This window comes from Armatimonadota bacterium, assembly GCA_039679645.1.
GTDB lineage: Bacteria > Armatimonadota > UBA5829 > UBA5829 > UBA5829 > UBA5829.
The window spans coordinates 57,672-107,394 of the sequence record JBDKUO010000005.1; the positions used below are offsets into that span (position 1 = coordinate 57,672).

42 protein-coding genes (1 of these 42 running past the window's edge) are annotated in these 49,723 nt (G+C 52.1%); 17 read left to right on the forward strand and 25 right to left on the reverse strand.

Translation table 11 applies throughout. The features are described from left to right. Window positions 1–1,620: the 5' portion of a glycoside hydrolase family 38 C-terminal domain-containing protein gene (locus ABFD83_00965; protein ID MEN6355633.1), read on the reverse strand. Its footprint begins 1,485 nt before the window's first position; 1,620 of the gene's 3,105 nt are visible here — the first part of the coding sequence; the start codon lies at window positions 1,618–1,620; the stop codon falls past the left edge of the window. Window positions 1,621–1,833: 213 nt separating this feature from the next. Here ABFD83_00965 and ABFD83_00970 point away from each other — a divergent pair, with 213 nt between their 5' ends. Together ABFD83_00970 and ABFD83_00975 are read left to right on the forward strand one after the other, a co-directional pair. Beyond that, a complete protein-coding gene (locus tag ABFD83_00970; GenBank protein MEN6355634.1) occupies window positions 1,834–3,330 on the forward strand; it encodes a fucose isomerase in 1,497 nt (498 codons plus the stop codon). Next, window positions 3,330–4,985: a ribulokinase gene (locus ABFD83_00975; GenBank protein MEN6355635.1), complete on the forward strand. Its 1,656-nt coding sequence runs from the start codon at window positions 3,330–3,332 to the stop codon at window positions 4,983–4,985. The genes ABFD83_00970 and ABFD83_00975 overlap by 1 nt, the downstream gene beginning before the upstream one ends. On the opposite strand, the gene ABFD83_00980 is transcribed toward ABFD83_00975, so the two are convergent. Beyond that, entirely contained in the window at window positions 4,982–5,743 is a 762-nt protein-coding gene (locus ABFD83_00980) for a DeoR/GlpR family DNA-binding transcription regulator (protein MEN6355636.1), read from the reverse strand. The genes ABFD83_00975 and ABFD83_00980 overlap by 4 nt on opposite strands. Window positions 5,744–6,035: 292 nt before the next feature. On the opposite strand from ABFD83_00980, the gene ABFD83_00985 reads away from it, so the two are divergent. Continuing rightward, complete coding sequence (locus ABFD83_00985) at window positions 6,036–7,274, forward strand: glucuronate isomerase (protein MEN6355637.1); 1,239 nt, start codon at window positions 6,036–6,038, stop codon at window positions 7,272–7,274. Between the two features lie 62 nt (window positions 7,275–7,336). After that, a complete protein-coding gene (locus ABFD83_00990) occupies window positions 7,337–8,275 on the forward strand; it encodes a sugar phosphate isomerase/epimerase family protein (protein ID MEN6355638.1) in 939 nt (312 codons plus the stop codon). An 82-nt stretch (window positions 8,276–8,357) separates the two neighbouring features. On the opposite strand, the gene ABFD83_00995 is transcribed toward ABFD83_00990, so the two are convergent. The 5 genes from ABFD83_00995 to ABFD83_01015 form a co-directional block, all read right to left on the reverse strand. Continuing rightward, window positions 8,358–8,903, reverse strand: a complete 546-nt coding sequence (locus tag ABFD83_00995; GenBank protein ID MEN6355639.1) for a hypothetical protein — start codon at window positions 8,901–8,903, stop codon at window positions 8,358–8,360. Window positions 8,904–9,068: 165 nt separating this feature from the next. After that, window positions 9,069–9,692, reverse strand: coding sequence for a superoxide dismutase (locus ABFD83_01000; GenBank protein ID MEN6355640.1), 624 nt, complete (start codon window positions 9,690–9,692; stop codon window positions 9,069–9,071). Between the two features lie 216 nt (window positions 9,693–9,908). Further along, window positions 9,909–10,577 carry a hypothetical protein gene (locus ABFD83_01005; protein MEN6355641.1) on the reverse strand — a complete coding sequence of 223 codons (669 nt, stop codon included), beginning with the start codon at window positions 10,575–10,577 and terminating at the stop codon, window positions 9,909–9,911. Between the two features lie 125 nt (window positions 10,578–10,702). After that, window positions 10,703–10,954 carry a hypothetical protein gene (locus tag ABFD83_01010; GenBank protein ID MEN6355642.1) on the reverse strand — a complete coding sequence of 84 codons (252 nt, stop codon included), beginning with the start codon at window positions 10,952–10,954 and terminating at the stop codon, window positions 10,703–10,705. A gap of 3 nt (window positions 10,955–10,957) precedes the next feature. After that, window positions 10,958–11,794, reverse strand: coding sequence for a PHP domain-containing protein (locus tag ABFD83_01015; GenBank protein MEN6355643.1), 837 nt, complete (start codon window positions 11,792–11,794; stop codon window positions 10,958–10,960). Window positions 11,795–11,867: 73 nt separating this feature from the next. On the opposite strand from ABFD83_01015, the gene ABFD83_01020 reads away from it, so the two are divergent. Further along, window positions 11,868–13,253, forward strand: a complete 1,386-nt coding sequence (locus ABFD83_01020) for a DUF58 domain-containing protein (protein ID MEN6355644.1) — start codon at window positions 11,868–11,870, stop codon at window positions 13,251–13,253. On the opposite strand, the gene ABFD83_01025 is transcribed toward ABFD83_01020, so the two are convergent. Then, entirely contained in the window at window positions 13,250–14,251 is a 1,002-nt protein-coding gene (locus ABFD83_01025) for a stage II sporulation protein M (protein MEN6355645.1), read from the reverse strand. The genes ABFD83_01020 and ABFD83_01025 overlap by 4 nt on opposite strands. A gap of 216 nt (window positions 14,252–14,467) precedes the next feature. On the opposite strand from ABFD83_01025, the gene ABFD83_01030 reads away from it, so the two are divergent. From ABFD83_01030 to ABFD83_01050, 5 genes are all read left to right on the forward strand, one after another. Next, a complete protein-coding gene (locus ABFD83_01030; protein ID MEN6355646.1) occupies window positions 14,468–15,235 on the forward strand; it encodes an RDD family protein in 768 nt (255 codons plus the stop codon). Window positions 15,236–15,421: 186 nt separating this feature from the next. Further along, complete coding sequence (locus ABFD83_01035) at window positions 15,422–18,619, forward strand: GAF domain-containing protein (GenBank protein ID MEN6355647.1); 3,198 nt, start codon at window positions 15,422–15,424, stop codon at window positions 18,617–18,619. Window positions 18,620–19,023: 404 nt separating this feature from the next. Then, window positions 19,024–20,247, forward strand: coding sequence for a sigma-54 dependent transcriptional regulator (locus tag ABFD83_01040; GenBank protein MEN6355648.1), 1,224 nt, complete (start codon window positions 19,024–19,026; stop codon window positions 20,245–20,247). A 5-nt stretch (window positions 20,248–20,252) separates the two neighbouring features. Next, window positions 20,253–21,296: an SGNH/GDSL hydrolase family protein gene (locus tag ABFD83_01045; GenBank protein ID MEN6355649.1), complete on the forward strand. Its 1,044-nt coding sequence runs from the start codon at window positions 20,253–20,255 to the stop codon at window positions 21,294–21,296. 67 nt (window positions 21,297–21,363) lie between these two features. After that, window positions 21,364–22,683 (forward strand): FAD-dependent oxidoreductase, encoded by a 1,320-nt coding sequence (locus ABFD83_01050; GenBank protein MEN6355650.1) that lies wholly within the window; start codon window positions 21,364–21,366, stop codon window positions 22,681–22,683. On the opposite strand, the gene ABFD83_01055 is transcribed toward ABFD83_01050, so the two are convergent. From ABFD83_01055 to ABFD83_01085, 7 genes are all read right to left on the reverse strand, one after another. After that, entirely contained in the window at window positions 22,680–23,792 is a 1,113-nt protein-coding gene (locus ABFD83_01055) for a nitronate monooxygenase (GenBank protein MEN6355651.1), read from the reverse strand. The genes ABFD83_01050 and ABFD83_01055 overlap by 4 nt on opposite strands. A 177-nt stretch (window positions 23,793–23,969) precedes the next feature. Beyond that, the gene (locus tag ABFD83_01060; protein MEN6355652.1) at window positions 23,970–24,299 is read right to left on the reverse strand and encodes an RNA-binding protein; all 330 of its coding nucleotides are present in this window, start codon (window positions 24,297–24,299) and stop codon (window positions 23,970–23,972) included. 257 nt (window positions 24,300–24,556) lie between these two features. Beyond that, complete coding sequence (locus tag ABFD83_01065; protein ID MEN6355653.1) at window positions 24,557–24,877, reverse strand: FlxA-like family protein; 321 nt, start codon at window positions 24,875–24,877, stop codon at window positions 24,557–24,559. Between the two features lie 104 nt (window positions 24,878–24,981). Then, window positions 24,982–26,547 (reverse strand): glycosyltransferase family 39 protein, encoded by a 1,566-nt coding sequence (locus ABFD83_01070; GenBank protein ID MEN6355654.1) that lies wholly within the window; start codon window positions 26,545–26,547, stop codon window positions 24,982–24,984. A gap of 54 nt (window positions 26,548–26,601) precedes the next feature. Then, entirely contained in the window at window positions 26,602–27,258 is a 657-nt protein-coding gene (locus ABFD83_01075) for a phosphatase PAP2 family protein (protein ID MEN6355655.1), read from the reverse strand. Between the two features lie 360 nt (window positions 27,259–27,618). After that, window positions 27,619–28,449 (reverse strand): YihY/virulence factor BrkB family protein, encoded by an 831-nt coding sequence (locus ABFD83_01080; protein MEN6355656.1) that lies wholly within the window; start codon window positions 28,447–28,449, stop codon window positions 27,619–27,621. A gap of 65 nt (window positions 28,450–28,514) precedes the next feature. Further along, the gene (locus ABFD83_01085; GenBank protein MEN6355657.1) at window positions 28,515–30,020 is read right to left on the reverse strand and encodes a hypothetical protein; all 1,506 of its coding nucleotides are present in this window, start codon (window positions 30,018–30,020) and stop codon (window positions 28,515–28,517) included. Window positions 30,021–30,206: 186 nt separating this feature from the next. Between ABFD83_01085 and ABFD83_01090 the strand changes: the two genes are divergently transcribed. Further along, a complete protein-coding gene (locus ABFD83_01090; protein MEN6355658.1) occupies window positions 30,207–31,124 on the forward strand; it encodes a phosphate/phosphite/phosphonate ABC transporter substrate-binding protein in 918 nt (305 codons plus the stop codon). Between the two features lie 4 nt (window positions 31,125–31,128). Here ABFD83_01090 and ABFD83_01095 read toward each other — a convergent pair whose 3' ends face one another. The 6 genes from ABFD83_01095 to ABFD83_01120 form a co-directional block, all read right to left on the reverse strand. After that, window positions 31,129–31,773 carry a hypothetical protein gene (locus tag ABFD83_01095; protein MEN6355659.1) on the reverse strand — a complete coding sequence of 215 codons (645 nt, stop codon included), beginning with the start codon at window positions 31,771–31,773 and terminating at the stop codon, window positions 31,129–31,131. A gap of 104 nt (window positions 31,774–31,877) precedes the next feature. Then, complete coding sequence (locus ABFD83_01100) at window positions 31,878–32,798, reverse strand: sigma-E factor regulatory protein RseB domain-containing protein (GenBank protein ID MEN6355660.1); 921 nt, start codon at window positions 32,796–32,798, stop codon at window positions 31,878–31,880. Further along, entirely contained in the window at window positions 32,795–33,292 is a 498-nt protein-coding gene (locus tag ABFD83_01105; GenBank protein MEN6355661.1) for a zf-HC2 domain-containing protein, read from the reverse strand. Before ABFD83_01105 ends, ABFD83_01100 begins: the two co-directional genes overlap by 4 nt. Beyond that, window positions 33,289–33,930, reverse strand: a complete 642-nt coding sequence (locus tag ABFD83_01110; GenBank protein ID MEN6355662.1) for a sigma-70 family RNA polymerase sigma factor — start codon at window positions 33,928–33,930, stop codon at window positions 33,289–33,291. The genes ABFD83_01105 and ABFD83_01110 overlap by 4 nt, the downstream gene beginning before the upstream one ends. A gap of 224 nt (window positions 33,931–34,154) precedes the next feature. Continuing rightward, window positions 34,155–35,264: a hypothetical protein gene (locus ABFD83_01115; GenBank protein MEN6355663.1), complete on the reverse strand. Its 1,110-nt coding sequence runs from the start codon at window positions 35,262–35,264 to the stop codon at window positions 34,155–34,157. A 216-nt stretch (window positions 35,265–35,480) separates the two neighbouring features. Next, window positions 35,481–36,701, reverse strand: coding sequence for an NAD(P)/FAD-dependent oxidoreductase (locus tag ABFD83_01120; GenBank protein MEN6355664.1), 1,221 nt, complete (start codon window positions 36,699–36,701; stop codon window positions 35,481–35,483). Window positions 36,702–37,036: 335 nt separating this feature from the next. On the opposite strand from ABFD83_01120, the gene ABFD83_01125 reads away from it, so the two are divergent. From ABFD83_01125 to ABFD83_01140, 4 genes are all read left to right on the forward strand, one after another. Continuing rightward, window positions 37,037–37,291 carry a DUF378 domain-containing protein gene (locus ABFD83_01125; protein ID MEN6355665.1) on the forward strand — a complete coding sequence of 85 codons (255 nt, stop codon included), beginning with the start codon at window positions 37,037–37,039 and terminating at the stop codon, window positions 37,289–37,291. A gap of 265 nt (window positions 37,292–37,556) precedes the next feature. Beyond that, window positions 37,557–38,432, forward strand: coding sequence for a zf-HC2 domain-containing protein (locus ABFD83_01130; GenBank protein ID MEN6355666.1), 876 nt, complete (start codon window positions 37,557–37,559; stop codon window positions 38,430–38,432). A gap of 24 nt (window positions 38,433–38,456) precedes the next feature. Continuing rightward, window positions 38,457–41,021, forward strand: a complete 2,565-nt coding sequence (locus ABFD83_01135; protein MEN6355667.1) for a hypothetical protein — start codon at window positions 38,457–38,459, stop codon at window positions 41,019–41,021. A 91-nt stretch (window positions 41,022–41,112) separates the two neighbouring features. Next, window positions 41,113–41,904: a sugar phosphate isomerase/epimerase family protein gene (locus tag ABFD83_01140; protein MEN6355668.1), complete on the forward strand. Its 792-nt coding sequence runs from the start codon at window positions 41,113–41,115 to the stop codon at window positions 41,902–41,904. A 55-nt stretch (window positions 41,905–41,959) separates the two neighbouring features. Here the strand turns inward: ABFD83_01140 and ABFD83_01145 are convergent, their stop codons facing one another. The 3 genes from ABFD83_01145 to ABFD83_01155 all read right to left on the reverse strand — a co-directional run bounded on the left by ABFD83_01145 (window position 41,960) and on the right by ABFD83_01155 (window position 43,731). Beyond that, window positions 41,960–42,292, reverse strand: coding sequence for a DsrE family protein (locus tag ABFD83_01145; protein MEN6355669.1), 333 nt, complete (start codon window positions 42,290–42,292; stop codon window positions 41,960–41,962). A 344-nt stretch (window positions 42,293–42,636) separates the two neighbouring features. Continuing rightward, window positions 42,637–43,407, reverse strand: a complete 771-nt coding sequence (locus ABFD83_01150; protein MEN6355670.1) for a hypothetical protein — start codon at window positions 43,405–43,407, stop codon at window positions 42,637–42,639. A gap of 117 nt (window positions 43,408–43,524) precedes the next feature. Continuing rightward, complete coding sequence (locus ABFD83_01155; GenBank protein ID MEN6355671.1) at window positions 43,525–43,731, reverse strand: YtxH domain-containing protein; 207 nt, start codon at window positions 43,729–43,731, stop codon at window positions 43,525–43,527. Window positions 43,732–43,925: 194 nt separating this feature from the next. On the opposite strand from ABFD83_01155, the gene ABFD83_01160 reads away from it, so the two are divergent. Both ABFD83_01160 and ABFD83_01165 read left to right on the forward strand, forming a co-directional pair. Beyond that, complete coding sequence (locus ABFD83_01160; GenBank protein MEN6355672.1) at window positions 43,926–45,401, forward strand: PEP-CTERM sorting domain-containing protein; 1,476 nt, start codon at window positions 43,926–43,928, stop codon at window positions 45,399–45,401. Between the two features lie 335 nt (window positions 45,402–45,736). Continuing rightward, window positions 45,737–46,840: a hypothetical protein gene (locus tag ABFD83_01165; protein MEN6355673.1), complete on the forward strand. Its 1,104-nt coding sequence runs from the start codon at window positions 45,737–45,739 to the stop codon at window positions 46,838–46,840. 6 nt (window positions 46,841–46,846) lie between these two features. Here the strand turns inward: ABFD83_01165 and ABFD83_01170 are convergent, their stop codons facing one another. Further along, window positions 46,847–49,456, reverse strand: a complete 2,610-nt coding sequence (locus ABFD83_01170) for a family 78 glycoside hydrolase catalytic domain (GenBank protein ID MEN6355674.1) — start codon at window positions 49,454–49,456, stop codon at window positions 46,847–46,849. Window positions 49,457–49,723: the final 267 nt, after the last annotated feature.

The following is a 49,723-nucleotide window of genomic DNA, read 5'->3' on the forward strand; positions in this document are numbered from 1 at the left end:
GTTCTTCCAGGCATCGGCCAGAGTTTGGGTCGGATAGTCAAAACCGGCATCGATTGAGGCTAGCGCGGCAAGAGTCTCAGCAGTAAGCAGGCTCGTCTCACCATATCTGTTGAGCCATTTTATATCGCCATGGCTGCTGTAACAGCCCTCGAAGATCGTATTCAGCTCGTCCTCGACTACCGGCAATTCAACGCCGGAAGCCTTAATTTTTTTCTGGAAATTGACAAAGCTGCTCATCCTTGTCTTCGGGTAAAATGGAGTCTTACCGAGCTCGATTCCTCGTTCTATATCTCGCGCAGTCGCCGCTCCGCCATGATCGCCAGTTCCGTAAACTTTTATTCCTGTTTTCAAACCGGTCTGCTCGTATACGCGTTTGCCCAACTCGCCTACGACCCAGGGGCAAACATCTCCGCCATAACCCAGGTCGTTATAAGCCTGCACCTGCGAGCCGTCGGGAGACTGCCACATGAAGACCGGATAACCTTTGCCACTGCGGCAGAAGTAGTAGTAATCGATGCCGCTCTTCTTGAGAATCTGCGGATAGGTGACCGGGTGGCCAAACGTATCAGGTTCCCAACAGACTTTCGGCTCTATATTGAAGTTTTCACGCAGATAGCGCTTGGAGTGGAGTATCTGACGGACAAGTGTCTCGCCCATAGCCATGTTCAAATCGCCTTCGACCCAAGTGCTGGCAGTTACTTCCCACTTGCCCTGAGCGACGCGCTCTTTGATGCGCTCAAATACATCCGGGTGATAGTCCTGCATGGCCTTATAGACCGCCGCCTGGCTCTGCGAGAATACAAAGCCATCATAACGGCTCATAAGCGAGTCCATGGATGAAAAGTCTCTCTTGCACAGATCGACAGTCTCGTTCCACGGCCAGAGCCAGTTCATATCTATGTGCGAGTGAGCGATGAGATTGATCTCAAACTTCTTCGCCTCTGTATCGAACGGCATCAGAATTTCAACCACATTCTTCGCGCACTCACGCCAGCGCGCCCAGTCGTTGCTTTCAAGAGCGTCAAGATCAATTGCGCCTGCCGCCTTTTGAAGCAGAGACTCTTTTTCAGGGGTGGGAGCTGACTGTGTTAAGTACTTGCATATATCGAGTTGCTCGGCAAATACATCCAGCTCACAGCCAACTTTATCCAGCGACTCTATTCTAAGGAATGTGTCCAGAAATGCCCCAAAGCCGTCCCCGCTCTTTGCCTTGATAGCAAACTGCAGCTTTTCACCTGGCTTGCAACTATCCAGCACCTTAAGCTCTATCGCTCTTGTGTCCGACCAGAACGGCTCGTGGTATATCCGCTTACCGTTCAGAAATATAGTAGAACCTATTGGAAATATAAAGATAAAATCCGCAGGCGAACCTGCTAGGCTGACACCGTAGGCTTCCTCAGGCAAAGTAATCTCTTTCCAAAACCATGCATCGCCGCGTGCGGATGACCAAGTAAATCCGCAGTCCACTACTTCATGCTCACCAGCGAAGAGAGCATCACAAGGCTCATCGAAACCGTCTACAATCTTATGAGACCATTTTCTGAGGGCTCCAACCTGCACGAATGCCTCGTGCTTGTCCCTGATCGACTTAACAATTTGATCTAAACCTTTATAGTCCATCCTTTTCCTCTCTCGGAAATAGCTGAGAGCTGAGAGCAAAGAGCCCACAACTGTCAGACTCAGTTGTGATTCGGTTGCGTGAAGTGCGATCTTGTTTGACGCAACCAGACTTGGGACACTTTAGCATGCCAAGCAGCATTGGTCAAGCAGATTTGACACCTCTTTTTTCTTTCTCTAGTATATATTCAAAATCCGCAGCAGAGAGGCGATCAGATGAGAAGCACACCTATCGGTTTGGTTATGCTCAACGACGAACGCGAGCATGTTTGGACACAAAACATCAGTGAAAATATGGCTGTAGTCGACAGATGGGCGGGCATTATCCGCAATGGCATGAAAAACCGGGACGGCAGCGCGCCGGAGGTGATCACGGCATCCAAGACCATCACATCGGTCAGAGTGGCTCAGGAAGTGGGAGAAGAACTGGCACGGGCTAATGTGAAGCAGCTTGTTATGTGCTATAACGTCTGGAACTTCCCGTTTCTGGCATGGCCGCTGGTCAACAGCCTTGGCGCCGATGTGCCTATACTCTCGCTCTCAAACAACAACGGCAAATATCCCGGCAATGTCGGTCTGTTGGCAAGCGACGGCGCTCTAAGACAGGCAGGCAGGCGGACTCACCGTATCGTAGGCGAGATCGACGATCCAGAAGTCCAGAAAAGCGTTTTTGCATGGCTGAGGGCTTCACAGGCCGCTACGACTATGAAAAACGAGGTCTACGGGCTCTACGGCGGGCACGCAATGGGCATGGAGACGGGTTATTTCCATCTCACCCCCACCCTCAAGACATTCGGCACGACCTGCTGCCAGATAGACCAACTCCAGCTTGTCGAAACCCTGAAAACTATCCCTCAAAAAGATATTGAGGCCGGACTCAAGTGGTTCGAACAGCTCCTGGGGGACCGACTGCTCTATGACGGCAAGATGCTGACCCCCGAAACTCTGAAGACCCAGATCGGGATATACCTGGCCATGGAAGCGGTCAATAAGGAGAAAGGCTTTGATTTCTGCGGTCTGAAGGGCCAACGGGAGCTTGCCGAATATGTCTGCCTGGGCGATATACCCGAGATGATGATGAACGATCCTTATGACTGGCGGGGGCCCAAAGAACCGACCGTCTGCGCTACTGAGGCCGATTCTTATGCAGCCCTCACGATGCAGGCACTCAAATATGTCACCGGCGGGCTGCCTACTCTGTTTATGGATGTCAGGCTGTATCACCCCGAGCTAGATATCTGGGACTGGTGCAACTCAGGCAACCATTCATCATGGTATGCTGCCCGCAGCAGTGACCCGAAAGAAAATTTCAAGACAATCACTTTCCACCCTGCCATGGAATTCTACTTCAAAGCAGGCGGAGCATCGGTCGAATTCGATGCCGCGCCCGGCAAAATGACCTTCGCCAGACTCGGACTCTGGGATGAGAAGCCCTTCATGGCGATTGTGCCGGGTGAAGTTGTGGACCTGCCCGCCGAAGAGCGAAAGAGACTCAATGCGCAGACAGACCCGACATGGCCGCACGTGCACGCGAAGCTCGACTGCAGCATAGATGAGTTTATATCCGCATTCCCGGCTAACCATGCCCAGGGAGTCTTTGGTGATGTGGTCAAAGAGCTTAACTATTACTGCGAGATCAATGGAATAACCCCGATAATCCTCGGCCCGGCAAAAGATAAGCGCACAAAACCCGTCTGGGAGATGGTCCGGTAATGAGATACGCGCTGGGGATCGACTTTGGAACGCTCTCAGCCCGCGCTCTGCTGGTGGATGTAGAGACCGGCTGTGAGGTCGCGACAAGCGTCTATGAGTATCCACACGGTGTGATTGACGATGTGTTGCCCGCCTCGGGCGAGAAACTGCCGCCTGACTGGGCTCTTCAGGACCCTCGTGATTACCTGACGGCTCTTGAAAAAATCGTCCGAAGCGTAATGGCAGATGCAGACGCGAAGCCTCAATACGTAGTCGGGATAGGCCTGGACTTCACTGCATGCACGATACTGCCCATAGACAAAAATGGTGATCCATTGTGCTTCGACCCCAGGTGGGAGAAAAACCCGCATGCATGGGTCAAGCTCTGGAAGCATCATGCGGCTCAGCCGGAGGCGAACAGAATAACAGAAACAGCCCTGGCACTGGGTGAGACTTTTCTGAACAGATACGGCGGCAAAGTCAGCTCAGAGTGGCTTTTTCCGAAGGTCCTGCAGATACTCGATGAGTCACCAGAGGTATATGATGCGGCGGACAAGTTCATAGAAGCGGGTGACTGGATCGCAATGAAGCTCACCGGCGTCGAGGCAAGAAGCGCATGCGCAGCGGGATATAAATCTATGTGGAGCAAAAAAGAAGGCTTCCCGTCAAATGACTTCCTGCGCGCGCTGGACCCGAGGATTGAACACATAATCGATGAGAAGATGAACCGTAATATCCTGCCTGTAGGAGCAAAATCAGGCGAGCTTACATCAGAGATGGCTCAAATTTTAGGACTTGCGCCCGGAACAGCAGTAGCAGTCTCTGTTATTGATGCGCATGCCGCTGTCCCGGCTGCCACAGTCACCAAAGACGGCACGATGGTAATAATCATGGGCACCAGCAGTTGCCATATCATTCTCGGCAGGCAGCCCAGAAATGTCGAAGGCATCTCGGGGTATGTCGAGGACGGAGTCATACCGGGATACTACGGTTTTGAAGCCGGGCAGTGCTGTGTGGGAGACCACTTCGCATGGTTTGTCGAAAACTGCGTCCCGGCATCATATATTAATGAAGCAGATTCTCGCGGGGTCGGCATACACGATCTGCTTATCGAAAAAGCTTCGAAGCTGAAGCCGGGCGAGAGCGGTCTGCTGGCTCTCGACTGGTGGAACGGCAACAGAAGCGTGCTGGTAGATGCCGACCTCACCGGCATGATCGTGGGCATGAAGCTGGACACTAAGCCTGAAGATATATACCGGGCTCTCATCGAGGCGACTGCTTTCGGCACGAAGGTAATAATCGACGCTTTCGAGCGCAATGGTATTGCCGTTGACGAAATCGTCGCCTGTGGGGGTCTGGCGGAGAAGAACCAACTGCTGATGCAGATATATGCGGATGTCACAAACAGAGAGTTCAAAGTAGCCGCGTCCGCCCAGACATGCGCGCTAGGCTCGGCTATGTGGGGAGCTGTAGCCGCAGGCAGGGCAAAAGGCGGGTATGACAACGTAACCCAGGCTGCGGAGAAGATGGCATCTGTAAAGGACATCAGTTACAAGCCCGATCCGAAAAATCACGCCATATATTCGCGGCTCTTTGCCGAATATATGAAGCTGCATGACTACTTCGGGCGCGGCGAAAATAATGTGATGAAAGTCCTCAAAGAAATCGCAGACTAATCTTCATCTTCGGCAATCAGTACCTTGACGCCGCGTTCTTCAAGATTGGCGCGGTCTCGTGGGGAAATTCCGGAATCAGTTACCAGATACTGGACCTGCTGAGGGACTGCAAAGCGAGCAAATGAACGGCGATTGAACTTGGAGCTGTCCGCTACCACAACAACACGGAACGAAGAACGTATCATCGCCTGCTTCAGGGACGCGGCATGAAGATCGGTAACATAAAAGCCTTCCCTGCTGTCCGCGCCGTCACAGTCCACAAACAGAGTGTCTACTGTAAGACCCACAAGCGCCTGCTCCGTCAAGGGTCCAAAGAGACTGGGACTGTCGTCTCTGAGAAAACCGCCTAGAAGCAGAATTTTGACACGTGACCCGTATAGAGCCTGCGCAACTCCAAGAGACGTGGTGGCGAGTGTGATTCCCATATCTCGCGGAAGTTGAAGGGCAACCTCAAATGAGAAAGGCCCACTGTCCACCATTACGGTTTCCCCATCACTTATCAGGGTTGCCGCAAGCTTTCCCATAGCTATGCTTTTGGAAGAGCCATCCTGCTCCGGGATTGCACCGCGCAGGTAACGCAGCTTGCCTGCAACTATAGCGCCTCCATGATTTCGAATGGCAAGACCTTCATCCTCAAGATATGACAGGTCCCGCCGGATTGTCATCTGAGACACGCCAAAGCGCTCAGCCAAGTCCTGAACACTGACTTCCTGCTCTGATGTTAAAAGTTTGCTTATCTCTGTTTGGCGAAGATTCATCTTGTCTGCCAGCTTATATAATAGTCAGATCATATACTAATACGGTACAATACTAATTGTACCACATCCTTGTGTCCGCCGCCATATGTAATTTATACAAATGGACAATGAATAAAGGAATTTGATAGTTTACTCGACGCCTGCATCAACGGATTCAATTACCGATCTCGTTGAAGAGACACCGTATTATCCATGAACTCAGCCTCTTTTGTCAATGTTTCAGTTGACAATGATCGCGAATGGAACTATTCTATTCCTGACAATGTAAACGGTTACACGATACGGGAGAATAATGGAAATAACCACTACCAACATCCGAGATATGGTCACGAGGGCTGTCATGGAGACAGCGGTGACCGATATCCACACTCATATCTATCCACACTGCTTTGGAGAAATTCTGCTCTGGGGAATTGACGAACTGTTGACCTATCACTACCTGGTTGCCGAGACCATGCGCTGGGTCGATATCACGTATGAAAAGTTCTGGACAATGTCCAAGACCGACCAGGCCGATCTTGTGTGGAAGACACTCTTTATTGATCACTCGCCGGTCAGCGAGGCATGTCGGGGAGTGCTGACCACTCTGAATGCGCTCGGGCTCGACACTTCCTCACGCGACCTGGCATCATACCGCAAATTTTTTGCCGAAAAGAAGGCCGACGACTATGTGGACCTGGTTTTCAAGATCGCCAATCTGGACAGTGTAATTATGACAAACGATCCGTTCGACGACCTCGAACGACCATCGTGGCTTAATGACACGCCGGTCGACCCCAGGTTCAAAGCGGCGCTGCGCATCGACATCCTGCTCAACAACTGGGATAACGCCGTCCATGCGCTAAATAAAATGGGCTATGAGGTGGATACAGGCTTCGGCGGTGACACGAATTCCGAAGTCAGACGCTTCCTTACCGACTGGATCACAAAAATAAACGCCGTATATATGGCGGTCTCTCTCCCTCCGACATTCGCGTTCCCGGAGGAATCGTCGAGGGGACGACTAATACAAAAGTGTGTGCTGCCGGTGGCTGCCGAGATGGGCAAACCGCTTGCGCTGATGGTCGGGGTGAAGAAACTCACCAACCCGGCGCTGCGCCTGGCAGGTGACTCAGTTGGCAAGAGTAATATTGATGTGATCGAGCATCTGTGCTGCAATCACCCGGACGTGAAGTTCCTGGTGACGATGCTCGCTCGAGAAAACCAGCACGAGCTTTGCGTGGCCGCGCGCAAGTTCCGCAACCTGCACATATTCGGCTGCTGGTGGTTCCTCAACAACCCCAGCCTCATTGACGAGATGGCCCGTATGCGCCTGGAACTGCTTGGACTGAGCATGACTCCACAGCACTCCGATGCGCGCGTGCTTGATCAGCTTATATACAAGTGGGCTCACTCCCGGCGCATTATAGGCGAGGCGCTGGTAGACAAATATATCGATCTTGCCGCGACCGGCTGGCAAGTAACCGAAAAAGAAATACGCCGTGATGTAGCCGACCTCTTCGGCGGCAGCTTCCGGCAGTTTATCAAATAATTGATCCGCGTTGCGGTAAATCCGCGCAATTCAGATTATAAACAGACAGGAGAAATACGAAAATGTGCTGCGATGGTAGCGTAGGCTCAATCTACAAGTATGCTGACGTCGGTCTGATCCACTTTATGGCTTATCCGCAGACGATCAAGGGCGACGGTCCGATCCTTGAGACACTGCAAAAGATCTGTGAGGACGACTACTTCACGCTCGTCGAGATCACTTGGATGAAGGACCCCGAGGTCCGCAAGGCCGCGAAAGCGATGCTCCAGCAGGCAGGTATGAAGTATGCATTCGGCGGACAGCCGACCCTTATGAGCCAGAAGCTCAATCTCAATGACCCGGACGAGGCCGCTCGAAAGAAGGCCGTCGATCAGATCAAGGCCGACATCGACGAGGCATACGAGATGGGCTGCATGGCTACGGCATTTTTGAGCGGTAAAGACCCAGGTCCCGCCGGCAAAGCAAAGGGCCTTGAGCTGCTCTATGAATCCGTAACCGAAATTTGCGAATACGCCAAGGGCAAGGGCAATATGCCTATCGCACTGGAGACATTCGATCAGGTGCCATACGGCAAAAACACAATCCTCGGTCCGACTAAGGACTCAGTCGCGTTTGCTGAAAAGGTGAAGGCAAAATACCCGAGCTTTGGCCTAATGCTCGACCTGAGCCACATGCCGCTGCTCGGTGAGAAGACTATGGAGATGCTGGAACCGGCAAAGGATGTGCTGGTCCACATTCACATCGGAAACTGCGTGATGAAGGACCCGTCTCACCCCGCTTACGGTGATGAGCACCCGCGCTTTGGCCTTTGCGGCGGGGAGAACGGAGTGGACGAGCTTGCGGAGTTTATACAGGGACTTTTCAAGATCGGATACTTCAACGATCAGGGACCCAAGCCTATGAGTTTCGAGGTTAAGCCTGTCGCGGCATTCGGCGAGTCGTCCGAGATAGTGATCGCCAATGCCAAGCGCGCTCTAAACAAAGCCTGGGCAATGATATAAGACAGCAAATAAAAAATATAAAATATAAAATACTAAATTGTAATTGTGTCCCTCCAGGTTCAGCGCCCGGAGGGATTTATTATTACAGCTTGACTGTAAAGAGTTTCATACCCGCGTAGATAGAAAATCCACTGAAATCATACCCGGCCATCTTACTGAAATTGTCATACCTGGCTTCCAGATAATAGCGGCGGCTGAAGACAAGCCCTAAAGACATGTTTGTGTTAAGCCCGATGTGCTTTTCATCAATGCCCTGAGTGGCATCCTGCAGCTTGCCATAGTAAGGACCTGCGCGCAACACGATGTATGGGCGCACATTGTTGCTCTCGCCGAAGCCACGCTCAAAACCGAGTGACAATGGGATCAGACTCACGTCCGATGTTCCGCCGTCGAGTTTATATGATCCGCCCTCGGATATAAACCGCCATTTGTCCGGTTTGTTCGGTTCAAACGAAGTAATACTGACCCGCGTCCACGTATCGTCGAATTTGGCTTTTGTCGCCGAATCCGTAGGTTTGAACACTCCACCGCCGATAGCAAAGGTTATCTCCGATTTCTCCGCCAGTGCCGGCCCGACTGCGATCAACAGCAGCGCCAGGAGCCCGAATATCCGACTCGTAATGCGCATAACTTTTCCCCTTTCACACATTCCTAACTGTGAGGTCATATTACGACCTGTGCAGTTATATGTCAATAGATAGTTTGATCGTTGATGGTCTGATCGTGGAAAGTGGATGGTCGACCGTGTATCGGCAAGTCTCAACGATCAGACGATACACGATCGACGAAGCAGTTACATACTCGCACTGATTTTTTCAGGCACATATGACAGGGCCGTTGCCAGATTCTTGGCAACATTATTCCAGTTGATCACGTTCCACCAGTTCTCGACCCAGTCTGCGCGCCTGTTCTGATATTGCAGATAATAGGCGTGCTCCCATACGTCCAGCGCAAGTATCGGCTGCGCTCCCGAAAGCTCGTTATTCTGATGGTTCAGGATTTGCGTGATGTAGAGCTTTTCAAACTCAGGCTGCCAGGCCAGTACAACCCAGCCGCTGCCCTCGACCCCGACGGCCGCGGCTGATAACTGCTTCTTAAAGGCATCGAAACTGCCGAAGTCCTTCTTTATCTGGTCGGCGAGGTCTCCAGCCGGCTCGCCCCCGGAGTTAGGAGCCATACTTGTAAAGAAAAGGGTGTGCAGCAGATCACCCGAGCCGTTGAACGCAAGCTGCCGCTCCCAGTATGAGACTACCGCATAATTGCCCTCCGCGCGTGCTTTTACAAGCTCCTCTTCGGCCTTGTTCAAGCCCGCGACATATGCAGCCTGGTGCTTATCGTGGTGCAGGCGCATAATCTGCTCACTGATATATGGTTCCAAAGAATTGTAATCATAGGGAAGTGGGGATAGTTCGTGCATTTTAATTGTTCCTCCGTTGGCATTCTTCTTGTCATCCGACCGGGCTGGCGATAATAGACAACTCACTGCCATAGCAAGAAACAGCATATAGAATATTCGAGTGAGCATTGTTTTCTCCTTCGCCCAGCCTCATCGTTATTACCCATTAGGAAGAAAAACAAACCTTACAAGCTCAACAAATATAGTACGGTAGGCCAAAACGTGCAGTCAAATTGCTTAGTAATGATGCTGACTGAGCGTGTGAAGTATCCAATTAGCGAGGTCTTTTACCAAGCGCCCACCGACTGCCTGCATATCATGCCCGACACCTGAGTATATGATCAGATCACGAGGACCTTCGGCAAGTGAATATATCCTCTTTGGCCAAGCGACGGGAGAGGTAAGGTCGGATTCTCCATGGATCAGCAGGAGTGGCTTGGAACGCAGCCGTTTGGCGCAGCAGTCGGCCACTTCTATTGTCGAGATCGCCGCTACTCCGCGAATGCCCCTGGCGAGCGAACCGGCTGTAATGGCAACCGCGCCTCCGAATGACCACCCGAGCAGGACCACATTGTGAATGGCATCGTCATCCAGATATTGAAGAGCAAGCAGAGTGTCTATCCCGCACTGAACGCAGTCGCCCGGATGCCTGTAATCCAGTCTCAAAGAGGTAATACCGGAATCGAAAAGCTTTTGGGAAAGATCGGCAAAGACACTGCCCGGGCCATCAAAACCGCCGCTATATCCGCCGAGCATGATAACTCCCTTGCGTGAAGTTGCGCAAGTATGTAGAAGGGCTTCGAAATCGCCGCGGGTAGTATGAAATGTCAGACTTTTCAGGTGTTCTTCCAGACTTCTCTCTTCAACTCCGATCACATAAATCCCGTCATCGCAGCGTGTTTGCATAGTCTTGCGGCCCCCGAAAAAAATTACCCTCCCAATTCGATGACGAAACCGGAGAAGAGGTGGTTCCATTGTAGGGATGGGGCACGCCATTGTGCCCCATATCCCGTGCGGTGGCACTTCGGAAATCACTGTCCGCCCGGCGAGGCAGGTGGAGCAGTCGGGTTTGCCGGCGCGGGCGATGCAGGCGTGCTTTGCCCATTTTGATCCTGCCCACCGCTGGAAGCCGGATTCACAGGCGCTTGTTCGGAGTTCGAGGAAGCCGCCGTCTGGTTATTGACCATGTAATTCATAATACCGGCTGCAATCGCAACCGCGGCGATAATGATTATGGCCGCAACCACAGGACTGACCTCCATGGCAGCTTTGCTGTCAGCCATGTACTACACCCCCTTAAGTCGAGATGCAAATCTCAGTTCGATGACCACATCATATGGAACGGTCACATCTCCCACACCCGGCCGCATATTCCCGGCGAAACCATGAGCGTCCGAGCCGCCGGTTGCTATCAGACCACGACTCCGCGCAAAACGTTTATAGAACTTCCGTCCGGCAGAAGAATGATCCGGGTGACTCACCTCTATAGCGCGAAGACCATTGCCGACCAGTTCCACAAGGAGTTCATCTCTCCTTAGCTTTGCCACATGCGCCGCGCATGAAACCCCTCCGGCCCCGGAAATTATCTCCATCGCCTCCAGTGGTGTCACCTTATATCGCGGCACATATCCCGGCCCGCCTTCCTGCAAAAACCTGCCGAACGCCGAGTCCATGGAAGAAGCCGCGCCAACCTCACATATAGCCCTGGCTACATGCGGCCTGCCGACAGCCCCACCCTGCGCAATCTCCAATACTCTCTCAAAACCGATAGGCACACCCACAGCGTTGAGCTTTTCGACCATCTGCCTGGCGCGCTCCCATCGGGCATTTTTAAGTACGTCGAGTTTCTCGATTAATGCGGGGTTCTTGTGGTCGATAAAATAGCCGAGCATATGCACCTCGACTTTATCCTGATAAATTGTGCTGATCTCGATTCCGGGTATGACCTCTATCTTCAATCGCCTGCCCGCATCCAGAGCTTCGTCTATTCCACCGACAGTATCGTGGTCCGTAATCGCCACAGCGGCAAGCCCCGCTTTCGCGGCGGCCTCGACCACCTGCGTCGGAGTATGGCAGCCGTCCGAGGCTGTAGTATGAGTGTGTAAATCCGCAAGTCTATCCATAACAGGTAGGCTTTATGCGAAAGCAACCCCGATTCCTGCGGCTATTCGTCAAAGGCAGGAATGCGCAGAGCGTTTGAGTAAGCAGATTTATGCTTGCGCTAATTGGTTTGCGCCGACTGGAAAAACTATGATCTTTACAATCAGACTCATAATAATGCTGATAATTGGGGCGCTGATGATCGGCTTTTCAGGCTGGTCCGGGGCGCTTGCGACCGGCGGGATCGTGACAATTGCGCTCGCTGTTGTCGCGGCGGCAGGGGAATGGCTGTGGCTCGTGCGTGGTAAGGCAGTAGAGATCACGCGCATCTGCGACGAGAAGCTCTCACTGGGTGCACCAAACCCCGTGCGCCTGATTCTGCGAAACTCGGACTATCGGGCGCTTAGGGGCATAGTTCGTGAAGAGTATCCGGAAGGATTCGACGCGCGAGGCAACGTTGCGCCTTTCGCTATGTCCGCCCGGTCCGAGTGGGAGACAACCTACCATGTGCTCCCTCCAAACAGGGGCGACTATGAATTTATGGACATATGCGTCCGGCTGTTCGGGCCTCTGGGGCTGGTCATCCGGCAGTATAAAATCCCCGCAAGACAGCGCTGCAAGGTCTATCCCAACCTGTTGGATATGCGCAGATATGAGATCGGCCTGAAGCGCGAGCACGCGGTCCAACCCGGGCAGCGGTTCATGCGAATTCGCGGCAGGGGCACAGAGTTCGAGTCACTCAGGGAATACGTGCCCGATGACGAGTTTCGCGCAGTAGACTGGAAAGCGACAGCGCGCCGCGGCAAGCTGGTGACCAGGCTCTATCAGCAGGAGAGATCGCAGAATATACTCATCGTCCTGGACTGCGGGCGGATCATGGGCCCAGTGATAGACGGGCTTACCAGGCTCGACCACAGCATAAATGCATCCATGATGCTCGCGCATGTGGCGGCGATAAAGGGCGACAAAGTCGGGCTGATGACCTTCGGCGAAGACATCATCAGCTACTCGCCTCCCAGATCGGGCAAGAGCCAGACCCTGAGCCTGCTGCGTCTCGCCTATAACCTCAAAGACGCCGAAGGTGACTCCAACTACTACCGCGCAGTGCCGTATCTATCGAGAAAATGTACCCGCCGTAGCCTGATAGTCTTCTTTACTGACCTGGTCGACCCTGAATCTTCAAAGCCTATGATCTCACAGATCGCAAGCCTCACCAGGAAGCACCTGTGCCTGGTCGTTACAATGGCAGACCCGGCTGTCTCTGATGCCGCACACATAAAAGTGGAAAGTGGAGAGATGAGAGTGGAGAGCGCGGAGGATGCATTCAAGGCAGCAGCAGCCAGGCAGGTCCTGCAGGCGAGAAAACAGGCAGCCGCACGGCTGGCACGGGCTGGAGCAATTGTGCTGGACGTCCCCCCTGATAAGTTCACGCCATCGGTCATAAACGAATACTTGAGCATCAAAGGCAGAGGACAACTCTAGCATTTAGTATTTTTGATTTGATATTTTATATTTGGCTTGGTGCCGCCGGCGAAGCCTAAATAAGCTATCAGGCCGATGGCGGTTATGGCTGCAAATGTGAGCTTAGACCATATCGGCAACACGGACGGCGTGATGAAACCCTCTATCGTCCCTGCGACAACAAATAGCGGGATCGTCCCAGCAAAGAGCCGAAGCGCTTTGCCGGAAGCCAAGCGGATTGCATCAGCGCGGCGCATATTACCCGGCGCAATCATAGCCGAGCCTATCATAAGTCCCGCACCGCCGCATATAAAAATAGCGACCAGCTCGATTATGCCATGCGGCAGTATATATGACCAGAACCGAGCCCGGCCCATTATAGGCGAAAACAGCGTAGCGACCACTCCAAGCATCGCGCCGTTCTGGACCATCTCAAACACGGTTATCACACCCGCGCTTATTCCCCCGGCAAATGATAATATACCGACCTTGATATTGTTTGTCATTATGTAGCTGGACATCTGCGCAGGGTCTGGAATTGGGGACTTGGCATTCCTGACGTCCTTGGCCTGCAGTTTCTCGGGCATGAGAGTATGAGAGATGCTTGGGTCGGTTATGACCAGATAAGCCGCTCCCGCCCAGCTTGCCATGAATATCAGTGTCGCGACAAGTGTATGCCTGATTGTGGAACGAAACAGCGCCGGAAACTCTCTAATAAGAAAGGACCAAAGCCCGCCCACACTTGCGCCGGATGTGGCATAAAGTATACCATGAGCTCGGGCAGCGAGTTCGTTGAGATAGATCACTAACTCATTGCTTGCGCCCTGGCTGCGAGCGAATGACAGGTCGGATACAACGCCGCGGTACTCCGAGCCGACAGATTCGAGTTCGGCTCGTGTAAGTGAGCGCAGGCCGCGTGAGCGTATTCGGTCGATCTTATTCGACAGGCTCTGCCAGGACTCTTGTTTGTTTTCTATGTATGAGCGCTCGTCCACGCAGGAATTATAGCACTTAATCAACGAAATACGAAAGTAAGAGGTAATTGCTCAGTCTTCATGAGCATTATTTTCATATCGTTTGATCGTTGATCGTCTGATCGTTGATCGTGACGCCTTATTTCAACGATAAACGATACACGATCAAACGATTTTACTCATCGAGAGTGAGCTCTTACAGTAAGAGTGTCTGGGCTCTTAGCTCTCCACTCTCCGCTCTGGGCTAATCAGGAGATTGCTTTGTCGAGACAAGTAACGGTAGTTACACCCGAAAATGTCAGGATAGAATATGAACTGGCTGGGCTGGCATCGCGCGCGGGCGCTGCGATTATAGACCTGCTGCTTCAGGGTCTGCTTATATTGGTTGTTATGAGTGTTCGCGTGCTCTTATCCGAATATGGCAAGTGGCCGGGGACATCCTGGGCAAACGCGCTGCTGGCAATCGCGTCGTTTGTGATGTGGTACGGATATTACGTCTACTTCGAGACCGCGTGGAACGGCCAGTCGCCCGGCAAACGTTACGCCCGAATGCGCACTATACGCGAAGGCGGAATGCCAATAGATTTCGCAAGCGCCGCCGTTCGAAACCTGGTGCGGATAGTCGATATGATCCCCGGCATTTATCTGGTCGGTTTGATATCCGTCCTCTCAAGCAATAGAAACAAGCGTCTGGGCGATTTCGCGGCAGGCACACTGGTAGTAAAGGAACGCAGCGAGTGGATGCGGGACCAAGTGAGGCAGAGTCAAGAAGAAGTAACTCCTGCCCAATACCCAGAGGCTGAATATGTGCGCAATATCGAGCTTGTCAGCCCGGATGAGTTTGAAGCGATACAGAGATTTGTCGAGCGAAAAGCCGAGTTGGACGAAACCGTACGCGAACAGCTTGCATCCAAAATGGCCGCCCCGCTGATGGCTAAGCTGGGGATTGAAGACAATAATCAGATAGGCTATTCCAATATACTTACCGAAATTTACAATAAGTGCATCGCTCAGAGAGGCATGAGATAACTCATCTGTGGAACAAGGTTATAGTTGAGGATTTCCGGGTAACATGGTTCCCGGCAGTCTAGATAGTCTTATCGCAACATGCAAATAATAGGTCAGTTGTAAACAATGCCACAATCGCCCTCAAATAACTCTGCCATGCAAAAAATTGCAGAGCTGGCCGGATCAAATGGATCGGCTCAAGACATAATGCGGCAAATATTCGATATTTCCCGCAATGCTCTGGAAACCGAATCACCTCATAACATCTCACAGACATCCATGCATTCAGATCGCAGGCATCTTGAGGAAATAGCGTCCCTTTATGAGGTCGGTCAGGCAATAGACCCGCACGATGTAATGCCGCTGCTGAACACCGTAGTAATGAAAGCCGCAGCAGTGATGGATGCTCAGACCTGCTCGCTGATGCTTATGGACCCTGACGAGAACGCTCTGATCATCAAGTCCAGCTATGGCCTTGCCGATGACATTGTCCACGGAGCCAGAATCGCTCTGGGAACCGGGATCGCGGGCAGAGTTGCTCAGACCGGCGAACCAGTGCTTATTGAAGATGTATCGCACGACCCGAGGTTCAAAGACGGTGTAAAGCCCAGGCCCGGAGTCAGCGGGTCAATGTGCGTGCCTCTTAAGGACGAAGACGGCTACGTAAAGGGTGTTCTGAGCATCAGGCGCCACAAGCCGAAACCTCCGTTTACCCAGGACGATTTGAAACTCTTCTGTATATTTGCGACCCATGCTTCGCTTGCGATATCCAATGCTCATCTCAACTCAAGGCTCAACCGCAAGATCGAAGAAATGTCGCGTATATCCGTAGTCCTGCGGGCTATCAACTCCACGCTTGATCTGGAAAACGTGCTCAACCAGATTGTCGAGAGCATCACGGATATTGTAGGCTTCGACAGGTGCTGCGTATATCTGCTGGATGCCAGGGCAAATGAGTTCATTGCCGGAGCGCGCAAAGGCTACGGCAAAAAGGACCGTATTACCGAGCGCGTAAAAATCGGCGAAGGCGTAATAGGTCTGGCGGCAAAGGAACAGATCCCGATTTTTTCTCAGGGCTCTCCTTTCGAACCAAATCAACAGGGCGCGGGCGAGTTTCTGGCGGCTCCGATTGTGGTGCGAGATATGACCATCGGAGTGGTCGTAGCGGACAACTCCCTGAATAACAAAGCAATCGAACCCGAGCATGTCGATCTTTTGGCGACATTCGTAAGCCAGGCAGGGATCGCAGTAGAAAATGCGCGGCTTTACGAGGCAATGGAGGAGAAATACGCCGAGTTGAATGTCCTCTACGAGCACAGCCGGAATATCAGCGCAGCCTACGGCCTGGATAATGCGTCTCAGATGCTGGTGCAGACTTCGGCAAAAGCAGTCGGATGCGACGGCGCAGGGCTACTCCTTTTCGACACAAAACGCGGGCATCTGGTCCCGAAAGCTTTATCCGGCGGACTTCAACTGCTTGCTTCCGGCATTGAAGCAGCCGCAAAGACAAAAAAAACAGTCGATTTCGTGCGCGAACTCAAGTCTCCACTGCTGATATCTCCGAAAAATATCAGCAATAATGACAATAACTCAGAGCTGCTGAAAACTCTTGCGAGAGGCAAGGCTACACTGATGCTTGCCCCGCTTATTGCCGAGGACACGACTATAGGCGCGATCGTGCTCTATAGAAGTAAAGGTGAGGAGTTTCAGGGCACGGAGCTAAAACTTGTATCCATAATGGCGTCACACGCCGCGACAGTCCTCAAGAATGCCATGACATATGAGCAAAAGATGCGCCAGCGCGTGCTTGAGATGAGTGCCTTGTACGAATTCTCCAAAAAGATCAGCTCTGCGGCAAACCTCGAAGAGGCTCTCGATTCGATCCTCGCGATTGTATCAGACCTGGCGGATTATGATGAAGCGTTTATTTATGCCGTCGACCATGATGCCGGTATTGCCTCGGTAAAGGCGGCCAGATCCCGCGGCGAAAAAGGATCAGTACCGCCGGATGAGCGGCTCGATTCGACAAGCGTAATAAGCTGGGCTGTAAGCGAGCAAAAGGCAATCGTCTCACCGGATATCGACATCGACCCGAGGTTCAACACCGAGCGAATGCACAAGGTCCGCTCTTTGATGGCGATCCCGCTCATTCTCCAGGACGAGGTCGTCGGAGTTATGAGCGTACACAACTACAGCCCGAATCAGTATTCGGACGATGATGTGCGGGTGCTGTCAATAATCGCAAGCCAGGGCGCAGCGATATATAAAGAGCTTGAAGCCCTCAGCGCTCTCACCAGCTACACAGATAATATACTGAGCAGCATTGCCGCGGGAGTCGTCACTCTCGATTCGGACGGCATGATCCTCACATGGAACACTGCAGCCGAGAATATTGTCGGGATCAGCGTGGAAAGGATCGTAGGGCGTCACTACGAGGAGGCAATGAACTGCCTCAGGGTCGAGGAGTCCGAGAGACAGAGCCTGCAAACGTCAATCGAGCGCGTCTTTAAGACAGGCGAAACATACCAGGGATATAAACTCGCTTTCCACCCGACCAGCGGCGGTAATGAGGTCTACATAAACGTCAGCGTATCTCAGCTGCTAAACAGTGCAGGCGAACAGCTTGGTCTGGTTATCATATTTGAAGATATCACCCGTGAGATCAAGATGGAGGACGACTTCAGGCGCATGGGAGAGCTGGCGGCAGTCGGCCAACTCGCGGCCAGTATCGCGCACGAGCTAAGAAATCCGCTCAGCTCCATAAAGGGCGCCGCGCAGTTCATACAGAAGGAGTATGAGGAGGAACCTGCGATTGTCGAGTTCCTTGGGATTATCGTCGACGAGGTCAATGGCCTTAACCGGCTCACGACCGAGTTTTTGGATTTCGCCCGGCCCATGCAGCTTGAGCTCAAACCAACCTGCATCAACGACATCGTCGAAAAGACTCTGCACCTGATGAGCGTGCATATCACAGACAGCAATGTGATCGTCAAAGAGAGCCTGGCGGAGTCCGTCCCGGAGATTCAGGCAGACGACAGCCAGCTCGAGCAGGTGCTCAAAAATATGATCATCAACTCGCTGCAGGCCATGCCCGAGGGCGGCATGCTCACGATAGAGACCGGAGCAATGCCCACCGGCGGAGCGTATATATCGGTAAGCGATACGGGGGTCGGGATAGCGCAGGATAAGATAGAGCGCATCTTCCAGCCGTTCTTTACAACTAAGACGAAGGGCACCGGCCTGGGTTTGAGTGTGGTACACAAAATAATCGAAAACCATGGCGGACGAATAGAAGTGTCGAGTAAGCCGAATAAAGGCACGAAATTCAAGATAGTACTGCCGCGCTCCAGAACCTACTCGACCATTGCAGCGGACTACGATCAAACGATGGAGCGAAGAATGTAGGTGTTAGGTGATAGGTGATAGGTGTTAGGGAAGGGACACCTTTAATTGTATAGTCTGATTTTTATAGTTCGAGGTATTCCGGCCTTATGGCGATCGGCCAGTATCCTGTCTCAGGTGTTAATAACTGATAGTGTGAGAACATCCATTCTCCAACACCCAATACCCAGGGCAAACGCATCTTAATTTTGTGTTTGGCAAAATGGTGCCTTTGCGACTAAAGTCACTGCTGTAAATTCACAAAGTCGGCCTCCGCCGACTGAAATCTTAGTGTCCGAAGGGACACTTCGTGTTTTTCTTAGCCGCGGTTTTAACCGCAGAGGCCAAAACAAGGTGAATAGCATTTTGATGCGTTTGCCCTGACCCAATACCTAACACCCATCACCCATATATGGTATGATTTAAGTATGAGTAAGAAAACCGGCAATATCCTCGTCGTGGATGACGAGCCGAACATTAGAAGAGTATTGGAAGCCGTGCTGACCAAGGAAGGCCACAAAGTCCTCACCGCCGAAAACGGGCGCAAAGGCAAAGAAGTCCTGCAAAAGAACACTGATGTGGACGTCCTTATCAGCGACCTGATAATGCCCGACATCAACGGCGTCGAACTGCTTGCAGCCGCAAAGGAGATCGTCCCGGGTATATCCGTCCTGATGATTACCGCCCATGGCACCATAAAGAGCGCCGTGGATGCGATGAAACTCGGTGCGCTGGATTATATCCCAAAACCCTTTGACCTCGATGAGATCAAGATCGTGGTCAAAAACGCTCTCGAACGCAGAGGAATGAACCAGGACAGCCGCCCGAGCGCTCCCAGGCATCACACCGGCAAGAAGACCATAAGCAAGATCGACAACATCGTCGGCAGCTCTCCCGCTATGGAAGAAGTCCTCGAAATGATCGACCGGGTGAAGGACAGCCGGGCATCCGTGCTCATACGCGGCGAGAGCGGCACGGGCAAGGAAGGCGTGGCAAGAGCGCTGCACTTCGGTTCGGTTCGTGCTAAAGAGCCGTTCGTGCCGGTGGCATGCGTAGCGCTCTCCGAGCAGCTTTTGCAAAGCGAACTCTTCGGGCATGAGAAGGGATCGTTCACCGGCGCAATCGACCGCAAAAAGGGCCGGTTTGAGACTGCAAACCATGGCACGCTTTTCCTGGATGAGATCGGTGACATACCGCCCACGGTCCAGATGATGCTCCTGAGAGTGCTGCAGGAGCGCGAGTTTGAGCGGGTCGGCGGCACAGAGACTATTAAAGTTGATGTGCGAATGGTCACAGCCACCAACCAGCCTTTGGAGAAACTCGTCAAAGAAGGCAAGTTCAGAGAAGACCTCTTCTACCGGCTGCAGGTCATCACGATAAACATGCCTCCACTGCGAGAGCGTGTCGATGACATACCCCTGCTTATAAACCACTTTGTCGAAATGTACGCCGAAGACAATTTCAAAAAGATCGAACACGTAAACCCGGAAGCGCTCGAGATGATGATGCACTACGCCTGGCCCGGCAACGTACGCGAGCTTGAAAACACCATCGAGCGGGCGATTGTCCTTGCAGACCAGGACGCCAAATTTATCACCCCAAATCTGTTACCCAAAGCGCTGCGCGAAGCAGCCGAAAAAATTCGGAGCTAAATAGATTGACTACAACTAAAGAAACAAAAAACGCCCCCCTCGTATGGCTTGACGCCGCCACACTGACTATTGAAGGCAAAGGCTGGACCGACACCGAGAGCTTCTACGACCGCTTCCCGGCCAAAGCAAAAGCACTGGTTCACCCGGACGTCTGGGGTCTTGCGCAAAACAGCGCCGGGATAGTCGTTAAATTTGAGACAGATTCGACTGAGATACAGGTTCGCTGGAAGCTCAGAATGGAGAGACTCGCTCTGACACATATGCCCGCCACAGGTGCAAGCGGTATCGATCTATATGTGATGCATAATGACAAGTTGCGCCAACTGGCAACGGGCTTTCCGGCAGACATCGAAAGCGAAGCCAATCTTATTTGGGACATTTCCAGCCAAATGAGAGAATATGCTCTCTATCTGCCTTTGTATAACGGCGTAGAGTCGGTCAAAGTAGGAGTTATTGCCGGCTCGAAAACCCGGAAAGCTTCCAAGCGCAAGAAAGACGTCAAGCCTGTGGTAGTCTATGGCTCATCCATAGTCCAGGGAGGATGTGCTTCGCGTCCGGGCATGGCCTATCCGTCCATAATTAGCCGGGCACTGGATATTGAGACAATCAATCTAGGTTTTTCAGGCGCCGGCAAGTGCGAACACGAAGTCTCCGACCTGCTTGTGGAGCTCGATCCGTCAATTTTTGTAATCGACTGCATACCCAACATGGCCATCGAGACAGTGGACGAACGAATTCGTTATCTGCTGGATAAGCTCAAAACCACCCACCCCGATACTCCGATTATTTTAATGGAGAGTCCGGGGCTCCAGAATGAGTTCATCTGTCATAACGACCCATGGAATTTACTGCAAAAAAATGATATTCTGAAGAGCATATATCAGGACTATGTAGACGGCTGGAAGAGTGAAATGCACTACATAGAAGGCAGTTCCCTGATGGGTGATGACGGCGAGGCGACAGTAGACGGCTTACATCCTACTGATCTCGGGTTTACTAGGATGGCAAACGCAGTTGCGCCCATACTCGACCGGATAATCAATAAATAATTGCTTCCATTCCGGGTCAGGATTTCCGAATCCTGACCCGTCTATTTCAAAGGCTGTACAAACACCAATGGAAACTTCCAAAAAAACTTATGATGTCATAATAGCCGGTGGCGGCCCAGCAGGCATGATAGCGGCTATTGCATCTGCAAGGAACGGAGCCGACACACTGCTGATCGAGCGTTCGGAGTGCCTTGGCGGCGCAGCCACGAGCGGGCTGCTTTGCAACTGGGGGGCATTCGACAACGCCGACCGCAGAAACGACTTCGCCCGAATGCGATTGTATGAGGACAACCAGCCCTGGCCGGACGATCTTAAGAACGAGGGTGAGCGCATTATAAAAGGCATCCCCGAAGAGATGCTGGTCCGGATGCAGTCTATCGGCGCGGCGTCGAAAATCCCTCTGGGATACATATCCATTAACCCCGAATATTTGAAGATAATAGCCGACGAAATGGTCAGGGAGGCCGGAGCCGAGGTGATTTACGGCATATCGGCGCTATCGGCTGAGCATATCGACAATGAATGGATTGTTGGTACGAACTCCAAGTGCGGGCAACTAGCGTTCAAGGCCAGACAGATCATAGACGCGTCAGGTGACGCAGATCTGGCTCGTTTCGCCGGAGCCGAAATAGTCAAAGGCAGGGAAAGCGACGGCGCTATGCAGCCGCCTACGCTTATGTTCAGGATAGGCAATGCTCATGTCAGGGAATCGGACGTCTATCTGAGCCTTGGCAAGGCTTTCCATGAGGCTACAGGCCGGGGCATGGGCTGCTGGACTCCTGTTCCGCTGATGCCGGGTGTGTTCAGCATCAATACCATCCACAGCCCAGGCGTAGACGGTTGTTCACCGGCTGAAGTATCGCACGCCGTAGAAAACAGCCGCCGGGAAGCGTTTGAGCTGACTGAGCTATTCCGCCGCCATATACCCGGCTGCGAAGACGCCTTTTTGATAGATACGGCTCAGAACCTGGGTATACGCGAGACCGTGCGGATTGTCGGGGATTATACTCTCACAGCGGATGACGTGCTATCGGCGCGCAAGTTCCCTGACGGTATCTGCAGGTTCGCTCACAATGTAGACGTCCACCTCCCGGATTCGGGTGTAGAAAATCTCAGGGGGAGAGGTTTTGTGTCCGCCGGATCGGACTATCATGTTCCATACAGATGCCTGCTGCCCAAAGGGATGGAGGATTTTCAGGTCGCGGGACGCACTATCTCGGCCACTCATTTTGCAGCCGGAAGCGCCAGGGTCCAGCCCTGCTGCATGGCTATAGGCCAGGCTGCAGGAACCGCAGCGGCGATCTCAGTTAAAATGGGCACGACTCCACGCGACTTGCCGCTGGATACATTGATAAACACACTGATTGACCAGGGAGCCTGTCTCTAAACTCCTGACGATGCGAGCTGCGTGTCGACCTCACGATCAAATGCGGTGCTTGCCTCCGAGACCAGGTCGTCTACCAACTGCCGCACCGGGATTATTTCGTGGATGCGGTGAGCGTTGTATCCGCCCATAATCAACCCGTTCTTGTCGTCTCCATCGTGCGCGCCGACCAGCGCCGACGCTATGCAAAACAGCGCTTCGGATGGATTGCACGTTCGCAGACAGTGATACGGACAGGAGATAGGCTGCTTTTCGCCCCTGAGGACCTTCTCGACCAGCTCGTTTCGCACGGCGCGGCCCGGCATGCCGACAGGGCTTTTGATAATTATCATATCCTCTTCACTCGAGTTGATAATGAGCTGCTTGCAGTTGTCGGGCAGTGAACACTCGTTAGTGGCAAGGAACCTGGTCGCCATCTGAACGCCTTCAACACCAACGCCAAACAGGCGCGCTATGTCCGCGCCATCAAAGATTCCGCCTGCGGCAATTACGGGGATATGCTTGCCTGTCTGCTCTTCGTACTTGCGAGCAACGTCAATCACGTCCTTGCAGATTGATGCAAGGCTGTGCTCGTTCCAGTCGGCAACCTCAGCAAGGCTGTAACCAAGATGGCCGCCCGCATAAGCGCCCTCCACGACAATAGCATCCGGCAGACACTTATCCCTGCCGAGCCATCGTTTGCAGATAATATCAGCCGTTCTGCCGGAGGAGACTATCGGAATCAGGCAGACCCCGCTGTCCTTGGCAAGCGCCGGCAGACCCAGCGGCAGACCCGCACCAGAGATTATATAGTCCACTTTCTCGCGTACGGCTGTTTTGACCAGTTCATCATAGTTGGTCAGGGCGACCATAATGTTGACGCCGATCACGCCGTCCGAGAGTTCGCGCGATTTTCTTATCTCTTCTATCAGGCCCTTGTTGCTCTCGTCGACATACGCCTGCCCCTTACACCTGGAGCGCACCAGGCCGACACTTGCAATAGTGCCCGCCATGCCGCAATTGGCTACTGCTGAGGCAAGATGATGGTCGGAGCTTCTGACCCCCATTCCGCCGAGTATGAACGGTGGGTCTATTTTGAGGCGGCCGATATTGAGGGCCGGTAGTGCTGTCACAAAGGTTCTCCAGTCTCGCGTTAGTATATCGCATCGCGAAGAACCACGTACCAGAGAGATTTTACTGCCGGAAAAGTATCCGGCTTAGTTGACCTAATGCTGATGTTGTTGCGCTCGTGATGCCCGGGTGCTAAAGAGTCCGGTGCATTTGCACCGGACTCGTTTGTTGCTGACTAATTACCAGCGTCGGCCACCGCCGCCACCGAAACCGCCGCTTCCGCCACGACCGCCACCGCCGCCGTAGCCGCCACGACCGCCACCGCCGCCGCTGCGCTCGGTCTTGGGTCGCGCTTCATTGACTGTGAGGGTCCTGCCGCCGACTTCTTTGCCGTTAATGGCATCGATAGCAGCCTGCATATTCTCCTCGGGAATCTCGACAAAGCCGAAGCCCTTGTTGCCGATGACTCTTACATCAGCGATCGGGCCATAAGGCTCGAACAGATCGCGAATTTCGCTCTCCGTGGTGGAGTAGGACATATTACCTACATAAAGTGATTTGTTGGCCAATTGATTGCCGTCCTTCCAGGTTATCCCTGTTTTTTTCAACATGGAGCGCGTGGCTATGCCACTCTCGGGAGATTCGATCAGTCGTAGAAGGTAACGCAATCCACGGGATGACGAAGACGCCGATGCTAAACGTTGATACTACAATGAGTAAGTATACGCCGTATTTGTCAATAACGCAAGCAAACCAGTGAGATTTATTATTTAGTATTTTTGAATGATTATTTGCAAGTGAGTTCAAGCAACATAACGACCATACGTTAGGCCAATGCGTCAATTTGACTATCGCTTATCGAGATGCTGCTTGATTTGACGCTTCGATCAACCGATGCTGCCTTGCTTAAATCGACACTCTGTTTGGAACTTGCCGATTGTGCTTGCTGGATTTGCATTTGTAGTTGCTGAATCTGCATTTGCAACTGTTCAATCGCCGCTTGTTTTACCTTCTCATCATCGCTGCTCTTTTCTTCTTTAGCAATTTGCTTGGTCAATTTGGCGATTTGTGCCTGAAGCTGCTGTACATCAGTGCCTGTTGTTGTCGCTGCGCTACTCGATGAAGAGGAAACTGCTGATATCGACATATACACACCTCCGTATACTCATCTATATGTTTTAATTATTGGTCATAATATATCAGACTAAGAGGCGTGTGTTATATATTTATACATTCTGCGTATTGATTATTTCATTGCCATTTGTACAGCAAAAACTCGCCTGCACGACCTACGGCTGTTCCACCCGCCGGAAGGTCGTTCAGGCTTTCTTTTTCAACCACAACCAGACTAACTGCGCCTGATCTTATCGACTTGCTGAGCTTTTCAGGATCACTCATGCTAAGCACCGGCCTCTCTGAGTAAAAGCCCAGCGCAGGCTGAGGGTGCGAGAGCCTGTAGGATACTACGCCGTCCTGCCGCGATGAGTTTTCGGCAATGCGATATGCCGTCTCAACCACAGGCGTACTCAGTTTGTGGGCTGCAGCGGGAAGCCCTATAAGCACTGCCGCTCCCATAAACACCATCATCCCGCCGCACAAGGCCGCAAAAGCCGCCCAGCCCTTTCTACAAGCAAGCATTGCGAGTGAAAGAGCCGATCCGATCACAATAGCAAGACCCATTACAGTCAGCGCAAAGCTCAGACCAGGCATTGGCTCGGGCAGATATTTCAGCCCCGCATGAAATGCGACCGCCAGCAAGACCGACACACCCAGCACAACCCATGAATACTTGTATACACTGCCGAGTTTTTTGGACGCGGTGACCTCAGCCCACATCGCCCCCACAAGTATCGCCGCAGCCGGAAACATCGGGTAAATATATGAGGCCAGTTTCGAGCGGGAGAGTGAAAACACGCCGATCACCACAACCATCCAGACAGCCATAAACAACGACGCATCCGCATTAGCTCGCTTCACCCTGGTCATCCATGCCAGCGGCACAAATATACTCCATGGAAAAAATCCCACCACAAAAATAGGCAGGTAAAAGTAAAACGGCTGGTTATGGCAGAAGTCCTCACCCATCGCGCGCTGCAGGTTTTGATGTATAAAGAACTCCCCGGCAAACGCGCCGTGCGTGCGTGCCTGAACGAGTATATACCATGGCAGACATATCGCCAGAAAGATCAATACGCCAGCCAAAGGCACAGCCTGCCTGACCGCGCGTTTTTCCCGACTCATCAGCAAGAATGCTCCGACAACCAGGCAGATAACTACCATCCCTGCGGGTCCCTTGATCAGAGTCGATATCCCCATGGCGGCCCAAAAGAGCACATATCCTCCCCTGCCCCATTTGCCTGAATACGAGAGCACAAATGCTCCCAGAGAGAGCGCAATAGCCAGAGCAAACATCTGGTCCATCACGGCCATGCGCGCCAGAGCCGATGTCAGAATTGCGCTCGCCAGTATAAACCCGGCCATAATCCCCGAACGGCGGTCATACAATTTTGAACCCACGTATACGATAAATCCGACAAGAATCAGCGCAGCAAGTATCGACGGAAGCCTGGCGCCGAGTGAGTTCACTCCAAATACTCGCATACCGGCAGCCTGCATCCAGTAAACCAGCGGCGGCTTGTCCAAAAAGAGCACGCCGTTGCATGTGGGCACTATGTAATCACCGCCGGCCAGCATCTCACGCGAGCATTCGGCATAAAGGCCTTCGTCCAAACCGATCAATGGAGTGCTCCCGACACGCCAGGCAAAGAGCACGGCGCAAAGGAGCGCAAGCAGAATATATGGCGCTATTCGTTTCATAAGCAACCTTTGAACTGTAATACCCCCTTCCCGCATCGGGAGGGAAGTGGAAAGCTATTGGGTTCTACATGGGCGTTGAACCAGGGCTGCCGCCCATATACCGATGAGAGTGCCGATCAGTCCGCCGTATAAAACATCAAGTGGAAAATGCACGCCGAGATATACCCTGGATAACCCTGTTATGAAAGCAAACGGTATCAAAACCCATCTCAACTTCGGCAGAAATATCGATATGGCCACCGCAACAGCAAATGCGGTCGTGGTGTGCCCTGACGGAAAACTGTGCACAAAGAGTGACTCGCCTACAACTCGGACATCGTACATAGCAAGCAGAGGACGCGGACGGTCCCATAAGTGCTTGGCGATCTGAACTGCAATGCCGGAAAGAGCGAATGCCGTCAGGCCCGCATAACCCGCCCGGCGAATATTGACACGCTCTCCAATCCATCCCCACATTATGCATGCCAGGCTCAGACCCGCCTGTACTACTCCAACACCCAGTGTCGTAGCGTCAAGCATCACTTTATCCATCACCGGTGACGCCAGTTCTGTATTTATATATCGAAAAGCAGCCGCATCAATGCCGCCGAGATTAATCATAACAGCCCCCTGGTTACCAGGCTGATTATACCTAATTACAGCATCTTCGCCAAGTGCGACCTTAAGGCAGCCTATCACATATGTAACCGACGACTGACGGCCGACACCCATGTTTTGAACCCTATGATCGCCGGGTATATCGGGTTACGGAAGCAGGCAGACAAATATATGAGGATATTTTACCCATGCAGCTTACGGATGGGCTGGTTGGTACGAATTCTGCAGGTAACTCATCCGATGGGCCTGCGCCCCTTGTGGGTCCGTCACCTTTGGAGGAGCGTGATAAAAATGGTAAAGTGCTTCTGGTGTGGATCGGAAAATTCCCGGCACCAGGATGTGTGCTGTGTGTGCAAGAGAAAGTTGCAATGGACAGCTTTCTTTAAGGGTATGCTGCATCCTTCCGTCGGATGCCTAATGGGAGCAAAGGTATATACCGGTGAACATAAGCCTGCGCCTGATCTCAGGCTGGCATCATAACATTCTGTATCTACCGGCGCGAACCGAAGCCAGTTCCGCGCCGTAGATTACTATTACGGATGAGTAGTATATCCAAAACAACAGCAGGATAACACCCCCAAGAGAGCCATAGACCTGATTGTAGTCGGCAAAGTTTGCCACGTAGTAGCTGAACGCATATTTTGCCAGCTCCCACATAACCCCGGCAAACACTCCGCCCGCAAGCGCTGATGTCCATGGCACTATCGTGTTCGGCAGTATCTTATAAAACAGAGTGAACGTGAAGATCGTGATTGCAAGCGGCAGCAGATATGTGAGAGTATCCCAGAACCAGCCAAGGTGAAACTCCGGGATAAGATCGCGGCTGCGAATTGCCGTAATCGCGGCGGTCATGCCGAACGAAACGCCCAGCAGCACTATCAGCATCAGCAGCACGGCAATCGATAACAACCGCTTTTTCAGATAACTTCGCCGCTGTTCGACGTTCCAGACATGGTTCATCGCTGTTTCGAGCGTTACAATCAGAGATATACCCGACCACAAAAATGTCAACAGACCAAATCCCGTGGCAGCGCCCCTGTCCTGGATCACCTGCTCGACCATCTTGCCGATGCCCGGCCCCACGGAACCCGCTCCTAAAACATCCATAATTCTCTGCTCGGCCTGGGCGGTGGAACCAAGAAAGAATGCGAACACGGCAATGGCAAGCAGGGCAAGCGGGATCAGCGATAGAAACACATAAAAGCTGACGGCTGCCGCCACCAGCGAACCGTTGTCGGCATTGTATTCCGCTAAGATTTCCCTTATGTGTCTGTATGCCTTTATAAACGGCCTCGGCAGTCTCACTCAACAACCCTTCAATAATTTAGTATTTAGTATTTGGTATTTTATATTTAGTATTTTCTATATGATTAGTTTCGCGCGCCTAGAACCTTCACTATGGCGGTGCCGTGATCGCCACGATCCGGGTAATACGCCTTGATCGTAAACTCAAGACCCTGTGTCGCCAGCGGACCCTCAAGCGCAATCGGGCCGACCTTGAACTCTCCGTCCTTATCCACAGCAGCCATCTGCGAAGTCACCTCTCCGCTGAGCTTGAGCAGGCCGACAAGTCCGTTGGAATACGTCACGTTCACAAGCACCTTTGCGTCAGGCTCGGCTGTGCCCTTTATCAGCAGGGCGCGCTTTATACTTGCCCCGTCGGGCGGGTTAGTAAGCACAATCTTTTCCGGCTCAGGCTCGGGAGCCGGAGCCTCGACAGACTCCTTCGGCTGATCAACCGGCACCGTCACTTGCGGCGCCGAAGCAGGCTGCATCGCCGGAATAATTTCCACTTGCTCATTCTTTGCCAAGGCGGTCTTTGCGGGCAGAGGCGGCAAAACCGGCACAATTGGTTCCACGCTGACCAGCCTGCTCGCCTGTACCGGCGCGGCAACCACTCCATTGACGCTAAGCCTGGCCACAAGCGCGGCCCCCTTAACGCTCTTGTCCGCGGGAATCTCCACAACGCCCCTATACGCGCCGGGCTTCATTTCATCCAAAGTGACTGACTTTATCAAGTCTTTTATCTCGACTCTCACCCTGCCGCCGGGTGTGCCCGACACATCCACAGTGAGCAGGTCGCCGCTTCTGAGGGGCGTCGGCGCGGAGAATGTCACCGAGCTTATCTTCGGCTTGGCCTTTGATAATTCAGTTGGCGCTGTCTGCTTCACCGCCTGCTTTGAGAATGGATTTACTATCTCCACCCCTCCTCTGGAAACAGGCTTTCCTTGTCCCGTCCAGAGTTTTGAGGCAGGACTTGCCTGCACCCCTCCCCGCTTCGCGGAGGGGTCGGGGGAGAGGCTAGTCTTAGCCTGCGCAGGCTTGCTCTGCTTTTTCGCAGCAGCGGCTTTAGCCGCAGGAGCACTCTTAGCCGTTTTCTTATCCGGCATCGCGGCGAACAGAGTCCATGCCTGAGAGCTTGTCGGGCTCACGCGGCACTTGATCAGCATCCCGCGCTTTATATCGCTGGGCTTGCCTATACTGCCGTTGCCCAATATTACCTGAGCCTCCGGCCTGACTGTAACGCTCCGGCCGTCCTCGAACGATAGCTTGTTGTCCTTTACACCGGCAGCAGTCCCGATCATGACTCCAAATAGTCCTTTGACTGAAGCCGCGGAGCCGTTCTGGTTCACCACAGCCACGACATGATCGCCCTGAGCAAGATCGCGCAGCCCAACCGCACGCATATCCTTGCCCACCTGGCCGCGCATGACCTTCGCGCCCTTGGCCAGAGAATATTTTCCTGTGTCCAGCACAAATGCACTCGAATCCGCCGCAACACTGAGCAGCGTGCCGCTCACCGTCCGTGCGCACTGAGCGCATGTCGCAGCGGTCAGAGCGATAATTACGCATATAACAACCGATGTAAGTCTCATAATACCCTCCTGATAATCTTGAGGTCGCTTAATACTTCTACCAGGCGCACAGAATAACCTTGTTGATTTATGAAGGAAGTGGAAAGCTGAAGGTGGAAAGTGGAAAACAAGGAGCAATTGCCTCTAGGGATAACGCATAATTGTGCGCGATATCCGGCAAGTACAGAACGCAAACTGGAGAAGAAAATGACTCGACATTATATATGGCTGCTGATTATAGCAATTACGCTGTGCGGATGCGGCAAGCAGAAATCAAGTCCCGTAAAGTCCGCCCCTCTGGGTTCGGCGCAAAACCCGATCAAGATGGCTCTGGTACCATCGCTGGACACTAAAAAGCTCGTGATCAGCGGCGAAAAACTGGCTGAGCTGCTCAAAAAAGAGACGGGCCTCAACTATAAAGTCAGCGTACCCACCAGCTATGCCGCGGTGATATCGGCTATGGGCGCCGGTAATGTCGATGTAGGCTGGCTCTCTCCCCTGCCCTATGTAATAGCGCACGACCAATACGGCGTGGAAGTGATCCTGACGACAGTCCGAAACAAATCCACCAAGTATTTCAGCGCGATAATCGCGCGCACGGATACCGGCATCAATAAGCTCTCAGACCTCAAGGGCAAGAAATTTGCCTATGGCGACCCTGTATCAACGTCCGGCAGCATATATCCCAAGCACCTGATCCGCACCAGCGGATACGACCCGGAAAAGTTCTTCTCCAATGTGATCTACGCAGGCGCGCACGATAAAGTGGTGATGGCTGTCTACAACAAGCAGGTGGACGGCGGCGCGATATACGGCGGAGTGGTGAGCGACGCCAGAGAGAAGGTCGTCGATACTATCAAAGACGTGATGCAAAAGACTCACGTTATCGCCAGGAGCATCGATATCCCCAACGACACTGTAAGCGTGCGCAGATGTATGCCGCCCAGCCTGGTGAAAAAGATTCGCGACGGCTTGATGAAAGTCGCATCATCCGACGAAGGCCGGATCGCAGTAATGAGCCTCTATGGGATCGACGGGTTCGTTATAGCAAAAGACAGCGACTACGACTCCGTGCGCAAAGTCGCAAAGATCGAGAAGATCGAACTGGAAAAGATAGACAAATAGGCTCTCACTGAACAACAATACTGCCGGTGATAAAGCTCTTGTCGACATCTTCCGGATTGAGAATATAGTATGAGAGAGTCCCGGTTCCGGTAAACTTTCTGGTGAATGTGCCGCCATTGATGAGCACGTTGCTTTGAAACGTGCCGCTGGGATTGGGAATGCCGAAGAGTGTAAATGTGCCTGAAAAGAACACATTTCCCCTCTTCTGAGCAGTGTATTTGCCCGCTGTTTCAAACTGAGAGTAGCCCTTCACCTCGCCATTGGTGAAGGTGAGCGTTGCCGCTACGGTGCCCGAGTCATCCAGAATATCCATGGTAAAGTCGGAACCCGTTGCGTTGCGCCACACGACTGTGTCACCGAAGTTGCCCTCAAGCGTGCTCGGTTGAAAAGTGTTGTCGGGCCGGATTACGATCTCCGAGAGTGTGACCGGATTCGGCACTTTGTCCAGAGTACCGCTTACGACCTGGTGAGGATTAGTATCGGTGTTTACCCACTGCACGCTGTCGCCCGACTTGATGCTGCGTGTTTTAGGAGAGACTCTCTGAGATTGTATCTGCACGATAAACGCGTTCGAGTTTCCCCCACCTCCACCACCACCGCAACCACAAATACAGAGGATACCTGCGATGATCATGAATAATCTTGACATATCCAGTCCTCCAAAAGCGCTGCATGCTCGGATAAAGCATAATATGCCGGTCATTCAATCACAGGAGCGCTCAGAGAGGATACCCGTTGGTAGGATAAATTGAATCACTTAGTAGAAGTAGCAATCTTGCGGAGTTCGGATGTGGGGACATCGCCCATGAGCATAAACCGAATGCCGTTATGCGCCCATGTCAAAACATTGGTGACTTTGCTCTTAACGGGCGATATGGCTGCATCTTTGCCGGCTTTGCGTTGAAACATCGAGATCACGCTTGCCCCATTTGAAAACTGCAGATGAGCCGAGCAATACCCATTGACTGACATTCTGGAAATGCCGATCAGTTTGTAACCTTTTGGCAGATATGTGGGCTTGATTACATTGAAACGCCTGTCGACGGTCTTGCGCGCCTGCCTTACCTTGCCGGTCACTTTGAATGCCGAAGAAGATATGTCTGATGGATTGATCTGGATGCTCGTGAACCTGGAAGAGTTGACTACACTGCCGTGCGGACTTTCTATCTGAGAACGCATTATCAGATAGCAGTCTTTATCGATCCAGACCCTGCGCGCCGAGTCGAGCCTGTTATGAGGCATGGCAAAGACAATATATGTGGGCCGGCCGGCAACCGTGTCCGTGCCGATCAGGCGAAGATCGAAATTGCGCAGGGTCTCCTCATGAATTGTGTCGGCAGGAATTGCGAGGTGGCTGGAAGATTCTTCCCATATGTTGTGTCTCGGGTAATACTTCCAAAATTTGGGGCCGTCTTGAATAACTATAATGCCGGAAAGCGCGGTTGGAGTAAAGAACTCAGTGCGCGTCTGATCCGGCAAAAGATGGACAACCTTAAACTTGGCTGACATTAGCCCGCCCGCGAAGTGGAATGTCGCGACCTTTGTGCCCCTGTAGCTGACGTGCTTTTCCGCTGTCTCGGTCTTTTGAAGCAGCTCATTTACATTGGCGGCAAATACCAGCGCCGGGGCAAAGAGCATCGGTATTAAAAATGCCAGCAGTTTCCTGTGTATCATGGCGCGTTTGAGTCCGTAGTCAGGCTTGCATTCTCCATCTCAGCCGCAATAAATGTCACATGCGGATCACCTAAAACCTGCTGGCGCTGAGCGCGAGAATGCGCAGAAATACATTGAGCATATTCGGGAATTGACGCCGGATCGATGGTTGACCGGTCGTTTTTAATGCAAACCGGCAGCACAAGCAGCAAAACCAACACCATCACAAACGCAAAGGCCGGAACCGCATATGCCGAACGCAGCATCCACGGGAGTCTGCTTTGTGCAGCCTTCTGCTGCTCCAGGATTTTTGCTTTGACAGCGTCCCAACAGTCAAAAGGAACTCGATTTGTGCCCATCTCTCTCAACGCTGCCGTCATTCTCTTCATTGAGGCAAGCTGTCCGGCGCAATTCGCGCACTCCCTGACATGAGTTTCAAACTCGGCACGCACATGCCCGGCAAGACTATCGTCCAAATATTCAGATATCAAAACGGCGAATTTCTTGCAATTCATAACGTTTCACCCATTTGCTTGCCCACCAGGTATTTGAGTTCAGTGCGCGCCCTCGACACCCGTGACTTGACAGTTCCCACCGGCACATTGAGTACTTTCGCGACTTCTTCCTGAGAGAGTCCTTCCATATCATAAAGCACCAGCGCCATTCTCAGTTTATCAGAAAGCTTTGCGATCGCGCTTCTGAGCATATGCGCCTGCTCAGACCTGACCACGACTCTCTCCGGGTCGGTAGACATATCGTGAGAGACCGGCTCGAAACCAACTTCAGTATATTTATCATCATCCAGCGAATCGGCAGGCCTGGACTTGCGTTTTCTTATAAAGTCTATCGCCGCGTTTACTGCAATTCGATACAGCCAGGTGTAGAAAGCGGAGCCGGAGTTGAATGTCGTGAGCTTTGAATATGCCTTTACAAAAGTCTCCTGCGTAATATCGACGGCATCGTCACGATTTGCGACATAGTTCAGGACAGCAGAGTATATCCGGTCCTGGTATTTGTTCACCAGTATCGAAAAGGCGTCCATATCGCCGCCGAGCACACGCTCCACAACTGTCTGATCCGTTAAGCCGCTCATCTCGCGTCCTATCGCAAATCCTGTTATAGGTTTGTTGGGCGCACAGGTTATGCTCTCCATCTAAACCTCTGCTGCATAGATATTATCAGACGTAAGAAGATACGGCAAACTTCCTAACATGGGTTTCGACGGAGAAAAAAAAGAATCGTTCCATTCGATCAATGGAATTTGGAAGGGTTGGAGTTACCCTCCAGGTAGGATACCTGGAGGGATAAGACCGGAGAGATAAGACCGGAGAGATAATAGGCTGGGTGCGCAAATAGGAGACCTAATAGGTCCGGTATTTAGCCGCCGCTTCCGGGGCCAGTAACCGTCACTTTTGTTTCCCCGGAGCCGTATGTGTAGCTGTGCTTGTTGGTGTTGGCGTCTATAATGGCCTGGGTGCGTCCCAGAGGATCGTAAACGACTTTCGCAGTGCTCAGCCCGGTTCCTTTCGGGTTGGGCACGCTCACAGAAATTAAAAACGGCTTGCCGTTACATAGCGTATATCCGTATGACCAGTGCAGAGCCTTTGTATTGTTTTCTTGCGACACGGCCGTCAGGCAGGTCTGGCCTTCTACCTGCCCGAACACATACTTTCGCTGACCGGAAATCTTACCCAGATTGTCGTAAGAGAAGATATCCGATACATAACCGCTGGAGCTATATGCGATGGACAGCAAAGGCTTGCCGTCGGACTGGGTGATCTTTTCAAGCCGGCCATATGAGTCATAGCACAATGAGATAGGCTTGCCGACAATGTCGGATATCTGCCTTAGTCTATACAGACCGGCATTGTGCGAGTCGGGCGTGAAGACCCACTTTTCGTCGTCCGCGAATGTCATCGTGAGTGACTGCCACTGGCCTGCAGCAGATCCGAATTTGCCCATCACGAAATATGGCGGCTTCTTGGCATTTGCAAGTTCGCCTGTAAGCTTGCCATCCTTGACCTGTGGTATCAGTTCTTCTTTTGCGCCGTTATACCACACAAGTATCAGCTTGCCCTGTGCATCATTGGGCAGCGCAATTATGGTGTCGTCATAACTGTGCGTCCATCCGGCTGAGAACCCTTGCGAACACAATCCTTTTGCCGCCATGCACGTACGATATAACCGTGAGAAGTCCACCGAGGGACCGGTCGGGTTATTTACCCCGAAATCGGACATAGGGTTGTTTTGATAGACTCCTGTGCCCAGGTAAACGGTAAACGAAGCAGACGGACCTGCTGCGCCCGTGTTTGTGGTATCAACCGCTGCAACGGCATCCGCCCAGGGAGGCAGAGTTTCTTCAAGAGCGGTGTCCATCAAGGACGAATCGGCGCCATTTCCATACTTAAGTGTATCTTCCGGCGACTGTGCGTTTACAGAAACGCTCAGCACGGTCATAAGCAGGCAGCATGATAATCTTAGCAGCATAATTATGCCTCCAACGGCAAAATGATACAAGGCAATCATTACGTAAGTCAAGACAGGTGGCTTGCCGAATTGCAAAACACTGGCCGGAGACAATTGCGATAAACGTCAAACCCAGCGATTTTCCTGCTCGACCGCTTCTCAATTAAGCGGGCAGGGCAGTAAAATCGCGACCAAATCTCCCCTATCGCAACAACCCCGGCCGGGAAGAACTTGCAGTTACTTGATGATCATACCGGCAACATGCCCACTGGACCAGGCCCATTGCAGATTAAATCCTCCGGAATCACCATCAACATCTATTATTTCACCGGCAAAATACAAACCGCATACCAGCTTTGACTGTAAAGATTGAGCATCGATTTCTTCGGTATTTACCCCACCTGCTGTGACCTGGGCCTCTTTAAGAGGACGAAGTTTTGAGACAGTCAGAGTGATGTCCTTTATATTTCTGACAACATCCAGCCGCTTGCGCTTTGAAATGTCTCCGGACCGCTCGAGTTCGCCAATTCCCGCGAATCTAAGAATAACGGGGATCATTCTACCGGGCAGGAGCCCTACCAGAGAATCCTTGACCGCTCTTTTACCGCCGTTTTGAAAAACATGCAAGACGATTTGGTCCAGGTGATCTTCCGTCATATCCGGGAACAAATCGATATGAAGCATTACCTGAGACGTTTTGAGCAATGGAGCGATAACCCCCGCTTGAGCCATAACGGTAGGGCCTGAAACTCCATAACTGGTAAATAAAAGATCCCCCGAGCTTTCGCTGATAGTTTTGTTGCCGGACGTTGCCCAAACGCAGGCTTCTACTTTGACACCCTGAACATCCTTCGGCCATATCTCAACTGTCTCGACAGGGACGAGGGCAGCATAAGTCGAGGTGAGCGAGTGCCCCAGTTTCTTAGCCCAGTGCAGTCCGTCACCGGTGGAACCCAGGTGATGAGCAGCCCTCCCACCGGTCGCTATTACCACTTCGTCAGACTCAAATTGTTTGCCGTTGGTTAAGGATATCTTCCACACGGCTGATCTCTCGATTTCCGCGACCTGCGAATCACACAGGACATCGACTCTGCTGCGCACGAGACTTTGTTGCAGAACGTCCACGACGCTCGACGCCTGGTTAGTCCGGGGGAAAATTCTGCCACTGTCCTCTTCTTTTAGAACCAGCCCTAAATCCTGAAAGAAATCCATGGTCGCATATTGATCAAACTGGTTGATTACTGTCTCGATAAATGTCGGGGCGGCGCCATGATATCGATCAACTGTTATGTCCTTATTGGTCAAATTGCAGCGTCCGTTGCCGGTCGACAGAAGCTTCCTGCCAATCTGAGGGTTCTTTTCTATCAAGACAACGCGCTTTCCGTTGTGGGCAGCGGTAATAGATGCCATTATTCCCGCAGGACCGGCCCCGATGATCGCTACATCATGCTTTCTCATTTTGGTCAATTTCCATACAACTCAAAAATCACTCCAAACCGGTCGGACAGACGGTTTTTGGCGCCGGATATAAGCGGCAAAGCGGACTTGCAGCCTGATCTTGTTATACTCTTACCTCAAAGCTTCTGTCAAGACTCTCGCAATCAGACTCTCGCAATCAGTTGACAGTTGTATGACAGCCGCCGCCCCGGAGATATCCACCTGCCACATTCGGAATTACAACGTTACGACACCCCAACGTCCTGCAAAATGTTAGTCGTATGTGTGAATATGGGGATAATTATAATGGCGTTCAGGCGAAAAAGCACAACGCCGACGTCAGGGAGTGTTGAAAAATGAGAACCTTAAGCATAACGGCGCTGGTCTTAATGGTTGTCGGCGCAATCAACTGGCTGCTTATAGGCGTATTCGGATTCAACCTGGTTACCGCGATATTCGGCTATTCGACAGCCGGAATCGTTGTGACTCGCATACTGTATATATTGGTCGGGCTTGCTGGCCTACATGGCATCTCCATGCTTACCAGGCTCTCCGAAGCCCGTGACGACGTATGCGTACCCGGACACGCCAGAGTCGCAGGCATGCAATAGTCCAATATAAGCATATTGGCGGGATTTATCCCGATTAGATAAAGATAGCTGAAAGTGGAAAGTGGAAAGCCCGGAAGAGGCTGCTTTCCACTTTCAGCATTTCACCCGCATTATTCACGAGGAGCGTGAATAATGCTCTCGGAGACCTGTATTATGCGGGAAGCGCATAATACGGGTTCAATCGCATCAAAAATAGCTGTTACTTTTTCGCATTGGCGTTGTCCAACTTATTGTAACGAAAAAACACTTGATGAGGTTGACGGCGATGGAGTGCGAAGGCATTCGCGAAAAGTTGGGGTTTTATCTGGACGGCACACTCGACGAGCATAATCTGGAGCTGGTGGAGGCTCACCTTGCAGGGTGTGACGAATGCAGACGAGAGCTGGCGGCAATGAAAAAGCTGATCGACACGGCCGGGCAGGCAGAAATGCTCGAACCGCCGCTTGGGCTTCGTGAGAGGATTCTGCGGGCTGTCGCGGATGAGGAGCGGAATGCTCAGCCACTTACGAAGATATCAGACCGGTTGAGCCTTATTGATCGGCTGAAAAGCTGTGCGTCACCCGCCGGACTGCGCTGGGCAGCAGGTGTCGCACTTGCAGGCTGCGCTGCGCTGGCTATTCTTATCGGCGCGCCGCATGAACCGGTTAAAATGCAGGCCGCGCGTCAAATACCCAGACCCGCTCAGGCAATCGCCGAAAAAACTCAGCCTCAGCCGAAATCGACTACAATCGCCGAGTCACAATCGAGTGAACCTGCTCAAGTCCGGCTAACGGGCAAGCAGGTCCGTCATTATACGAAAAGGCATACTATCAAACACAGCATTATTGTCGCCGCCCGTCCTGCAAAATCGCCCACTTCACACACCGGTAATGCTCGAGTGATCGCACAGGATCACAAGCACGAAATCGATGCAGACGCGCAAGAGACGGATGCTATGGCGACACAAACGGCGGCTGCCGCCGAAACGGCCGCGAATGCCGAACCGGTTAACGAGCAGCCGGTTGTAATCAAGGTGGCAGCCGCTCCTGTGTTCAATAACGAGAAAATTCACGAGTGGATGCAGCAGGCAAAAATGCAGGCCGAAATGCGAAAAAATCGAGATTCGCGAGCAGTGATCAACATCGTGAGCGCAAGGTTTTAGAATAGCGTCAGGGTTGGAGAAGGAATGAGAAGGATTGCATACACAATCCTAATAGTGATTTTGCTGGCAGGGGCTGCTGTTTCGGTGAACGCGGAATTAGCATTAAGCGGAGCATCGAAGCAGGGCGTTAACACGTACGGGCTCAGCTCGGTGCTGCGTTTCGGCTCGTCATCCACACTATCAAGCGTGGTATATATGGCCGGTTCCACCGCAGCCGAGAGCAAAAAGGTATCGGTCTTTGACAGCCAACTCTCAGACGTCAAATCCGGCAAAACCGGCAGCGGCAGCCTGATGCTGCAAAACGCGGATATCGGACTGGGCGGCGCCAAGGTCACACTCGGGTTCCAGGATATCGACAAGGATTTCAACGGCTTCGAGTCTATGCGCACATCCAAAGCCGCAGCCGACGACACGCTCAACCAGCTCCAGAAAGAAAAAGGCATCAAGCGAATGAGCATTGCCGGGCAGATGCCGACGTCCGGCCTGAACTTCTTGTTCAACCGGATAGACGATGCAAACGACTATATCACAAACTGGATGTTCGGCTATAAAACCGGCGCTTTAGGCTTCACATACAGCACGCGTGATGTGGGCAACGACTTCAGCCGGTTCAACGATCTCAAGGAATCCGACAGGGCACAGATGGCCGCCGAGATCGGGACAAGACGCACTCAATACGGTATGCAATACGGCGCGGGGCCGTCATCGGCGTTTACAAGCGATCTCAACATGACCCAGATCGACAGCGCGAACGGTACACTTACACAAAATTCAGCTAATCTTGACATCGGTAATGTGAAAGTCCACGCCGATGTGCGCGACATAGACCCCAAATTTACCCAAATCACGGCTCTGAACGATCAGGAGCGCACGCAGATGGCTCTCACGGCGCGCAGACAGTTTGACCCGATGGTGCAGACAAACAGCATCACCGGCACGGACAAGTCAAAAATCAACAGTGAGACGGGTTTGGACCGCGCCAATTATTCGCTCGAAGTCGCCGCAGGCGGAGTAAGCACGTGGCTTTCATATCTCGACCTGGATTCGACAAAAGGCGACCTGAGCCGGGGCGCAATAACCATGAAAGGCAAGCAGTTCAGCCTCTATCTCAACCATCACGACATAGATAAAAAGTTCGGAAAACTAAGCAGCCTTCAACCCATAGAAGTGAGCAACTTCGGCAACGAATACGGCATGTCCCGCTCAGGCGCAGGCGGCACGCTCAAGCTCGGGTTCGGTGAACTGGCTCTCAACGGCGTAAATATCAAAGATAACGACGGCGCGTCCATATCCAAGCAGAGTCTCGATTTCAAGAGCACCACTCTCAAAGTGCATGCAAACCATCAGGATATCGATCCCGACTTTGACAGAATATCCGACCTCTCGACGGTCGACAGGGCAGATATGGTCGATGGCGACAGCGGCTACAGATGGTCCGATTACTCGATAAACTTCCAGGCAACAAAGGCTCTTAACATAGACTCATACATATACGATTCGGTGAACCACACCAGCGGTATCAACCGAAACCAGAACCGCCTGTCTTTGAAGTATGCACCCGACAGCGGCAAATTGTCGTATATGATGGACATAATAGATGTAGACTACGGCAACGGGGACTTCGTCAATACCCGCTCGCTGGGGATGAGCAAAAAAGTTACCGGCAACATGGCGTTGGTAACGAAGATTGCGCACATTACCAGAGACTCCAATGACAACAACATCGCGGGCACATTAGGATTTGACTGGACGGTCAGCAGAGACCTAAGCGTCTCGGCTAATATCTCAAACGCAGGCAGCGGCGTTAACGATCTGCAGAAAGACCGCCGAATGGCTCTCAACGGCCTTATTGCCAGGCGGTTTTTATTCCTCAACGATGTCACCGTTGGAACGGGGATGAACACTACGAACCTCAAAGGCAGCCAGACAGCGTGTGACAACGCATTCAAACTGCAGACCGGTGTAATCGGCAACGGAACATTTATGATCGACAACTCGGACAAGGTCAATCGTAACACCGGCCTGTATAACAACTCTCGAATAATCAAATACGAGTCCGATGCAGACAAGCAGAAGCCTGTGCACATAAAGATGCTCAGGCAGAACGTAATTACATCCGCCACCACTTCTGTTGACAAACGCAGCTACAGCGCAGACTTACGGCTGAACAAGAATACAAGCTTCACATACAAAGACCAGCTCGCGGCGACCAACTCAAGCGGCACCATCACGACCATCGCGGAGAACGTATATAAAGTCAATCATTCACTCAGCGACAGGCTCAATATAACCGCCGATTACACGACGCAGATCAATAACACCACCAACAAGTGGGCGCATGTGATGGGCATGGGCTTCTCAGGTAAGCTCAGTAACAACGCCGACATCGAAATGTATTACGGTATATGCGATGTGGTGGGCGCTGAAGGCGCAAGCACAGGCGTCTATAAGATAAAATATAACCACAAGCTGGACGAAAACCACTATATATCACTCTCGACCCAAAAGAAGTCGGACTACGACACCACGATTGACACCGATGAAGGCAGAACTGTCGCGAGGCTGGATTTCAAGACCATCTTCCACTAAAATTTACATCACAGAGGAAGAATGACTCCATTGGTCTAACTCTATTCTATTATTTCATTTGCCGATACCTTAAAATAGATTGGAGTTGGAGTTGGAGATAGTATGTCCGGCACGATGCCCAGGCGCACAGAGCCTGATCGAAGCAATTCCTTTGCTGGCGGATCAAGGTGTAACTGCGATTGAAATGAGTGTCGAATACAAAGATTACTTTGACCATCGCGACGGCGCCGAGCTTCAAAGGTTGGTATCTGCTCTGTCCGCGTCAGGGATAAGGGTTCATTCGATACATTCCCCTTTTGGTCGAGCTTATGACATCTCAAGCCCCGATGACGAAGTCCATGAGCGAGGAGTGGACGGCTTGATTGAATCGATTGAGCTGGCTAGTTTTTTGGATGCTGATATAGTAATCGCTCATGCAAGCGACTCTTTTTCCGACAGCAGAAGTCGGCACTTCGACAGGGCGCGAGGAGTGCTGCGGGAAGTCGCGGCGGTGGCAAATGAGACGGACGTCGTGATCGCCCTGGAAAACCTTACTCCGGGATATTTGGGACACACTCCAGATGAGCTTTTTGCACTCCTAGATGGTATCGACAAAGATTCCATCTCAATATGCTTTGACAGCGGGCATGCCAACATGTCGGGCCATTTTGAAGAGTTTGCCGAAGCGCTGCTGCCATATGCCGTTGAGACTCACCTGCACGACAACGACGGGACCGGCGACCAGCACAAATTTCCAGGTGAAGGCGGCATCAACTGGCATTGGTTCGCTGCGGCATATAGAGAATCGGGCTGCGAAGCGAGTATTATGCTTGAGTGCAAACCGCCTGAAAACATGGCCTGGTGCGAAGCTTTTCAGCGATTTCGGGCGCAGTGGGGAGAATAAGGATACTGGCTCTGCACGCGGATGCGATCAGATATCGCCCCTGATCAATAAAAAGCTAAATAGTAAGCACCTGATGCTTGGTTAGAATTTCGATAATCCGAGCCATGCCGTCAACAATCCCGACAGCCATATCGTCATCAAGGCCGAAATATTCCACGCAAGTGCGGCATGATATTATCTCGACCCCACGGTTCTGAAGCGTCTTAAGATAATCGAGAGTATCAGAGTTGCTGACAGCATTCTTAACGCCGCTGTTCCACAATACTATATACTTCGGCAGTTCTTCACGGTCACCCAATATCCTGAGAAAATTGCCCAGCAGCAGATGGCCAAGCTTTTCATCAGGCGAACCCATTGACTGCGAACCGATCAGTACTACATCATTCATTGATTTCTCCTTATGCGCCGGCATGCAAACAGCTTAATCGACCACAAGTAAAACTCCTGCAAAAAAGTTGTGTGGATGCCCGATAAATCATGGCACAACTATAGTGGCACAAACAACCATCTTTTCCTCCTTCCCTCCGGGCTTCGCTGGCTAACCGACGAAGCCTCTCTTTTTGTACACTATATTGACAGCCGACCTTGGTCTTGCGTCGTCAACGACCCCATAGATTACGCTGAGATAGATGAAGCAGGCTGCGACGTGTGATCCAATCGCAAAAGAGACGCGGCATGAGGGTCCCGCGCAATATGAGCGTTGTCGGATTCGATGATGCGCCCAGCTCTCCTCTAGCGCCTCTTTTCCCTCTCGCCCCCCTCATGTATTAAAAATCCCTTTCTCAACATTGTTGCAGTGACCATGACTTTTGCCGACATCTCAGAAGATTGCTCTATTGACCGAGTCATCACACCCTTATCAATACAATATGCAGACTCCGGCGCGCTCAAAGTAATGTCCTCAGACAAAGACTGCGCCTCACGCACTGCCAGACTCGCGTGCTCTGCAAAGTCGCAAGTATTTTCGATCTCGTTTCTCACCATGGCAGCATAATCCGGCCACTTAGCCAGCGCACTGTAAAACAAATGCGGCGCTTCAATGCTTTGGAAATCTATTTCACCCAGGCACATCGGTATGTCCGAATCATCGCAATGACTGACATGATCGCTTGCAGGAGTATCGAAACAGAATTGCCGCGCGATCCAGCGCTGAGCAAGCGTAGCAAGGATGGCAAAAACCGGTTCCAAAACATAAAACACTTCCACTACATATTTGATCTGCCTGGCCTGCTCGCGGCTGTATCTGCCTGCAAGATACGACAGATGATCCGCGCAGGGCGAAATACCCATATCTATGCCATTACGAAGTCGGGCTGCAGCGTATTGAATGTGGTTGGTTTCAAACGAGAGGCTGATCGACTGCCAGAATGATTCAAGGCAGCCTTTATGTGATGCCAGTATGCGGAGAATGTCACCCGCGAAAGAGCTGCCGATCCTGCGCGTTACAACGTCAAGAACCGCTGGACTTGCATCGATTCGGCCAATGTGCCACGGCGTATACATCTTGTCGGTTTCCCCGTAAATGCCGCCATGCCCGACCCTGGCAGTCGATTTGTTGGATCACATTGGCCCGTGTAGCACTCTTTTACCTGCCGTGCGTTCTTTCCAAACTAAAATCAATTACATCGCTTGTTTGATTGCACCCATTTTCTTGTGAGTCTTCTGCCCCACTCTAGTGGCTGCGCTTCTTACTTTAGTGCCTGTCGAATGCGCCGCTTCCTTTATCACACTTCGAGCCTTTGTCCCCTCCATGGGCGCAAGCATAAGCGCGCCGACAGCACCTATCACCACTCCGGCAAGCATACCGGTAAAAAAGTTCTTTGTCATGTCACGACCCTCCGTCTCTATATTGCGAAAGATATACCGCAATTAGTAGGCGAACATAACAAGAAAGTTAGCACAGACAGGAAAACCTAAAAGCTCTGCATGCATGCGTTTTTTGGCTCGGACTTGTGGGTATAGTGGGATGAATGCTGAGCCTAATTGTGTTAATCCATGGACAATTGGAACGGAGAGATACAATGGATGCAAGAAAATCGTTTGTAATATGCTTCATAGGCATGATACTACTCATATTGCCGATCTGTGTCGGGGCAGCCACCTACAAGTTGCCTGTTAGAACGGCCACTCTTGCTGTTCAGGCAGATCACTACGGAGAATTTGTGAATGGTGAACCAGTTGGCAATTATGACTTCCAAATAGACCCAGCAGTGCTTCGGGTGGGACGGGATGCAGCCACAAACATGATGTACTACAGCTACATCATGTTCGACTTCCAAGAGTATTCGCAATTACCCCCAGATGCAACCATATACTACAGCCTTTATTTGGCTACAGCTTGGGCACCCGATGGCGTTGTAGACTACGCGGGTTCCGTAATGCCTGGCGCGGACACACAGATTCCAGAACTATCGGACTTCGACTGGAGCAGCCAGATCGGTGAGACAAACTGGTCTCCGAGTAGTTTTGGAGTCGATCAGACTCTATTTGATACGTTTGGTCCGACCATCGTCCCATCACCTTCCGGTCATGATTACGTCGGATGGTTGCTTATGGAAAGCTTATCAGGGGATCTGTTCGGACAGGCCCCAATAGAAATAGCTGGAATCAACAATCCATACGGTTTAGAAAGTCCCCACATACTGGTTACCACAGTGCCGGAACCCACTTCATTGGCAGGATTAGGCACAGCATTACTGTGCCTTTTTGGACAACTACATACGCGCATCCGGAGAAAGCATTTGCTGGGGTTAACGCTTATCGTTGCACTTGTGTTATGCGCGTCTGGTTTGTTGATGGCCGATGTAGATTCCGAGCCGGGTGAGAAATTGGGATTTTCAATGCTTGCCGGACCATCTATCCCTCCCACGGCCGACATTCCCTCAGGTTACAAGTATTTGCCTACATTTCCAAGATACCTGTGGTCATTCGGATGTGCTCCAACGACAGGGGCAATGATCGTAGGTTACTACGACAATTCAGGCTTTCCGAATCTGTGGCCTGGCGCTTTGGCTCCGACTGGTGGTTACCCTCACGACAACGGATCATTTCTTGAGCCTGAAGAGGGTGATACCATGCAGATGTATCCCTCCGAATGTGATATAAGTGCCTCAGATGAACACGTATACGACTACATTTCTCTTAATCTCAGCGGTCAGTATTGGTGGGGTAATGGCGACGATAGGTGGTATAAAAAAACAGGCGGCTTTCAATGGTATGAGCACACTCCGTGGAATTGCGTTGCGGACTACATGGGTGCCAGCGTTTATTATTACCGTCACAAAGGCGAAGGTTCGTCTTGGACTGTGTTTCAGGACAATCTCCAGAACACAGCAGTTCTCAAATGGAAGCCGTATACCTGGCCCTATCCGAACGTCTATCCGAATGAAAAACTCGATATGACATATGGTCTAGCCCAGTACGTAGCCGACTACGGGGGGGTTACTGGTGTGAGACAAGCACGGCTGGGAATGGTCAGGACGCCTATCACGATGTAAGTGATTATTACACACGTGTTATCCGCGGCTACGTTTCCTCCGATCCTGACACCGGTGTGTGGCCGCAGAACATCATTGATGAGATTGATGCTGGACGACCTGTTATAGCAATTCTTACCTTGCTTACCTCAACAAAGCACGAAATTCAAGGGACCCAGCACGCATTTCCTGTATTTGGATACAAGGAAGAAGAGGGGCAACCGCTGAAACTACTCGTGTATGACACCTGGTTTGAAGATAGTGACCCAAATCTCCTTAGTACATATCGCATAATTAACTTCCCGACTGCGGCAGAGGTAGAATACAAGGGGCTACAGGGTGTCACAACCGAGACATTGTATAGGGCAAGTAATAGCCAGTACTGGAAACTTGTCGCATTCTCGTTCCTGAAGATCAACAACAATGATCGCTGCCCACTCCCGCTTGGAACCAATGACTATCCAAGTGCAGCACACCAGGACGAGTTCGACATCGACTTCGATCTTCCCGCTGGCAATTCCCGCGTCCACTATAGCGGCTGGACGCCGACCCCCGCTTCTCCCGCAGTGACACTCGATGCTAACGGTGACGGAACACTCCACATTGATCACGACTGCGTCTTGAACTTCAGGACCTATCGGGATGCAACTCCGCCCGATGGCTATCTTGCAAGCGATGTTGTGCATCGGGTGTATTCAGTCTTCTCGGCAAACAAGAACATCAAAAAATACGCCGACGACACCGAGGTCACTATAGTCAACGGGATCGTCACGCACGTGCTGGACTCGAACAACTTTTACTTCGAGGAAAGGGATAAGAGGCTTTTCGGAATTCGTGTCCAAAAAGCCAGCCACGGGCTTACCACCGGCGATGAGGTAGAAGTCGTTGTTGGTTCCATAGACACGGATTCGAGTAATGACGAGCGGTATATCGAGGCGACAAGCGTTACTGAAACCGATCCTCCCACTGCGGTCATTACGCCGTATTGCTTAACAAATATCTGCTTGGGCGGGAATGATTACCTGCCTGCCGGGGGTTCCGGCACAGGCTACGCTCAGAAGGGGGTTGTGAATAGCACGAGTCTGAACAACATTGGCTTGCTGGTGCGCACCGTCGGCAAGGTGACTTACATCAATACGAACTCAGGCTACTTCGTCATATCGGATGGTTCGGCAGCAGTTGATAGCGGTGACCACGACGGAGTAAAGATTTCCGCTTCTGGATTGATTCCCCAGGGGCTTGCGGTCGATGACTTTGTTATAGCGACAGGAATATGTTCTCTCGAAAAGGTCAGCAATAATTTATACGCCGTCGTAATTTCACGAAATTCATCTGACCTTGTAGTAGTGCAGCAATTTTCGTATTTGTCGCCACATGTGAGCCAACTGCACTATTGCACCTCGGCTACCTTGACTCTCCGCCAAAGGAAAGATGGAGAAGTGAAATTGCAGATCGTGTGATAGATACTACGCCTCGTGAATATCGTATCGCACATGGGTATAGCTCCCCTCCCTGACCCATACATAGTCATCGACGGCAGAGCAGCGGTCTTTCTTTTTGTAGCTCTCCGACGGCTCAGCCTCTTGGGTTACCAGCCAGTCCAGATACGGGTCATGCTCTTCACCAGACCGCCAGATCACATTGCCCCAGCCGTATGTCTTTCTGGCTCTGCGCTCGGGCGTCTCGGGGCTCAGATCAAACTCTTCTATAACAGGATCTATAAACCCACCGACCGGCAGCGCGGCGATATAACCGCTGGGAGCATCGATATCTATCTGAAAATGACCCGGCTCGCTGCGCCACTCGACCTCTACTTGACTCTTAGCGGTCTTGATATGGCCCTTTGCCCACTGCAAGTCACCTACCCTTGGATGGATCACTACCACATCCGACTCAGGCATGGACGGCTTCACGCCCAGAATCTCAGCAGGCAGGAAATACGTAGGCGCACCCGACCATGCATGGCAGAGGCTGTTCGGACAGATTTTGTCCACCGGCCAGTTCGGTTCGAAAGTCTCCCACCAGGTAGTCGCTCCTCGACCCAGCATCTCTCCCCAACAGGACCGTATGCGCTCCAACGCCTCGGTTGTCATTCCCAGCTTTACCATGGCCTGCAGGACATAGAAATCGAAGTAAGGGCCGGAGCTGTGAACCACCGGCTTTTGGTGTATCTGGAATTCATTCCCGGTACCTGCGTCCGTTTCGGGAATAAATTCCCGAAACACCTTGGCGATGCGTTTGCACTTGCGCGTGTCGGCAAGACCGAATATTACAGCCAGAGTATTGGTCTGCACACTGACTGTCTCGCTCATTTTGCCGTTTACATTACAATCGACATATGCGCCCAGCTCATCACTCCAGAACCGCTCGTTAAACGCATCGCGCACCTGCTCGGCTCTCCTGTGCCAGAGGACCGCGTCATCATTCCTGCCGACCGCCGCGGCCAGCTTAGATGCATCCCGCAGAGCCTGGTAGTAAAACGCGTTATACGCCGCCACCTCGCCGTGCTTATCAAGAGGCATATGATCGATAAAGAGCCACCACTCGTGATTGGGCACATCCGGGTTCGGTTCCCAGGTGAGCAGACCGCGCTCGCTCTCCTGCGACCGCAGCCAGTCCTCCATCAGCAATCGCATATTCTCATACAGCCGAGCCACAAGATCAGCATCGCCCGTATACAGATAGTAATCGTGCAGTATAAGCACCCAGACCAGGTTGTAGTCCGGCAATATATGATTGGTGCTCGACGGCCACAAGGCGTTAAAGAGGCCATCCTCACGCTGGCACTGCACAAACTGCCACAGCGCCTTAGCCACCAGCCTGCTGTCATTGAAGCAGTAGTAGTTCATCAGCGCTTCCACGCGGACATCACCCGGGTACTGGCCGTGCTCGCGCAGCGGGCAGTCCTCAAACTGATCCTGCATACAGATGCTGAGAGTGTAGACGCCTGTCTGCCATATTCTGTTTAATAGATCGTCAGAGCACTCAAATGACGACACCTGCTCGACAGGATACCCTACCCGCTTGATCGATACACTGTCCAGCTTTACCGGTCGATCCAAATCTCTGAACGAAAGCTGCATGTATCTGAAAGCTCGCCGCCCGAAGGTCTCCCATTCCTGCCTGCCGCCATGCAGGATCAGCCGGTCGGCCTGCAATATGTCCTGCCTGGTCGGGTAGACACGGCCATTATCATCCAGGGCCTCGCTGTAGCCGATATCTATGATCCCACTGCCACCGTCGGCCACACTGATAGTAGGAAACCCGACAACCTCTCTGCCGAAATCCAGGACTACATACGCATCCCTGCCCGGAGATATCTCTGCGACGCCATTACCCCTGGTCAGCAGATTGCTCTCACGGACGACCATGCCTCTCTGCCGGCTGGTCTTTTCGCTGTACATACGGGTAGCGACGTCCTGAGTTTGGTCATCACTGCAGATAAAAGTGCCGCTCTCGATCACTTTTTCGGGGAATATCTCCTGCTCACGCAGTGCGGGTATCTGCCTCGGGACCATCTCCAGCCACGGCTCGACACCTACCTCGCCGATCACCTCCGGCTCCTGCCAGCTCGAGTCATCAAAACCCACCACATTCCAGCCGACGGGCTTCTTGCGGGAGTCGTATATCTCCTGAAAACCGATTGTCCAATACATCTGCTCGGAGCTGCTGTCCCATTCGGATGCGGGGATAACACGCCAGGTCCCGTCGGTTGCAGTGATGGTCTTGCCGCCGCCGTTTGTGATCTCCACCTGAGCCAGCAGGCCGCCGGGAAGTTCGGGCCTGCTGTGCGTGCCGACGCCGTAATTGTAGCAAAGCACGCCTATCACGTTCCCGCCGTGGCGGATATAGCTTCTGATATCGTAGGAGTCATAATATTGAAACGAGGGATGGCAGGGGCTGGGTCCACGGCCCACATAACGGCCGTTGACGTAAAGTTTATACTCAGTGGAGCACGACACACAGGCAACGGCATCCGATACGGATGCCACCTCTATCTTTTTGCGCGCGTACATATAAAAGTTGGGCGTCTTCGAATGCGACCTCGCCCATATCCATTTTGCATTCCAATCCATACGCTGCTAATACTCCGAAGCTGGTTGCTATGCAACGATAGCATATTCGAGGGAGTTGGGCAAGGGTTTATTGCGTGATATGGATCAGAGTTTGCAATTTTGATGGTTCGGGATTTTAGAGGCTGTCTCATGATCACAAAAATTCAAATCGTCAAGAAACTCACGAAGTGAGGATTAGCAGGAAAGGGCTTCCCAGAAGTGTAATGACATCTGAGACCTGCCGATAACGCTAATTCTGTTCGATTTTCGATTTTTGAGACACCCTCT

Coding starts and splice junctions, on each gene's coding strand:
- ABFD83_00970 (MEN6355634.1), top strand. CDS start 1,834: ATGAGAAGCACACCTATCGGTTTGGTTATGCTCAACGACGAACGCGAG.
- ABFD83_00975 (MEN6355635.1), top strand. CDS start 3,330: ATGAGATACGCGCTGGGGATCGACTTTGGAACGCTCTCAGCCCGCGCT.
- ABFD83_00980 (MEN6355636.1), bottom strand. CDS start 5,743: ATGAATCTTCGCCAAACAGAGATAAGCAAACTTTTAACATCAGAGCAG.
- ABFD83_00985 (MEN6355637.1), top strand. CDS start 6,036: ATGGAAATAACCACTACCAACATCCGAGATATGGTCACGAGGGCTGTC.
- ABFD83_00990 (MEN6355638.1), top strand. CDS start 7,337: ATGTGCTGCGATGGTAGCGTAGGCTCAATCTACAAGTATGCTGACGTC.
- ABFD83_00995 (MEN6355639.1), bottom strand. CDS start 8,903: ATGCGCATTACGAGTCGGATATTCGGGCTCCTGGCGCTGCTGTTGATC.
- ABFD83_01000 (MEN6355640.1), bottom strand. CDS start 9,692: ATGCACGAACTATCCCCACTTCCCTATGATTACAATTCTTTGGAACCA.
- ABFD83_01005 (MEN6355641.1), bottom strand. CDS start 10,577: ATGCAAACACGCTGCGATGACGGGATTTATGTGATCGGAGTTGAAGAG.
- ABFD83_01010 (MEN6355642.1), bottom strand. CDS start 10,954: ATGGCTGACAGCAAAGCTGCCATGGAGGTCAGTCCTGTGGTTGCGGCC.
- ABFD83_01015 (MEN6355643.1), bottom strand. CDS start 11,794: ATGGATAGACTTGCGGATTTACACACTCATACTACAGCCTCGGACGGC.
- ABFD83_01035 (MEN6355647.1), top strand. CDS start 15,422: ATGCGGCAAATATTCGATATTTCCCGCAATGCTCTGGAAACCGAATCA.
- ABFD83_01040 (MEN6355648.1), top strand. CDS start 19,024: ATGAGTAAGAAAACCGGCAATATCCTCGTCGTGGATGACGAGCCGAAC.
- ABFD83_01050 (MEN6355650.1), top strand. CDS start 21,364: ATGGAAACTTCCAAAAAAACTTATGATGTCATAATAGCCGGTGGCGGC.
- ABFD83_01065 (MEN6355653.1), bottom strand. CDS start 24,877: ATGTCGATATCAGCAGTTTCCTCTTCATCGAGTAGCGCAGCGACAACA.
- ABFD83_01070 (MEN6355654.1), bottom strand. CDS start 26,547: ATGAAACGAATAGCGCCATATATTCTGCTTGCGCTCCTTTGCGCCGTG.
- ABFD83_01075 (MEN6355655.1), bottom strand. CDS start 27,258: ATGGGTGTCGGCCGTCAGTCGTCGGTTACATATGTGATAGGCTGCCTT.
- ABFD83_01085 (MEN6355657.1), bottom strand. CDS start 30,020: ATGAGACTTACATCGGTTGTTATATGCGTAATTATCGCTCTGACCGCT.
- ABFD83_01090 (MEN6355658.1), top strand. CDS start 30,207: ATGACTCGACATTATATATGGCTGCTGATTATAGCAATTACGCTGTGC.
- ABFD83_01095 (MEN6355659.1), bottom strand. CDS start 31,773: ATGTCAAGATTATTCATGATCATCGCAGGTATCCTCTGTATTTGTGGT.
- ABFD83_01100 (MEN6355660.1), bottom strand. CDS start 32,798: ATGATACACAGGAAACTGCTGGCATTTTTAATACCGATGCTCTTTGCC.
- ABFD83_01105 (MEN6355661.1), bottom strand. CDS start 33,292: ATGAATTGCAAGAAATTCGCCGTTTTGATATCTGAATATTTGGACGAT.
- ABFD83_01110 (MEN6355662.1), bottom strand. CDS start 33,930: ATGGAGAGCATAACCTGTGCGCCCAACAAACCTATAACAGGATTTGCG.
- ABFD83_01115 (MEN6355663.1), bottom strand. CDS start 35,264: ATGCTGCTAAGATTATCATGCTGCCTGCTTATGACCGTGCTGAGCGTT.
- ABFD83_01120 (MEN6355664.1), bottom strand. CDS start 36,701: ATGAGAAAGCATGATGTAGCGATCATCGGGGCCGGTCCTGCGGGAATA.
- ABFD83_01125 (MEN6355665.1), top strand. CDS start 37,037: ATGAGAACCTTAAGCATAACGGCGCTGGTCTTAATGGTTGTCGGCGCA.
- ABFD83_01130 (MEN6355666.1), top strand. CDS start 37,557: ATGGAGTGCGAAGGCATTCGCGAAAAGTTGGGGTTTTATCTGGACGGC.
- ABFD83_01135 (MEN6355667.1), top strand. CDS start 38,457: ATGAGAAGGATTGCATACACAATCCTAATAGTGATTTTGCTGGCAGGG.
- ABFD83_01145 (MEN6355669.1), bottom strand. CDS start 42,292: ATGAATGATGTAGTACTGATCGGTTCGCAGTCAATGGGTTCGCCTGAT.
- ABFD83_01150 (MEN6355670.1), bottom strand. CDS start 43,407: ATGTATACGCCGTGGCACATTGGCCGAATCGATGCAAGTCCAGCGGTT.
- ABFD83_01155 (MEN6355671.1), bottom strand. CDS start 43,731: ATGACAAAGAACTTTTTTACCGGTATGCTTGCCGGAGTGGTGATAGGT.
- ABFD83_01160 (MEN6355672.1), top strand. CDS start 43,926: ATGGATGCAAGAAAATCGTTTGTAATATGCTTCATAGGCATGATACTA.
- ABFD83_01170 (MEN6355674.1), bottom strand. CDS start 49,456: ATGGATTGGAATGCAAAATGGATATGGGCGAGGTCGCATTCGAAGACG.